General features: G+C 62.0%; 50 protein-coding genes (2 of these 50 cut by a window edge). 22 read left to right on the top strand and 28 right to left on the bottom strand.

The genetic code is table 11. The features are described from left to right. The 5 genes from AB7813_RS17550 to AB7813_RS17530 all read left to right on the top strand — a co-directional run. On the top strand, nt 1-419 hold the 3' portion of the coding sequence (locus AB7813_RS17550) for a TadG family pilus assembly protein (RefSeq protein ID WP_439065183.1). 1,240 nt of this gene lie to the left of the window's left edge; the window shows 419 of its 1,659 coding nt (coding positions 1,241-1,659); its start codon lies beyond the left edge, outside the window; its stop codon occupies nt 417-419. A 52-nt stretch (nt 420-471) separates the two neighbouring features. Continuing rightward, entirely contained in the window at nt 472-855 is a 384-nt protein-coding gene (locus tag AB7813_RS17545) for a ribbon-helix-helix domain-containing protein (protein WP_439065182.1), read from the top strand. A gap of 115 nt (nt 856-970) precedes the next feature. Then, on the top strand, nt 971-2,638 hold the full coding sequence (locus AB7813_RS17540; protein WP_439059976.1) for a methyl-accepting chemotaxis protein: 1,668 nt from the start codon (nt 971-973) through the stop codon (nt 2,636-2,638). 55 nt (nt 2,639-2,693) lie between these two features. After that, a complete protein-coding gene (locus AB7813_RS17535) occupies nt 2,694-3,323 on the top strand; it encodes an NUDIX hydrolase (RefSeq protein ID WP_175368070.1) in 630 nt (209 codons plus the stop codon). Nucleotides 3,324-3,508: 185 nt separating this feature from the next. Next, a complete protein-coding gene (locus AB7813_RS17530) occupies nt 3,509-4,702 on the top strand; it encodes a hypothetical protein (RefSeq protein ID WP_439065916.1) in 1,194 nt (397 codons plus the stop codon). A 56-nt stretch (nt 4,703-4,758) separates the two neighbouring features. On the opposite strand, the gene AB7813_RS17525 is transcribed toward AB7813_RS17530, so the two are convergent. From AB7813_RS17525 to AB7813_RS17505, 5 genes are all read right to left on the bottom strand, one after another. Next, nucleotides 4,759-5,547 carry a DUF4167 domain-containing protein gene (locus AB7813_RS17525; protein WP_309942441.1) on the bottom strand — a complete coding sequence of 263 codons (789 nt, stop codon included), beginning with the start codon at nt 5,545-5,547 and terminating at the stop codon, nt 4,759-4,761. Nucleotides 5,548-6,025: 478 nt separating this feature from the next. After that, on the bottom strand, nt 6,026-6,901 hold the full coding sequence (prmC, locus tag AB7813_RS17520; RefSeq protein WP_439065915.1) for a peptide chain release factor N(5)-glutamine methyltransferase: 876 nt from the start codon (nt 6,899-6,901) through the stop codon (nt 6,026-6,028). Nucleotides 6,902-6,912: 11 nt separating this feature from the next. After that, a complete protein-coding gene (prfA, locus tag AB7813_RS17515; RefSeq protein WP_089267722.1) occupies nt 6,913-7,998 on the bottom strand; it encodes a peptide chain release factor 1 in 1,086 nt (361 codons plus the stop codon). 55 nt (nt 7,999-8,053) lie between these two features. Then, entirely contained in the window at nt 8,054-10,321 is a 2,268-nt protein-coding gene (gene ptsP, locus AB7813_RS17510) for a phosphoenolpyruvate--protein phosphotransferase (protein ID WP_089267721.1), read from the bottom strand. A gap of 266 nt (nt 10,322-10,587) precedes the next feature. Next, a complete protein-coding gene (locus tag AB7813_RS17505) occupies nt 10,588-11,841 on the bottom strand; it encodes an aspartate kinase (protein WP_089267720.1) in 1,254 nt (417 codons plus the stop codon). Between the two features lie 155 nt (nt 11,842-11,996). Between AB7813_RS17505 and AB7813_RS17500 the strand changes: the two genes are divergently transcribed. After that, nucleotides 11,997-12,464: a PH domain-containing protein gene (locus AB7813_RS17500; protein WP_120287359.1), complete on the top strand. Its 468-nt coding sequence runs from the start codon at nt 11,997-11,999 to the stop codon at nt 12,462-12,464. 15 nt (nt 12,465-12,479) lie between these two features. Then, entirely contained in the window at nt 12,480-13,238 is a 759-nt protein-coding gene (gene ubiG, locus AB7813_RS17495) for a bifunctional 2-polyprenyl-6-hydroxyphenol methylase/3-demethylubiquinol 3-O-methyltransferase UbiG (protein ID WP_439065181.1), read from the top strand. 37 nt (nt 13,239-13,275) lie between these two features. On the opposite strand, the gene AB7813_RS17490 is transcribed toward ubiG, so the two are convergent. After that, nucleotides 13,276-14,109 (bottom strand): MBL fold metallo-hydrolase, encoded by an 834-nt coding sequence (locus AB7813_RS17490; protein WP_089267717.1) that lies wholly within the window; start codon nt 14,107-14,109, stop codon nt 13,276-13,278. A 219-nt stretch (nt 14,110-14,328) separates the two neighbouring features. Between AB7813_RS17490 and AB7813_RS17485 the strand changes: the two genes are divergently transcribed. Beyond that, nucleotides 14,329-15,252: a GAF domain-containing DNA-binding protein gene (locus tag AB7813_RS17485; RefSeq protein WP_320445733.1), complete on the top strand. Its 924-nt coding sequence runs from the start codon at nt 14,329-14,331 to the stop codon at nt 15,250-15,252. Nucleotides 15,253-15,469: 217 nt separating this feature from the next. Here the strand turns inward: AB7813_RS17485 and AB7813_RS17480 are convergent, their stop codons facing one another. Beyond that, nucleotides 15,470-15,640 carry a hypothetical protein gene (locus AB7813_RS17480; protein ID WP_320445732.1) on the bottom strand — a complete coding sequence of 57 codons (171 nt, stop codon included), beginning with the start codon at nt 15,638-15,640 and terminating at the stop codon, nt 15,470-15,472. Between AB7813_RS17480 and AB7813_RS17475 the strand changes: the two genes are divergently transcribed. The 5 genes from AB7813_RS17475 to AB7813_RS17455 all read left to right on the top strand — a co-directional run bounded on the left by AB7813_RS17475 (nt 15,624) and on the right by AB7813_RS17455 (nt 26,007). Beyond that, complete coding sequence (locus AB7813_RS17475; RefSeq protein WP_439083933.1) at nt 15,624-21,683, top strand: autotransporter-associated beta strand repeat-containing protein; 6,060 nt, start codon at nt 15,624-15,626, stop codon at nt 21,681-21,683. The two genes, AB7813_RS17480 and AB7813_RS17475, sit on opposite strands and share 17 nt — an antisense overlap. 110 nt (nt 21,684-21,793) lie before the next feature. Further along, the gene (locus AB7813_RS17470) at nt 21,794-22,693 is read left to right on the top strand and encodes an EamA family transporter (protein WP_439083934.1); all 900 of its coding nucleotides are present in this window, start codon (nt 21,794-21,796) and stop codon (nt 22,691-22,693) included. Between the two features lie 92 nt (nt 22,694-22,785). After that, nucleotides 22,786-23,547, top strand: a complete 762-nt coding sequence (locus AB7813_RS17465; protein WP_175368061.1) for a thermonuclease family protein — start codon at nt 22,786-22,788, stop codon at nt 23,545-23,547. 133 nt (nt 23,548-23,680) lie between these two features. Next, the gene (locus AB7813_RS17460; protein ID WP_439083935.1) at nt 23,681-24,631 is read left to right on the top strand and encodes an AAA family ATPase; all 951 of its coding nucleotides are present in this window, start codon (nt 23,681-23,683) and stop codon (nt 24,629-24,631) included. A gap of 2 nt (nt 24,632-24,633) precedes the next feature. Beyond that, the gene (locus tag AB7813_RS17455) at nt 24,634-26,007 is read left to right on the top strand and encodes a VWA domain-containing protein (RefSeq protein ID WP_439083936.1); all 1,374 of its coding nucleotides are present in this window, start codon (nt 24,634-24,636) and stop codon (nt 26,005-26,007) included. A 9-nt stretch (nt 26,008-26,016) separates the two neighbouring features. Here AB7813_RS17455 and AB7813_RS17450 read toward each other — a convergent pair whose 3' ends face one another. Both AB7813_RS17450 and AB7813_RS17445 read right to left on the bottom strand, forming a co-directional pair. Continuing rightward, nucleotides 26,017-27,759 (bottom strand): cytochrome c biogenesis protein DipZ, encoded by a 1,743-nt coding sequence (locus AB7813_RS17450; RefSeq protein ID WP_439083937.1) that lies wholly within the window; start codon nt 27,757-27,759, stop codon nt 26,017-26,019. Nucleotides 27,760-27,877: 118 nt separating this feature from the next. Beyond that, nucleotides 27,878-28,300 (bottom strand): organic hydroperoxide resistance protein, encoded by a 423-nt coding sequence (locus AB7813_RS17445; protein WP_439083938.1) that lies wholly within the window; start codon nt 28,298-28,300, stop codon nt 27,878-27,880. Nucleotides 28,301-28,450: 150 nt separating this feature from the next. Here AB7813_RS17445 and AB7813_RS17440 point away from each other — a divergent pair, with 150 nt between their 5' ends. The 3 genes from AB7813_RS17440 to AB7813_RS17430 all read left to right on the top strand — a co-directional run bounded on the left by AB7813_RS17440 (nt 28,451) and on the right by AB7813_RS17430 (nt 31,884). Continuing rightward, the gene (locus AB7813_RS17440) at nt 28,451-28,921 is read left to right on the top strand and encodes a MarR family winged helix-turn-helix transcriptional regulator (protein ID WP_231078961.1); all 471 of its coding nucleotides are present in this window, start codon (nt 28,451-28,453) and stop codon (nt 28,919-28,921) included. A gap of 93 nt (nt 28,922-29,014) precedes the next feature. Further along, complete coding sequence (locus AB7813_RS17435; protein WP_439083939.1) at nt 29,015-30,226, top strand: amidohydrolase family protein; 1,212 nt, start codon at nt 29,015-29,017, stop codon at nt 30,224-30,226. A gap of 68 nt (nt 30,227-30,294) precedes the next feature. Further along, entirely contained in the window at nt 30,295-31,884 is a 1,590-nt protein-coding gene (locus AB7813_RS17430; RefSeq protein WP_439083940.1) for a gamma-glutamyltransferase family protein, read from the top strand. On the opposite strand, the gene AB7813_RS17425 is transcribed toward AB7813_RS17430, so the two are convergent. The 10 genes from AB7813_RS17425 to AB7813_RS17380 all read right to left on the bottom strand — a co-directional run bounded on the left by AB7813_RS17425 (nt 31,885) and on the right by AB7813_RS17380 (nt 42,507). Then, nucleotides 31,885-33,477, bottom strand: coding sequence for a class I adenylate-forming enzyme family protein (locus tag AB7813_RS17425; protein ID WP_439083941.1), 1,593 nt, complete (start codon nt 33,475-33,477; stop codon nt 31,885-31,887). Between the two features lie 144 nt (nt 33,478-33,621). Continuing rightward, on the bottom strand, nt 33,622-34,530 hold the full coding sequence (gene dmeF / locus AB7813_RS17420) for a CDF family Co(II)/Ni(II) efflux transporter DmeF (RefSeq protein WP_439065170.1): 909 nt from the start codon (nt 34,528-34,530) through the stop codon (nt 33,622-33,624). Between the two features lie 11 nt (nt 34,531-34,541). After that, entirely contained in the window at nt 34,542-34,817 is a 276-nt protein-coding gene (locus AB7813_RS17415) for a metal/formaldehyde-sensitive transcriptional repressor (protein WP_231078968.1), read from the bottom strand. Between the two features lie 97 nt (nt 34,818-34,914). Continuing rightward, on the bottom strand, nt 34,915-36,450 hold the full coding sequence (locus AB7813_RS17410) for a SpoVR family protein (protein WP_439065169.1): 1,536 nt from the start codon (nt 36,448-36,450) through the stop codon (nt 34,915-34,917). After that, the gene (locus tag AB7813_RS17405; protein ID WP_439065914.1) at nt 36,447-37,718 is read right to left on the bottom strand and encodes a YeaH/YhbH family protein; all 1,272 of its coding nucleotides are present in this window, start codon (nt 37,716-37,718) and stop codon (nt 36,447-36,449) included. The genes AB7813_RS17410 and AB7813_RS17405 overlap by 4 nt, the downstream gene beginning before the upstream one ends. Before the next feature lie 25 nt (nt 37,719-37,743). Continuing rightward, on the bottom strand, nt 37,744-39,687 hold the full coding sequence (locus AB7813_RS17400) for a PrkA family serine protein kinase (protein ID WP_089267701.1): 1,944 nt from the start codon (nt 39,685-39,687) through the stop codon (nt 37,744-37,746). A gap of 352 nt (nt 39,688-40,039) precedes the next feature. Then, on the bottom strand, nt 40,040-40,498 hold the full coding sequence (locus AB7813_RS17395; RefSeq protein WP_089267700.1) for a DUF1178 family protein: 459 nt from the start codon (nt 40,496-40,498) through the stop codon (nt 40,040-40,042). Next, on the bottom strand, nt 40,495-41,394 hold the full coding sequence (locus AB7813_RS17390; protein ID WP_120287340.1) for a carbon-nitrogen hydrolase family protein: 900 nt from the start codon (nt 41,392-41,394) through the stop codon (nt 40,495-40,497). The genes AB7813_RS17395 and AB7813_RS17390 overlap by 4 nt, the downstream gene beginning before the upstream one ends. Then, nucleotides 41,391-41,666: a glutaredoxin 3 gene (gene grxC / locus AB7813_RS17385; RefSeq protein ID WP_441228246.1), complete on the bottom strand. Its 276-nt coding sequence runs from the start codon at nt 41,664-41,666 to the stop codon at nt 41,391-41,393. Before grxC ends, AB7813_RS17390 begins: the two co-directional genes overlap by 4 nt. Nucleotides 41,667-41,697: 31 nt before the next feature. Further along, a complete protein-coding gene (locus tag AB7813_RS17380; RefSeq protein ID WP_439089170.1) occupies nt 41,698-42,507 on the bottom strand; it encodes a ComF family protein in 810 nt (269 codons plus the stop codon). Nucleotides 42,508-42,584: 77 nt separating this feature from the next. Between AB7813_RS17380 and AB7813_RS17375 the strand changes: the two genes are divergently transcribed. Then, entirely contained in the window at nt 42,585-43,433 is an 849-nt protein-coding gene (locus tag AB7813_RS17375) for a methyltransferase domain-containing protein (RefSeq protein WP_439083944.1), read from the top strand. On the opposite strand, the gene AB7813_RS17370 is transcribed toward AB7813_RS17375, so the two are convergent. The 4 genes from AB7813_RS17370 to AB7813_RS17355 all read right to left on the bottom strand — a co-directional run bounded on the left by AB7813_RS17370 (nt 43,430) and on the right by AB7813_RS17355 (nt 46,033). Further along, entirely contained in the window at nt 43,430-43,828 is a 399-nt protein-coding gene (locus AB7813_RS17370; protein ID WP_374725597.1) for a (deoxy)nucleoside triphosphate pyrophosphohydrolase, read from the bottom strand. The genes AB7813_RS17375 and AB7813_RS17370 overlap by 4 nt on opposite strands. Before the next feature lie 15 nt (nt 43,829-43,843). Continuing rightward, a complete protein-coding gene (locus AB7813_RS17365) occupies nt 43,844-44,338 on the bottom strand; it encodes a hypothetical protein (protein ID WP_089267695.1) in 495 nt (164 codons plus the stop codon). Then, on the bottom strand, nt 44,335-45,582 hold the full coding sequence (gene argJ, locus AB7813_RS17360; protein WP_439083945.1) for a bifunctional glutamate N-acetyltransferase/amino-acid acetyltransferase ArgJ: 1,248 nt from the start codon (nt 45,580-45,582) through the stop codon (nt 44,335-44,337). Before argJ ends, AB7813_RS17365 begins: the two co-directional genes overlap by 4 nt. Nucleotides 45,583-45,730: 148 nt before the next feature. After that, nucleotides 45,731-46,033: a hypothetical protein gene (locus AB7813_RS17355; RefSeq protein WP_184512165.1), complete on the bottom strand. Its 303-nt coding sequence runs from the start codon at nt 46,031-46,033 to the stop codon at nt 45,731-45,733. A 200-nt stretch (nt 46,034-46,233) separates the two neighbouring features. Here AB7813_RS17355 and AB7813_RS17350 point away from each other — a divergent pair, with 200 nt between their 5' ends. Beyond that, nucleotides 46,234-46,710 carry a hypothetical protein gene (locus AB7813_RS17350; RefSeq protein ID WP_089267692.1) on the top strand — a complete coding sequence of 159 codons (477 nt, stop codon included), beginning with the start codon at nt 46,234-46,236 and terminating at the stop codon, nt 46,708-46,710. 1,126 nt (nt 46,711-47,836) lie between these two features. On the opposite strand, the gene AB7813_RS17345 is transcribed toward AB7813_RS17350, so the two are convergent. The 5 genes from AB7813_RS17345 to AB7813_RS17325 all read right to left on the bottom strand — a co-directional run bounded on the left by AB7813_RS17345 (nt 47,837) and on the right by AB7813_RS17325 (nt 54,650). After that, entirely contained in the window at nt 47,837-48,838 is a 1,002-nt protein-coding gene (locus AB7813_RS17345) for a Bug family tripartite tricarboxylate transporter substrate binding protein (protein ID WP_439083946.1), read from the bottom strand. Nucleotides 48,839-49,118: 280 nt separating this feature from the next. Then, nucleotides 49,119-50,366: an MFS transporter gene (locus AB7813_RS17340; RefSeq protein WP_439083947.1), complete on the bottom strand. Its 1,248-nt coding sequence runs from the start codon at nt 50,364-50,366 to the stop codon at nt 49,119-49,121. Between the two features lie 197 nt (nt 50,367-50,563). Then, a complete protein-coding gene (locus AB7813_RS17335; protein ID WP_068729346.1) occupies nt 50,564-51,535 on the bottom strand; it encodes a TAXI family TRAP transporter solute-binding subunit in 972 nt (323 codons plus the stop codon). Nucleotides 51,536-51,575: 40 nt separating this feature from the next. Then, nucleotides 51,576-52,547, bottom strand: coding sequence for a TAXI family TRAP transporter solute-binding subunit (locus AB7813_RS17330; protein ID WP_439065159.1), 972 nt, complete (start codon nt 52,545-52,547; stop codon nt 51,576-51,578). Between the two features lie 87 nt (nt 52,548-52,634). Beyond that, the gene (locus tag AB7813_RS17325; RefSeq protein WP_093757458.1) at nt 52,635-54,650 is read right to left on the bottom strand and encodes a TRAP transporter permease; all 2,016 of its coding nucleotides are present in this window, start codon (nt 54,648-54,650) and stop codon (nt 52,635-52,637) included. Nucleotides 54,651-54,856: 206 nt separating this feature from the next. Between AB7813_RS17325 and AB7813_RS17320 the strand changes: the two genes are divergently transcribed. The 4 genes from AB7813_RS17320 to AB7813_RS17305 all read left to right on the top strand — a co-directional run. Beyond that, entirely contained in the window at nt 54,857-55,798 is a 942-nt protein-coding gene (locus AB7813_RS17320) for a TAXI family TRAP transporter solute-binding subunit (RefSeq protein ID WP_439065158.1), read from the top strand. Between the two features lie 29 nt (nt 55,799-55,827). Next, nucleotides 55,828-56,829, top strand: a complete 1,002-nt coding sequence (locus AB7813_RS17315; RefSeq protein WP_439065157.1) for a tetratricopeptide repeat protein — start codon at nt 55,828-55,830, stop codon at nt 56,827-56,829. A gap of 3 nt (nt 56,830-56,832) precedes the next feature. Then, the gene (locus tag AB7813_RS17310) at nt 56,833-57,366 is read left to right on the top strand and encodes a tetratricopeptide repeat protein (RefSeq protein WP_439083948.1); all 534 of its coding nucleotides are present in this window, start codon (nt 56,833-56,835) and stop codon (nt 57,364-57,366) included. Nucleotides 57,367-57,432: 66 nt separating this feature from the next. Beyond that, nucleotides 57,433-57,671, top strand: the 5' end (the start) of a protein-coding gene (locus AB7813_RS17305; RefSeq protein WP_439065155.1) for a propionyl-CoA synthetase. 1,672 nt of this gene lie beyond the right edge of the window; only the first 239 of its 1,911 coding nucleotides appear in the window; its start codon is at nt 57,433-57,435; the stop codon falls past the right edge of the window.

Here is a 57,671-nt window from a genome sequence, read left to right as displayed (position 1 = left end):
CTGTAGCCGACCTCAACAATGTTGCGACCAAGCCGAATCCAGGGCCGGCACCGCTTGTGAATCTCCTGGGTATTCCAATTGTGACGGCAAAGGCCCATGCGGGCATGGGCAACACCACGCCGGTCAGCGTCAATTTCAGCTATTCGGATATCACGTTGCAGACGAAGAAGACCGTAAACACGACAAACTTCACGTCGTCCCTGACGGGCAGTCTGCTTGGCGACCTCAACATCAGTGTTCTTGGACTGGGTTTGGCGATCCCGGGTCTTGGTGGACTCGTCACCAGCATCATCAGCGGGGCAACCAGTTCAATCGATCAATTGCTGGCGGCAACGTTGGCAAGTCTCGGCGTCGGAATTGGACAGGCCGATGTGTGGGTATCCGGCATTCGCTGTGACGGCGCAGTGTTGGTGAACTGAATCAGTAACGCGTGAACTTCAATGCCAGCTTTAACAGAAGAGGACTGATAAAATGGGATACGAAGCCGCAATGAACCGCCCCAACGTTAACCGCAAGCGCTCGGTTGTCGTCTCGAAAAAACGCACTAGCGTCAGCCTGGAAGACAGCTTCTGGGCCAGCCTGCAAGCGATCGTTCGCATGGAGAATACCACTATCGAGCACTATATCGAGAAGATTGAGCGCAAGCGCGAAACACCAAATTTATCATCCAACCTGCGTATCGCTGTGCTCGAGTATTTTCAGCAGATTGCTGCACGCAGCTTGACGGCCGGTACGGCCGATCAACCGGCTGCGAGCAGCAATGCCAAGCTGCATGACAACCACAACCAGCTGGCTGAAAAGGTAGCGGCCTATTGGGGGCGTGAGGGATCACACAATCAGCAGCTGGTCGACTAGGTCAGCTGCTCGAACCTTCCAGTTTATTTTGATTTGAGGAAACGACGCGCCGCGCCGCGCGACGTCGTTCGTCGACTATTTTACGACAACGGCCGTTTTGGCCACGGAGCGACAGATGTTTAACCGACAGAGCAAGACCGATTTGCAGAATGCGTTGGCGCAAGCGACCGCCATCAGTCGCTCCCAGGCCATCATAGAATTCAATCTCGATGGCACGATCATCAAAGCGAATGAGAATTTTCTCAAGGCGCTCGGCTACACGCTCGATGAGATCAAGGGCAAGCACCACAGTATATTTGTGGAGCCTGCCGTACACGAGAGTGTCGCTTATCGGGAGTTCTGGGGTAACCTTAACAGGGGTGAATTTCAGGCAGGGCAGTTCAAGCGGGTCGCCAAAGGCGGCAGGGAGATCTGGATCGAGGCCTCCTATAACCCGATCATGGACAAGAGTGGTAAGCCGTTCAAAGTCATCAAATTCGCTACAGATATCACGGCGCAGAAACTCGAAAGCCTCGAAGCCTCCGGAAAAGTGATCGCGATCAGCCGTGCGCAGGCGGTCATCGAATTCAATCTTGACGGAACTATCATTACCGCAAACGAGAATTTCCTGAACACGCTTGGTTACGCGCTGTCCGAAATACAGGGGCGGCATCACAGCATGTTCGTGGAAGCCGGTGAACGCGATGGCGCAGCCTACCGGGACTTCTGGGCGCGGCTCGGCCGGGGTGAGTATCAGGCGGCCGAATACAAGCGCGTCGGCAAGGGTGGCAAGGAAATCTGGATTCTCGCGACCTATAATCCGATTCTCAATGATGCCGGCAAGCCGTTCAAGGTTGTGAAATTCGCGACCGACGTGACCCAACAAAAGTTGCTGGCCGCTGATAGCAACGGCCAGATGGCGGCTATTCGCAAGTCGCAGGCGGTCATCGAGTTTCGCATGGATGGCACCATCCTGACGGCAAACCAGAATTTCCTCGATACGGTCGGTTACACGATCGACGAAATCCGGGACCGGCATCACAGCATGTTTGTCGATCCGATAGAGCGATCTGGCGCGGCCTATGTGGAATTCTGGGCGAGCCTCAATCGCGGGACCTATCAGGCCGCGGAATACAGACGCATCGGAAAGGGGGGCCGGGAGATCTGGATCCAGGCATCCTACAATCCGATTTTCGATCTCAACGGCAGGCCGTTCAAAGTGGTCAAATACGCTGCCGATATTACGGCGCAGGCCATGGCCCGCCTGAAAGCTGAGCGCGCTCGTTCCTTGATCGAGTCGGTCGCTGCCGGCAGCGAAGAGATGAATGCATCGATCCGCGAAATCTCCGAGACGATGGTGAAGTCCCGGCAGACGGCAGAATCCGCGGTGCAACAGGTGGAGACGGCGGACATCCAGGCGCAGCGGCTCACCTCGGCTGCACATGCCATGGGAGGCATCGTTGGGCTCATCGGCGACATCACCGGCCAGATCAATCTGCTCGCCCTCAATGCGACCATCGAATCGGCTCGCGCCGGTGAGGCGGGGCGGGGCTTTGCGGTGGTGGCCGCGGAGGTCAAGAATTTGGCCAACCAGGCCAAGCAGGCGACCGACAAGATAAGCAGCGAAATCGAGGCCCTGAACGGTATCTCCGGTGACGTGGTTGGCGCACTGGTCTCGATCAAGCAGGCGATCGAACATGTTAACGAGTTCGTGACCTCGACGGCAGCGGCCGTCGAAGAGCAGAGCACTGTGACCAGTGATATGTCTGACAACATGCAGCGCGCGGCATCTGAACTGGCCTGATGCGCTGAATTTACCGGCTTTGTTGGATCGTCCGTGACTGTGCTATCAATCGCGGATGATCCTGCCGTTCAATGCCGCCACCCGAACAATGATCGAGAATCGCCTAGCCGCATTCACGCGGATCGACGAGGGCCAGTACGCTTCGGGGCTGAAGCGTGCGGCGGTGGCCCTGGTGATGGTTGAAGCGGCGACCGAATTGGAGACCTCGCTGTTGCTGACGTTACGCGCGTCCGGTCTGCGCGCTCACAGTAATCAATGGGCACCTCCTGGCGGTCGCTGCGATCCCGGCGAGACGCCCGTGCAGGCGGCAATCCGCGAGTTGCATGAGGAGCTCGGTCTGCAGCTTACGCCGGACGATGTCGTCGGTGTCCTCGACGATTACCCGACCCGCTCCGGCTATCTGATCACGCCTGTCGTCATGTGGGCGCACGACAGCGTTCAATTGATGCCGAACCCCGATGAGGTCGCCTCGGTTCATCGCATTGCGCTGTCGCAGATCGCGCGGCCGCAGGCGTTCGATTTCGTTGCCATTCCCGAGAGCGACCGGCGCCTGATCCGCTACAGCCATTTCGGCCACTTTATTCACGCGCCGACCGCCGCGCTGATCTATCAGTTCAGCGAAGTTCTTGCGGGTCGCATCACCCGTGTGGCTGAGCTGGAGCAGCCGGTCTTCGCCTGGAAGTGATTCTGCTCCCCGGCGCGACGTGTCAGCGCAGGCAGCGTCCGGCCTTGGAAAGACATTGTTCACCAAACTCATCCAACGTCATTTTAAGCGGGGTATGTTTGACCCGCCTGGGACGGGCGCGGGGCGGCGTCCCGCCTCATTCCTCTGCATGGCCGGCTATGCCGGCTGACATCTCGACAGGTCCCATGTCTCATTTGATTCGCACCTTTACTGCCACTGTCCCGCTCGCGTTATTTTTGTTCATGCCGGTCGGTTATGCGCTGGATTCCGCCCAATTACCGGCAGGCGTTGCCAATGCGATGGCGCAGGGCGCCTCGCCGCAGGCCGTCGCAGAATACCGACGCAAGCTTGCGGAATATCAGGAAGCGCGCGCGGCCTTCGATCAGGAGGCCGGTGCCTATTGGGATGCAATCTCTGAGAAGCGAAAAATCCGCAACGCCAAGCGCCGCGACCGCCAGCAGATCACGCTTAATGACTATGTGCTGGAACAGGCGCCGCTTTATGAAGGACCAAAACGTCCGGTGAATCCGGAGCCCGAGGATAGCGATCCGCGCGTCCGCAAGGATCTTCCGGTGGTGGCGGATTTCCTCGCGGCGGCGAGGGAGCAATTTCAGTTCGTGCCGCAGCGGCCTGCCAATGAGATGGAGTTCAAGCGCGCTTATGCTCGTGCCGCCCTGCAGGCCGGGCTGACACGCGACATTGCGGTACGCGTCTATTCCTTCGAGACCGGTGGCAATGGCGGCCATGACATGCAGTCGGGCCTGAACCCGTCACGTCCGGGGTCTCGCGCGATCTCCACCGCTATCGGCTACAATCAGCTGCTCACAGCCAATACGACGACGCTCGTTGCCGAACAGGGGCCTCAGATTTTGAAAGTTCTGACCGAGAAGGCATCGACGCTCTCGGGCCCGCAGCGTAAGGCGATGGATCACAAGATTGCGGTCTTCAAGCGCATGCAGGCGACTGTGCGCACTGTTCCGCAAAACTGGAGCGCTCTTGAGAAGCTTGGCACGACCCCGCAGGGCTGGGCCATGCACGCGCTGGTGCTAGACATGGATATCGGCCCGCAATTGCAGGTCCACAAACTACTGACGTCAGTGAATTTTGCCCGCGCCCGTGGGTTTGATCGCCCGCTCAGCGCAGCCGAGCTTGAGATGATGAATCTCACTGGCGATGGCAACGGCTTCGATATGGTGACCATGCCGCTGGCGATGCGCGAACAGGTGCCGACGGCGAACTTCTTCCAGCGTGGCGGGTATGAGCGCAATCCGGTGGCGATCCGCCACAACACTGTGGCCAAGCTACTTGCAGTCACCAACGCGCGAATGGACAGCAATAGCAATCTGCCAGGCGCAAAAGAATTGGCCGCGGCTTTTTGAGCCACGGCCAATCTAAGCCTCGTGATGTGCGCTCTCTCGCCGGAGAGCGGCTGGGCTTATGAGTTGCCCGGATTGAAATCGTCGCTTGGTGCTTCTGCCGGCGCGCCAGCTGCAGCAACGTCGGGGCGAGGACCGTGCGGACGGCGGCGACGACGCGGCGGGAAGCGCTCTCCACCAGCATTCTGTTCGAAGCCGCCTGGAGCAGCACCCGGCTGAGGCTGCGCACCACCCGTGATGAAAGAAGGCAGACGATCGACACCATCGCCGACCGGCATCATCGGCTGCGGTTGCGGCTGATATTGCGGCTGGCCCTGCGGCTGATTCTGCTGACGGTGTTCGCGATTATTGTTCTCGCGGGGCTGATAGGGCTGTTCGCCACGCTGCTGATAGGGCTGACCACCCTCACGCTGCGGAGGCTGCTCGCGCTGCGCAAAGGGCTGCTGTTGTACCGGCACGAAACCGGGCTCGGCACCGAAGTTCGAGTAGCTCTCGCTCTCGTCATCGTTGTCCTCAGGCGGCATCTCGTTTTCGGTGCGCGGTTGCGGCTGATTCTGCCGGAACTGCTCCTGCGCGGCGGCGATCAGGCGGAAATAGTGCTCGGCGTGCTGATAGTAGTTCTCGGCAGCAACGGGATCGCCGGAGCTGCGTGCATCGCGGGCGAGCTGGACGTATTTCTCTGCGACGTGGGAGGCGGTACCGCGGATCTTGATGTCGGGGCCATTCGATTCGAAGACCCGGGTCATCGGGTTCTGGCCGCGCCGATTGTTATTGTTGTTATTATTATTGTTGTTGCGGTTGTTGTTGTTCCGCATCCGCTTGTTGTTGTTGTTCTGACCGTTTCGCATGTGTCGCCTTCAGTTATCGATCCAGAGTGTCACAGAGCTATGTTTCAAAGAGATGATTGCCGCAGTACATTGCGGGATGCGGACGCGTGAAGCGCCCGAATCGTCGTGCAGACCTTTGCTGCATCGATCTTGCCGTCATTCGCGTTCAACAAAGACGCGTTCCCCAACCGCCCGCTGACCATGCCAGCCGGACCAAATCACCCACCTGCCGAAACAAGGTCAGGCTTCTGTGCGTGAAGTTTAAAGAGCAATATCAGGCTTTCGTTCGCTTTGCGGTCGCGAGCAGCGCAGCTCTCTCAGCCATCGCGCTCAACCAAACCTGCCTGTTGGAACCTTTCACCCGGACGGGCTCTCTAGCGAGAATTCTGGCTTCCTGCCGTAAATCTACGGGGCGAGCCAACCCTGAACCGATGTTGTGACAGGAAGGTAGTCGCTCCCCGGGGATATTCCAAGTGGTTTTTTCTGTCGTAAGAAGGCTTTATCGGGGCTTTTTTTGTCCCGATACCGCCCTGCGAATGCCGCCCAGATCGGCTTTGGCCGGCCCCGGCAGGGTCAACCCGGACACCGTCATCAGACCGGCGACATCGTCGCTTTGGTCGTGGCCCACCTCGACCACCAGGAGGCCGCCGGGCACCAGCAACCGGGCGGCTTCGGGGGCGATGGTTCGATAGGCATTTAGTCCGTCTTTTCCACCATCCAAGGCGCGGAGCGGGTCGTGGTCGCGCACCTCGATGTCGAGGTCGGCAATGTCGGCCGAGGGAATATAGGGCGGATTGGAGACGATCAGGTCGAAGCCGCCGGCCAGGGCTGAGGCATAGTCGCAGACAGCGAAATGGGCGCGCTCGATCAAGCCGAGTTGCGCAGCGTTGGAGCGAGCCGTTTGCAGGGCGTCGAGATTGATGTCGGTCGCAATGCCGGTGGCGTTGGTTAACTCCGAAAGCAGCGCCAGCAGGATTGCGCCGGAGCCTGTGCCGAGATCGGCGATCACAAGCGGACGGTCGCGCGGACCAGCCGCATCGAGAAGTTCGAGCGCCGCCTCGACGAGGGTTTCCGTATCGGGACGGGGCACCAGCGTGTCGGGCGATAGCTGCAGCGGCAGGCCCCAGAATTCTTTCGTGCCTAGGACACGGGCCACGGGTTCGCCATCGATGCGGCGCTGTGCGAAGCGGGCAAGTTGGGCCGCTTCATTGGACGTCAAGATGCGATTCGCAGCCGAGATCAACCCGGTCAGATCGAGTCCGAGCGCGTCGCCTGTCAGCAAGCGCGCGTCGAGTTCAGCGGAATCGATGCTGTGGGTGCGGAGCAGATTGGTCAATGAGCGTCGTGCGTTCTCGACGCTCTGTCCGGCGAACATGTCGCCGGCGCTCACGCCGCGTCGCCCTGGGCGGCGAGTTGTGCAGCCTGATGCTCTGTCGTCAGCGCATCGACCAGTTCGCCCAATGCTTCGCCGGCAATCACCTGCGGCAGCTTGTAGAGCGTGAGATTGATGCGGTGGTCGGTGACGCGGCCCTGCGGGAAATTATAGGTGCGGATGCGCTCCGAGCGGTCACCGGAGCCGACCTTCTCCTTGCGCTCGGCCGAGCGGGCGGAATCGATACGCTGCTGCTCGGCGTCATAGATACGCGAGCGCAGGATGTTCATCGCCGAAGCGCGGTTCTTATGTTGCGAGCGGCTGTCCTGCATCATCACCACGATGCCGGTCGGGATATGCGTGATGCGGATCGCTGATTCGGTCTTGTTGACGTGCTGGCCGCCGGCGCCCTGGGCGCGCATCGTGTCGATGCGCAGGTCGTCCTGCTTGATGTCGATATCTACTTCTTCGACTTCGGGCATGACAGCGACCGTTGCCGCCGACGTGTGAATGCGCCCCTGAGTTTCCGTATCGGGCACGCGCTGCACGCGGTGTACACCGGATTCGAATTTCAACTTGGCGAAAGCACCGCGGCCCTTCACCTCGGCGATGATTTCCTTGTAGCCACCCATGGTGCCTTCGGACGCCGAAATCACCTCGACCTTCCAGCCGGCCAGTGCCGCAAAACGCTCATACATCCGGTACAGGTCGCCGGCGAAGAGTGAAGCCTCGTCGCCGCCGGTGCCGGCACGGATTTCCAGCACCACGTTGCGCTCGTCCATCGCATCCTTCGGCAACAGCGCCACGCGGATTTCCTGCGCCAGCGCCTCGATGCGTTCTTCCAGCGCCGGGCGCTCGGCCTGCGCCATCTCGCGCATCTCCGCATCGGTCGAAGTATCGGCGATCATCGCATCGATATCTTTGAGCTCTGCAAGCGCACCGCGATAGGTCTTCACCGCGTCGATCAGCGGATTGAGCTCGGACAGCTCGCGCGTCATCTTCACATAATTCTCGGCGCTGACCTGACCCATCAGTTGTGCCTCGAGCGAGGCGTGATGTGCGAGGAGTACGTCGAGTTTGGTTTCGGGCAGCAGGGACATCGTGGAATCTCGGAGATCGCGGAAAGGGGAAGCGCGTCGTACGGGCAGAGCCTCGCTACAACGACAGTCCCTCGGCCTCAGCGAATTCGGTGAGCTTTTGCCGAATCGAGACGCTGCCCGAGGGGGCGTCGAGCAGTTGTGTCATCAGCGCCTCGGCCTTTTTGGCATCGAGGTCGAGAATCATTGCCTTCACGGGACCGTGTGCGGTGGCCGACAGCGACAGCGAGCGATAGCCCATGCCAATCAGCGCCAGAGCGCCGATCGGTTGCGAGGCCATCTCGCCGCACAGCGAGACGTGACGTTTGGCGGCGTCGCCCTTTTGCACGATCTCGCGCAGTACGCGCAGGATCGGCGCCGACAGCGTATCGAAGCGTTCCGACACCTTGGCATTGCCGCGGTCGACAGCGAACAGGAACTGGAACAGGTCGTTGGAGCCGACCGAGACGAAGTCGACCTTCTTCAGGAGTTCGTCGAGCTGATAGACCAGCGCAGGCACCTCGATCATGGTGCCGACATCGATTCGCTCGGGTAGGGCATGACCGTGCTGGCGCAAATAAGTCAGCTCGCGTTCGATGATCGCCTTGGCCTGATCGAATTCGGCCACTTCCGAAATCATCGGGAACATGATGCGCAGCGCGCGGCCGCCGCCGGCGCGCAGCAATGCGCGGATCTGGCCGCGCAGCAGGCCAGGCCGATCGAGGCCAAGACGGATCGCGCGCCAGCCCAGCGCCGGGTTCTCCTCGACGATGGTCTCCATGTAAGGGAGCGCCTTGTCGCCGCCGATATCGAGGGTACGGAACGTCACCGGCTTGGGGCCGGCAGCATCGAGCACCGCACGATACAGCGCCAGCTGATCGCTGGAGCGGGGCAGGCTTTCCCCGACCATGAATTGCAGTTCGGTGCGGAACAGGCCGATGCCCGCCGAGCCGGTATCGTCGATATGCGGCAGGTCGATGATCAGGCCGGCATTGATCAGCAGGTCGACCTTCTGGCCGTCCTTGGTGACGCAGGGAAGGTCGCGCAACGCTGAATACTGCGCCTGTCTCCGCGCGCGGAAACGCACGCGTTCGGCATAAGCGGATTCGATCTCGGCGGAGGGCCGAATATAGATCGAGCCCGAGGTGCCATCGACGATGACGGCGTCGCCTGGATCAGCAATGCCCGGCGCATTTGCGACTTCGCCGATCGCGGGAATGCCGAGCGCGCGCGCCACGATCGAGACATGCGAATTGGCCGTACCTTCCTCCAGCACCAGGCCACGCAGCTTCTTGCGATCGTAGTCGAGGAGGGCGGCTGGGCCCATCGCGCGTGCGATCAGGATCGCATTGTCCGGCATCTGTTCGCGCGACGGCGCGTGATCCTGGCCGACCAGCTGCCGCATCAGGCGGTGGCCGAGATCTTCAAGATCGTGCAACCGGTCGCGCAGATAGGGATCGGTGGAACGCAGCATGCGCGCACGTGTATCAGACTGCACGCGTTCGACGGCGGCTTCCGCAGTGAGGCCGGTGGCGACCGCTTCGTGCAGCTTGTGCGACCAGCCGTGGTCATTGGCGAACATGCGATAGGCTTCAAGCACATCGCGGTGCTCGCCGCCGTCGGCGACGTCGCCGCGTTCCAGCATGCGGTCGAGGTCCGACCGCAGCTTGGTCAGCGCGGTGTCCAGCCGTTTGATTTCCTTCGGCAGGTCTTCGGCGATGTAATTGGTGATGACGACGCGCGGCTCGTGCAGCACTACATGTCCGAGCGCGATACCATCGGAAAGGATAGCGCCGGTCTTGTGCAGGGAATGCCGCGCAGCGGGCTCGGCGCCCGGCTGCGCCAGCGCCGAAAGTTCGCCGGAGGCGATCATCTCGGCGAGCACCATCGCCGTTGTCTGCAGCGCCTCGACTTCTTCCTCGACATAAGTGCGCTTGGCGCGGTTCTGCACTACCAGCACGCCGAGCGTATTGCCGGCGCGCAGGATCGGCACGCCGAGGAACGAGTGATAGATTTCTTCGCCGGTCTCCGGGCGGAACGAGAACGCCGGATGGCTCTGCGCGTCGTTGAGATTGAGCGGTGTGGCTTCGGAGGCGACCAGACCGACCAGGCCCTCATGGGAGCTCAGCACGGTCTGGTGGACGGCGTCGCGGTTGAGGCCTTCGGTGGCGTAGAGCTCGAGTGTATTGTCGACGCGCAGCACGTATGTCGAGCAGACTTCCGCCACCATATTGGCGGCGATCAGCACCACGATCTTGTCGAGGCGTTCCTGAGCGCTGACCTGCTCCGCCATCACTTCGCGGAGCCGTCTCAGCAAGACTCGGGGGCCACCCGACGCGCTCCGCATGTGCCGACACCCTCCCCACGAGGCCGACACCTGACAAAAGCCGTGCGCCGACGCTAAGCCTCAGAAAACAATAGAATTTGCACCGCCGCGCAACAAGAGGCGCAGCGACAGAACCGTATCAGATTGTCCGAAACGGCGCCCTCAGCCGCAACGGCTGCCCATGCAGGCCGTATAGCGAATTGAGGCTTGTTTTGCCAAGCAAAACACCTGCCAGACAAGAAGCACACCGTTCACATCAAAATAACGGATGTTTCAGGAAAAATTTTCTACGCTTTGTCGAGACCATACAGCGTGTGCAGGGTGCGAACCGCCAGTTCCGTATAGGCTGTATCGATCAGGACCGAGAACTTGATCTCGGACGTGGTGATTGCCCGAATATTGATCTGGCGCTCGGAAAGGGCGGCAAAGGCTTGCGCGGCGACGCCGGCATGGCTGCGCATGCCAGATCCAATAACCGAGACCTTGGCGACATCGGTCGCGCTGTCGATGCGGGCATAGCCGATTTTGGCCTTGGCCGCCGTGATGGTCTCTTTGGCACGGGCATAGTCGGTGGCCGGGACGGTGAAGGTCAGGTCCGTGGTCTTGCCGTCTTCGGAGACGTTCTGGACGATCATGTCCACATTGATGTTGGCTTCGGCCAATGGCACGAAGATCGAGGCGGCGACGCCCGGCTTGTCCTCGATCTGGCGGACGGAAATCTGGGCCTCGTCCTTGGAAAAGGCGATTCCGGTAACGACGTGGCTTTCCATGATTTCCTCCTCGCTGCAGATCAGCGTGCCCGGCGGGGTGCCGTGCGGGTCGATGTCTTCGGGTTTGTCGAAACTTGAGCGCACGAAAATCGGCATATTGTGGGTCATGCCGAGTTCCACGGAGCGGACCTGCAGGACCTTGGCGCCCTGCGACGCTAGTTCCAGCATTTCCTCAAACGCCACCTTGTTCATGCGTTGTGCCTTTGGCACGACGCGCGGATCGGTGGTGTAGACGCCGTCCACGTCGGTATAGATGTCGCAGCGGTCAGCCTTGACGGCGGCGGCAATTGCCACTGCCGAGGTATCGGACCCGCCGCGGCCGAGTGTGGTGACGCGGCCGGTTTCGGCATGGATGCCCTGGAATCCGGCGATGACGGCCACTTCCTTGCGCTCCTTGAAGCGCTTGATGAGCTTGTCGCCGTCGATCTCGTCGATTCGGGCCGAGGCATGGGCGTCCGACGTCTTGATCGGGATCTGCCAGCCCTGCCAGGAGCGCGCCTGGATGCCGATGGTCTGCAGCGCGATCGCCAGCAGGCCGGCGGTCACGAGCTCACCGGACGCGACGATGGCGTCGTATTCTCGGGCGTCATGCATCGGCGACACTTCGGTGCACCAGGCCACCAGTTCGTTGGTTTTGCCCGACATCGCCGACACCACGACTGCGACCTCATGACCGGCATCGACCTCGCGTTTGACATGCTGCGCGACGTTGCGGATGCGGTCGATGTTGGCGACGGACGTACCGCCGAATTTCATTACGAGCCGGCCCATGACGAGTGGTGCATTCCCTGACGACAGTGGGTAAAGATACCGCGCACTACGCACGCGGGCGAAAACGCGCGTATACATAGCGGCGAGGGTGGGGGCAAGCAACCCGGGCTTCTGGTCCCTTAGAACGCACCGAGACAGGGCATTTTGGACGGTTTATGGGGCGCTATATCGACGATATCCTGCAGCCGGGCGAGAAGGTGCTGTATTCCAGCAACTTGCACTGGGTGGTCTATGTCCCGGCCATCGCGGCCTGGATTGTCTCCGCGGCTTTGCTGGTCCTGACGCGTTACGCGATCAACGAAACCCTTGTTCTGCTCTGCCTGGCATCTTCGGCCGTAGTGGCCTTCGCGGCGCTGTACTGGTCGATGAAGGGCTGGTTCCAGCGCTGGACGACCGAGACGGATGTCACCACGCTGCGGGTCGTGCACAAGGAAGGCTTCATCACGCGCAAGACTTTCGAGATCAGTATCGACAAGGTTGCGAGCGTCAGCGTCAATCAGAGCATTCTGGGACGCATCTTGAATTATGGTGACATCGCCATCGAGAACATGGGTGACGATGAAGAGGTCATCAAGATGATCGCGTCACCACTCGCATTTCGCAGCCACATCACAGCGCGATAGGACAACGGCTCCACAATGGCCATCCAAGCAAACTTCTCCGACGCTTCCGCATCCTCCGTCGATGCCAGCGAAGTCGCGAAATTCTCGAAGCTGTCGGAGGAGTGGTGGGATCCGCGCGGCAAGATGGCGCCGCTGCACAAGATCAACCCGCTGCGCCTGACCTATATTCGCGACGCCGCCTGCCGCAAGTTCGATCGTAATGTTCGTAGTCTCAATTGCCTGAGTGGCTTGCGCATGCTCGATATCGGTTGCGGGGCTGGTTTGCTGTGTGAGCCGTTCACGCGGCTCGGCGCACAGGTGATCGGTATCGATCCCTCCGCCACCAATATCGCCGCCGCTAAGTTGCACGCAGACAAAGGGCATCTGTCGATCGATTATCGTTGCACCACCGTCGAGGAGATGGACGTGCGTGAGCGCTTCGACATCGTGCTGGCGATGGAAGTGATCGAACACGTGGTCGATGTCGGCGCATTCCTCGATCGCTGCGCGTCGATGCTGAAGCCCGGTGGCCTGATGGTGGTCTCGACGCTAAACCGAAACTGGAAGAGCTTTGCACTCGGCATCGTCGCCGCCGAATATGTGCTGCGCTGGCTGCCACGTGGGACCCATCAGTGGGACAAGTTCGTCACGCCGGACGAACTCGCGCATCATCTGTCGCGCAACAAGTTGGAAATCACCGAACAATCTGGCGTGGTCTACAATCCGCTCGGTGACCGCTGGACGCTGTCGTCCGATATGGACGTGAACTATATGGTGGTCGCGGAAGAGGTGTAGCGTTTCAGCTTCTGCCTGCTTCAGCCTCGCCGGCGCGTCAAACCCCGTTGAGAATAATCACCGTCGGTGCCTTGGGCAGCGCATTGAGTGATATTGTCAGCGTTTGGGCGCTGCGCTGGTCGATTTCGAAATCTTTTCCGATCTTTGTCATGAAGTCGCTGAGCGGTGTCATGAAGCGATGCATGGGCAGCACCACCGAGGCGCGCAGCCGCTTGGTGATCTCGGATACGCCGTCGAGGGACATTGTGTAGCTGCCATCGATCGGCACCATCACGATGTCGAGCCGGCCGATCGCGGCGAAGTGGCTCTCGTCGAGCTTGTGATGCAGATGGCCGAGATGGCCGATGCACAGGCCGGCAACCTCGAAGATGAAGATCGAATTGCCGTCCTTCACCATCTCGCCGCCGGCGTCATCGCCATAGTAGCGGCGGATGTCCGTCGTGACGTTGCGGATCAGCACGTCGCCGATGCGCTCATGGATCTGCGCCGGCTGTCCACTCTCGCCCCACCCATGCAATACCGTCTTGATGCGCGGGTCGGGATACAGCGTGTAATGGGTGCTGTGGGCCCGGTTCATCGTCACCACATCCGGGATGCGATCGAGCTTGTAGATGCCGTTATAGTCGGTGGCGATGGTCACGCCGCCGGGTGTGTCGATGTAATAGGTGGAGTGCCCGGCATAGGTGATGGAGACTTCATCGGCCTTCGCAGCAGTCCGACGCAAACTGACTGGAATTGCGAGTGGTGGCCGTGTGGCCATTGCCAGACACTCACTGCCGCGCGGGGCATTTTGCGCGAGTGCTGGGGTAACAACCCAACTCATTGCCCAACAAGTCAGGGTACCGAGGACAACAGGCAGAAATCGCAGCATGATCCGGCAGTCTCCGAATGCGCTTTGCTTCAATGTATCGCCAAAAGCGGACGCTGCAATGCTGGTTGTGGCGCCGGAGACTGCCCAAGATCGCGGCGCATCGCACAGTGTGGATGCCCGGGTGCCGCGATGGAATAGTCGCCATTCTGCAGGGATTGACACGCTGCCGAAGGTAAGATGGTTGGGTAGGTCTTGTGATCACTACCGCGAGCATTGCAGTTGTCATCCGATTCAGCCCAGCCTTGGGAATTCGTTAGCCGCGATGATTGTGTTGCGGCGTCGCAATCCGACTGGGTGTTCGACACGGCGATGTTGCTGCTGACGCGGCCGCTTGATGCGGCGATTGCCGAGTTACTCCAAGTCATAGGCGCGGACGCCGAAGCAGATCGCGCATGGATGTTCGAATACGACGCCGACCATCTGCGCTTTCGCAACACCCATGAGTGGAGTCGCGGTGGGGTCGGATCCTTTGTGCAGGATCTGCAGCATGTGCCGGTCACCATGATCGGCTGGCTGCATCAACGGCTGGTCTTGGGGCAGGCTGTGATGGTCAATGACATCGAGGCACTGCCACGCAGCGCCGGTGCGTTGCGCGCTGAGTTTATCCGGCAGAACAACAAAAGCGTACTCAGCGTGCCGGTATTTCATGACGGTAGGCTCGTCGCCTGCATCGGTTTCGATGCGGTCGCAGCGCCGCGCCGGTGGTCAGATGAAATTGCTGATCTGTTTCGTTGTGCCGACCTCATCGCGGCGGCGCGCTATGGCCGGTCGCCGATCACCTCTGGTGGGGAAGATTCTCAGGCTGCGTATCCCGCACTGATCTACCTACGCCGCGCGCATGGCATTCTCGGCACGCCATTGACCGAAATCGTCGGCCTGCGCTCGTCGAAAGACTATACTGAGGTGTGGCTGGTGGATGGCGCGATGGTGCTCGATCCAAGGCCGCTGACACAGTGGCTGGGCCTGATCCCGCCGGGCTGGTTTGTGCGCATTCATCGTACGGCCGTCGTCAATCATCAGTTCGTGCGCGAGGTCGTGCGCCGGTCGAGCGGGGCATGGCAATTGCGCTTGCATGATTATGAAGACCATTGGCCGGTGTCGCGGGCTGGCCGAGCTGAGTTACGCGCGCATCTTGGCGTTTGAACGACACCAAGCGAGGTGAATGTGAGCACGTTAGCGACTCACATTCCGCGTGCCGATTGCTATCAATCGCGTGCTGATCACGACTTAACAAATCGTTAGCGACGTCAGTGTGTTGAGTATTTTTCGCGTTGTGTGTTGCTACGTTTCAACACGCGAAAAACCTGCAGGGCGTTCGTCGAACCTATAGGTCGATTCGGCGATCTTTGATTGCGACTCGTCATGCGATCGCGTGTCTCATGGAACTTCGCTCGCGTGGATCTGCGAGCTGGAGTTCGATCGTGAAGCTCCCGGTATTTTCAGTCGTCAGCGCTGCGTGCTGCAGCGGCTCGAGTACGAGCAGCGGCACCGGCGCGCGCCGTGCTAACACATTGATGTCGTCGACAGCCATGATGCTGTCGCTGTTGTCGCTTGCGGGTCCGGTGCTGATGGTCGCGGCGATTGCCTCGTCGCAAGCGGTTCATGCGCAGGCTTCGGGCGTCGGCGGAAATGGCGGAGCGCATGCATCCAGCAATCCCAAAGCGGGCGGAATAGGCGGTGTGATCGACCCCGCCAATGGAGGCGGCGGCGGCGGCGGTGGCGGCAGGAATGCCAAGAACGAGTCGCTGAAGAACGCTTATATCGGCAATGGCGGCAAGGGTGGCAGTGGTGCACATGCCAGTGGAGGGGGAGACGGCGGCCAGGGTGGAAACCTGGGCTTCAACGGCTCGCAACTCCTGGGCGGTCAAATCCAGGGAGGCGCGGGATCGCCCGGGAAGCGTCCCCAGCGGCTCAAGGGTGGAGATGGCAGCAACTGGTTTCACGGAATGGGCCATGACGGCGGCAGCGGCGGCGGTGGCGGCGGTGGCGGCACCGGCGCGATATTCAGCGGGTCGTTCGTTCCGGGCAACCAGTTCATTGCGGGCGGCGCAGGTGGCAGTGGCGGAGCCGCCGCCGATGGTGGCGATGGTGTTGTGGCGTATTACGGGACCTTCATGGCCCCCGGCTACGGCGGCGGCGGTGGAGGTGGGGGTGGGGGCGGCGGCGGCGGAATAGGCCTCTACGCATCCGGACAAACCCTGGAAACGCTCGCTCCCGCTATCAAAGGTGGTTCGGGCGGTTGGGGTGGCGCCGGCGGCAATGGAGGCACGGGCGCGCCGGATAGTATCGGTAACTATTGCCCGGGCGGACAGCCGCCCTGCATCACCACCGCGACCGACGGCGGCGTCGGCGGCGATGGCGGCAGTGGGGGCAATGGCGGCAATGGCGGCGCCGGCATTGTCGTCGAGAAGGCGCGCGTGACCGTCATTGGAAGCGGCGCCTCGGTGTTCGGCGGGACCGGCGGGACCGGCGGGGCGGGTGGATCGGGCGGCCAAGGCGTTTCCGGTGGCAATGGTGGCAATGGCGGCACTGGTGGTGCTGGCGGCACCGGCGTCGTGGTGGTGAGCCCGGGGACGGTGCGCGTCGACAATGGTGGACTGGTGCAGGGCGGCGATGCCGGGGCCGCTGGGCCCGCCGGCCCGGGCGGCGGCGGCTGGGAGCTCGGCAGTGGAAGCAGTGGTCACGCCGGTGCGAATGGAGCGGCGGGAGTCGCCATCCTTGGGCAGAGCGCCGGCATAACGGTCGTTGCGGCTGGGACGATCGAGGGCGGGCGAAACGTCGACGGATCGCGCGCTGCGGCGATTCTGTTCTCCGGCGGCGGCAACAGGCTGGAGTTATGGTCCGGCGCGAACATTACAGGCGATGTCGTCGTCGGCTCGGATGCGAGCAATCCCAATATCTTTGCGTTGGGTGGCAATCAGGACGCGACGTTCGATCTCTCCGGATTGGGCACGAAGTATCGGGGCTTTTCGGTGCTGGAAAAAAATGGCGACGCCGTCTGGACGCTTTCGGGGATATCGGCATCCTTCGCCGGCGATTTGCGCGCCAATGCCGGCAGCCTGGCCTTTGCTGGTGGCGCCAGACTGACGACGGCCAATGGCTATGTCGGCTATGACAGCGGCACCGATGCCAATGTCACCATCTCTGGCCCAGGCGCATCGTGGCTCAATACCAATCTGTTCGTCGGCTATCGCGGCACCGGCTCGTTGCTGATTGCTGATGGCATGCATGTGACTGCAGCCACCGCTTCAATTGGCAACGATGCGTCTTATGTCGCGCATGGCACGGTGAAGGTCGATGGCATCGGGTCGACGCTCGATGCCCAGACCCTGAAGATCGGCGCAGCGTCCGTCGGCGCGCTGACGGTGAGTAATGGGGGCGTTGCGAAAGCGCGTACGATTCAAGTAGGCGCCTCTGGTGTCAGCGGTGCGTTGAGTATCGGATCCGAGCCCGGGGCGGCGGCTCTGGCGCCTGGTGTTGTGACAGGCCCGGTTGAACTCGCACAAAGCGGCACGCTCAATTTCAACCATACGAGCGGCGACTATCTCTTCAATAATCTCATCACCGGCAATGGCGCGATCAATGTGCTGTCAGGCACCACGATCCTGTCCGGCCGCAGTGCTGCTTTCACGGGCACCACGGAAATCCTGAGCGCAACGCTTGGCGTGACCGGACAACTCGGCGGCACGGTTAATGTCGATGCGGGCGGACGCCTCACCGGCAATGGCTCCGTCGGAGCAACCACGGTGCTCAATGATGGCACGCTCGCGCCTGACGGCACGGGTCGTCTGACGGTGAACGGCAACCTGTCGATGCTCGCCGGCAGCGCCTTTGATTTCAACCTCGGCCATTTTTCGAACGGCGCAGCCTCGACGACGTCAGCGAGCGTCTTTGCAAATGGCGATGTTGCGCTCCACGACGTGACGTTCAATATCAGTGGTACGGGCGAGCCTGCGGTCGGTTACTATCGTATGATCAACTACACCGGCGGTTCGTCAATCTCCGGACTGACCATCGGCACGACGCCCCCGATCTCGGGACTGTTTCCCGTCACCTATTCGATCGACAGCTCGCGGCTGCATGTGGTCGATCTCATTGCTTCGCCCAACGGCACCGATATCCTTCAACGTTGGGATGATGCGTCGAGCGGCACCGCGGGTGGCAGCGGAACCTGGAATGCGCTCAACAACAATTGGTTTGATTTGGCCGGCGTTGCCAATACCCAGTGGGGATCCATTTATGGCGTCTTCAATGGCCCGGGCGGCACGGTCACGATAGATGGATCGCAGAAATTCTATGGACTGCAATTCGTCGGCGGTCTCTACAACCTTGTTCAAGGCACTGGCGAACTGCGGCCAACCGCGCTGGGCGGTTCGGACGGTATTGGTGAGCTGCGTGTTCTGTCCGGCGAGACGGCGACAATTTCGGCTCCGATTGTAGGCGCTGGTGGTGTGAACAAGACGGGTGGCGGCACGCTCGTGCTCGCCGGCACCAGTACCTATACTGGCGGCACGACCATCAGCGGAGGCTCGCTGCAGATTTCGTCGAATGCGAATCTCGGCGCTGCAACCGGCGGTCTCACCTTCGACAACGGCATCTTGCATACGACTGCAAACATCGCCTCAGCGCGGAACGTATCGTTACTCGGCATAGGCGAGATCGATACCGACGCCGCAACGGCGCTGGTGCTCACCGGTACGGTGTCCGGCACCGGCAGCTTGATCAAGGCCGGCGACGGCACTCTGATGTTGGCCAATACCAACAGCTGGACTGGCGGCATGCTACTCGAAGCTGGCACGCTGCAGCTTGGCGCTTCCGGTGCACTGCCCAACGACAGTGACGTGATCATCTATGGCGGCAAGCTCGATCTCAACGGTTACAATACCACGACGCATTCGCTGATCGGCTTCGGTGGTGAGATTGCGCTTGCAAGTGCACAACTGACGCTCAACCAGGCAAGCGATACGGTCATCGCAAGCACCATCACCGGTGTCGGCGGCAGCCTCGTGAAATCCGGCAGCGGCACGCTGCTGTTGTCTGGAGCGAATACTTACACGGGCGGCACGACAGTTTCCGGCGGCGCCGTTGCAGTTCTCGCGGACGCCAATCTCGGCACGGGCACGCTGACGCTCTCGGGTGGCACGCTGCTGACGCTGGCCGATATCACGTCCGTGCGAAGTATTGTGCTTTCCGGCAGCGGCACAATCGAGACGCTGTTCGGTACGACATTCACGACTACAGGAAGCGTCTCGGGCGCCGGCGCCTTGACCAAGGATGGCTGGGGCACGTTGGTTCTGGCAGGCATCAGCTCTTTCAGCGGCGGCACGACGATCAATGCCGGCACGCTGCAGATCGGCAATGGCGGCACCACCGGCACACTGTCCGGCAACGTCACGAACAATGGTATTCTGGCATTCAACCGATCCGATAATTTCTCCTATAATGACGTCATCTCCGGTCCCGGCGCTTTCATCCAGGTCGGGGCGGGCCTTACAGTGTTTAGCAATGATAACACCTACCGCGGTGGCACGTTGATCTCTGCCGGTATGCTGCAGCTCGGCACTGGCAGCACAGCGGGCTCTATCATTGGCGATGTCATCAATAATGGCACGTTCCAGATTTTCCGTTCCGATGTCTACACATTCGGTGGCACGATCACGGGAATCGGCATGTTCCGGCATGTCGGCACCGGCACGACGGTCCTGACGGCAGACAATACTTACAGCGGTGGTACGGAGATCACGCAGGGCATTCTGCAGATCGGTGATGGTGGTTTCACAGGATCGATCATCGGCAATGTCATAAACAATGGCGAACTTGTCGCGAAGCGCGACGGTCTGCTGACATTGGCGGGTGCCATCTCCGGCAGCGGTTCATTCACGCAGAGCGGCTTGGGCATTACGCGCCTCGACGGACTCAATAGCTATACGGGCGCCACCGCCGTCAAAGCCGGAACGCTCAGCGTCAACGGCTCGATCGCCGCATCGTCGCTGGTGAGCGTCGAACGCGGAGCGACGCTCGGCGGCAACGGCATCGTCAGCACCACACAGATCCAAGATGGCGGCATGCTGTCGCCCGGAAATTCGGTCGGGCTGCTGTCCGTACAAGGCAATCTGACGTTTGCCGCTGCTTCGAGCTACATGGTCGAGGTATCTGGCTCGGCGGCGGACCGGACCAATGTCACAGGCACCGCGTCGCTCAACAATGCTGGCGTTCGCGTCAGCTTCGATCCCGCGGCCTATGTACGTGAACGCTACACCATTTTGAATGCCCCAGGCGGCGGCATCGCAGGCAGGTTCAGCCCAAATATCGTCAGTGACGAGCCACCCTCGTTCATCACGACGCTGAGCTACGATGCTCAAAACGTCTATCTCAATGTTGATCTGAAGCTAACCGGTCTCAACATCAATCAGAACAATATCGCTTCGTCGCTGAATGCCTATTTCGGCAGCCATGGCGGCATCGCCTATGCGCTCGGCGCGATGGCGCCGGAAGATCTGACGCAATCGTCGGGCGAACTCTCGACCGGCGTGCAACAGAACACCGTGCAGGCCATGACGCAGTTCATGGGCGTGCTGACTGATCCCTTCGCTGCCAATCGCGGCCTCGCAACCGTGAACACAGCTTCGAATGCCTTCGCGGCGGCCGATCGTTCACCGACGCCCTGGCGCGACGCCTACGGTGCGATCACCAAAGCGCCACCTGTGGCGGTGAGCTTCGAAGCGCGCTGGAACGTCTGGGCTGCGGGCTTCGGTGGTGGTCAGGCGACCGACGGCAATACGGTCGTTGGTTCGCACAATAGCAGTAGCCGGATCGGCGGCATTGCCGTCGGTGCCGATACCTGGCTGTCGCCACAGACGCTTGCCGGCTTCGCCGTGGCTGGCGGCGGCACCAGCTTCGGCTTGTCGGATAATCTCGGTTCAGGACATTCGGACCTGTTCCAGATAGGTGGTTTCATCCGCCATCACCAAGGCCCCGCTTATATCACAGCTGCGCTCGCCTACGGATGGCAGAACGTCACTACGGAACGGCTAGTGACCATCGTCGATGTCGACCGGCTGCGCGCGAACTTCACCGCGCACGCTTTCTCGGCGCGCGCCGAAGCTGGCCATCGGAGCGTGCTGCCGTGGCTTGGCGGCGTGGGTTTGACGCCTTATGCCGCGGGCCAGGTTACGAATATCGACCTGCCAGCCTATGCAGAGACGCTTGTCTCCGGCGGCGATGATTTCGCGCTTAGTTACACCGGACGCAACGTCACTGCCACGCGTAGCGAACTTGGCCTCCGCACCGACAAATCCTTCGCTTTAGATCAGGCGTTGCTCACGCTGCGTGGGCGCGCCGCATGGGCGCATGACTTCAATCGCGATCGCGTCGCGCAGGCCTCGTTCCAGTCGCTGCCTAGCGCGAGCTTCATCGTGAACGGCGCGGCGATGGCACCCGATGCTGCGCTGACCAGCGCGAGTGCGGAGGTCATGCTCGGAAGCGGGCTGTCGGTCGCGGCGACCTATGAGGGTGAGTTCTCCAACCTCACCCGCAGCCATGCCGGCAAGGGCGTCGTGCGCTTGGTCTGGTAAGCCACGTCCGAGGCGGTCGCGATCGCATCGCAGGCATGGGCGCAGGCCGCTTGACCCTGCGGCGTGACGCAGTCAGGTTCCGCGCCATCGCTCGCGGACCATCTTGCCTCATGTTCACCATCGCCTCGCTCTGGATCCCCTTCACTATCATCGCCTCGCTGGGGCAGGTGGCGCGCAATGCCATGCAGCGCTCGCTCACCGGACCGCTCGGGACCTGGGGCGCCACCAACATCCGTTTTCTGTTCGGCTTCCCGTTTTCGATCGTCTTTTTCGTGGTGATCATCGTGGCGACGGGCGACAAGGTGCCATGGCCATCAGCCGAATTCTGGCCGTGGCTGCTACTCGGCGCGCTGAGCCAGATCTTTGCCACAGGGCTCATGCTGGCAGCGATGAATGATCGCTCCTTTGTGGTGACCACGGCCTATCTCAAGACCGAGGCGATCCAGACCGCGATTTTCGGTTTCGTCTTTCTCGGCGATCATCTGACGGTGCTGAAGGTCGCGGCGATCCTGATTGCGACCATCGGAGTCGTCGTCACGGCGCTGCAGCCCGGTGCTACGCGCAACATCGCCAGCATCCGGCCGACCGTCCTCGGGCTGGTCGCGGCGGCGGCTTTTGCGCTGTCGGCCGTCGGCTTTCGCGGCGCCATCATCACGGTGCCCGGTGTCAGTTTCGTCACGGCGGCGTCCTATGCGCTGGTCTGGGCACTATTCGTGCAGACCTTGATCCTGACCATCTATCTGCTGGCCCGTGCACCCAAGGTTCTGAGCGACATCCTCGGCTTGTGGAAGCCATCGATGCTGGCCGGCTTCATGGGTGCGGTAGCCTCGCAATTCTGGTTCCTGGCCTTTGCACTTACAGCCGCCGCCAACGTGCGGACGCTGGCGCTGGTCGAGGTGCTGTTCGCGCAGGCTGTCGCCTATTATTCGTTCAAGCAGCCCCTTTCGGCACGCGAATTGTCGGGGATCGCGCTGATTGTCGTCGGCGTGGCGATGCTGGTTGCGGTGTGACGGCGCATTGCGCGTGATGTCTCTTTCGTGGGCGCGTCTGCTGCGATAGGACTGATCGCAGCCCTCCCCGTGCCGATCCCGAGACCAGATTGATGCGCATCCTGTCCCTGTTCTTCCTGCTGCTTGTCGCCAACCCGGCCTCGGCGGTCGAAGCCATCGTCAAGGACGGCGACACCATCCAGATCGGCAATGTCGCCTACAAGCTTGCCGGCCTGGACGCGCCGGAGGTGGATCAGCCCTGTGTCGACGAACATGCCGACAACTGGGGCTGCGGCGTCGAAGCAAGGGACCAACTGGTGAAGCTGATCGGCAAGCGCGAGGTTCGCTGTGAGGACCTTGGCGAGGACAAGATCTACAAGAACCGTCGCGCCGGTATCTGCAGTGTCGTTGGCGAGACGGGTAGCCTCAATCAGGCGGTGATCCAATCGGGCTATGCGGTGAGCATCGAACCGTCGGACAAGGCAAGCGCCAAGACCAGCTTCAAACCCGATGAGACGGCTGCCAAGGACAAGCGCCGAGGGCTGTGGCGCGGGTGCTTCGTGACGCCCGCGGAGTTCCGCCGCAAGGCGAGCGACAGCCCATTGCTCGGCTCGGCCTGTCGGAGCGACAAGGACAAGGAGCTGCGCGCGGCGCTGTTTCCCACCGATCTCGCGATGCCGGTGGGCTGCAATATCCGGGCGAAACAGGTCCGGCGGGCCAAGTTTACCGGCCATGTTGGCGTCTATCTCATTCCCCAATGCCAGAATTACGCGACCCAGCCGAAGCCGGATCGCTGGTTTTGCAGCGAGGACGACGCCCGCGCCGCGGGGTACCGCAAGGCGCTCAACTGTCAGGCCCCCAGCCGCCGCAACTGAGCGATGAGCCGGAGGCGCTGGACGCCGCCGGCTGAACCACGTAGCAAATCAGGACGCGGGAATGAGCCGGGCGCGCGCGCCCAAAACCTGTTTAAGGGGCTTATTCCAGTATGCGAAATCCGGAGTGAAGCGCGTGGCCGAGAACACCAGTTCGTCAGCATCGATCGAAGCCGTTGAGCGCAGCCTGGCCTCCGCCGGCTATATCGCCAGCCGGCAGATCGCCACCGCCGTCTATCTCGCCGAGAAGATCGAGAAGCCGATCCTCGTCGAAGGTCCGGCCGGCGTCGGCAAGACCGAACTCGCCAAGGCGATCGCTGCGTCGCGCGGCCTCGAGATGATCCGCATGCAGTGCTATGAGGGCCTCGACGAGGCCAAGGCGCTGTACGAGTGGAAATATGCCAAACAGCTACTCTACACCCAGATCCTGAAGGACAAGCTCGGCGAAGTGCTGGGCGGGGCCGATACGCTCGCCAAGGCGCTCGACCAGTTGCACGATTTCGGCGACGTGTTCTTCTCCAAGGAGTTCGTCGAGCCGCGTCCGTTGCTGCGCGCTCTGGAACAGCCGATGGGCTGCGTGCTTCTGATCGACGAGATCGACAAGTCCGACGCCGAATTCGAATCGCTATTGCTCGAAATCCTGTCCGACTTCCAGGTCACGATCCCCGAGCTTGGCACTGTCGTAGCCATCGTACCACCGATCGTGATCCTGACCTCGAACGGCGAGCGCGATCTTGGCGACGCGCTGAAGCGCCGCTGTCTGCATCTGCATATCGGCTTTCCCGAGCCCAAGCTCGAAGAGCGCATCGTCGAAACCCGCGTGCCCGGCGTGTCCGCGACGCTGCGCAAGCAGCTTGTCGGTTTCGTCAATCAGGTCCGCACGCTGGACCTGAAGAAGCTGCCGTCGGTCAGCGAGACTATCGACTGGGCCAAGGTGCTGGTGCTGCTCGGGGCGTCCGAACTCGGCCACGAGATGGTGAAAGACACGCTCAATGTGCTGCTGAAATACGAAGGCGATATCGAAGCGACACTGCCGCAGGTCTCGGGCTTCGTTGCCAAGGCCGACCGGCAGGGCGTGTTCGGTTAGCCATGCGCGACACGCTGCATCGCTTCTTTCGGGCGGCGCGGGGCGCCGGTGTCAGGATTTCGCCTGCCGAAAGTATCGATGCGATGCGTGCCGCCGCTGAAGTGGGCCCCGCCGATCGCGCGATCCTGCGCGATGCGCTGCTGCTGACCATGGCGAAGTCCGGCGAAGAGAAAGCGGCGCTTGCTGCCTGTTTCGATACGTTCTTCACCCATCCTGATTTCGACGCGCCGTCCGCGGCAAATGACGACGACGAGACTGGCGAGGGGGCAAGCGAGAGCGGGACCGACGCCGCGGCAGGCACCGCGTCGGTACAGGCTTCGACCGAACTCGGTTCGCTCGCGCAGATGCTGCTGGCGCAGGACCGCGCCGCCATTGCCGCGGCGCTTTCAAACGCATCGAATGCCGCCGGCCTGACCGACATCCGTGTCTTCACCCAGCGGGGGCTGTTTGCCAGCCGGGTGCTCGAGCAGCTCGGGATCGCGCAACTGCGCGACGACATCGATGCGCTCACGACCCGCAATCCAGCAGATGCAGAACGGCTTGCAACGGCGCTCCGCAGCCTGCGCGAGACCGTCAGCGAAATGGTCGCGCAGGCGCTGCTGCTCTATGGCCGCGAGGAGAAAGAGGCGCTGCGCAATGAGATCCTGCGCAATGCGCCGATGGCGCGGCTGGAACAGCGGCAGATCGCGCAGATGCGCGTTCTGATCCGGCAGATCGCGCGGCGGCTGCGCGAGCGCTTCAGCAAGCCGCGCAAACGGCAGCGCCGTGGCCATCTCGATGTCCGCCGCACCATTCGTCGCAATGCTGCATGGGGCGGCGTGCCGTTCATGACGGCATGGAAGCGCCGTCATCGTGACAAACCGAAGATCGTCGCTATTTGCGATGTCTCGGGCTCGGTTGCGCAGGTCTCCGACTTCTTCCTGCTGCTGATCCACAGCCTGCATGAAGTGGTGTCCGATGTGCGCTCCTTCGCTTTTTCCGGCAACCTGATCGAAGTCAGTGAAGTCCTGGAGAAAAACAAACCTGAAGAGGCGATGAAGCAGATCATGTCGTCGGTTGGCTACGGCTCGTCCGACTATGGTCGCTCCTTCGTCGATTTCGAGAAGGGTTTCATGAGCGCGATCACGGCGCAGACCACGGTCATTGTGCTCGGCGATGCCCGCAGCAACAATCTCGATCCGCGCGCCGACATCTTGCGCCGCATCGGCGAGCGTTCGAAGCGGCTGGTCTGGCTCAATCCGGAAGGACGGATGGGCTGGGGCTTCGGCGATTCCGAAATGCCGCGCTACGCGACCTTCTGTAATGTCGTGCGCCAATGCGCGACGGCGCAGCAACTCGAGCGCGCCGTCGCCGATATCGTGGCGACCTATCAATAGTCGTCGCCATCAACCGAAGGTGAAGGCATAGGCCCGTACGCCGGGATCGAGGAATTCGATTCGGAATGTGCGGTCGGTGATGCCGCCAACTTGCCGCACCAATTGATACAGCTTCGCATCCGTCACGGTTCCATACCCCTCCGCATCGGTATCGGTGCCGTGGCTGACACCGGGCGCCGCGCCGTCGATGGTCACGCGGAAGCGCACCGGCTTGCCGTCCCGTGATGGGCCGAGCACCAAATGCAGGTCGCGGGCGTGGAAACAATAGGCGATACGGCCGGACGCCTCATCGAGCTGCGCATATTCGCGGCCGATGGTCCATGTGCCGCCCAGCGTCCAGCGGTTCAGCGGTAGCATGTCGATGCCGCGATAGACGCTCGGCACATCCTCACGCGCGCCGCCCGGTGAGGTGAAGCCGGTAGCCTGTCCATAGCCGAGATAGGTTTCCGACGACCGGAGTTGGACTTCGTCCGCCGCAACCTGCGTGCCTTCGGCTGTCACGGTTGCTGCGTCGTCGGTTGGCTTGTGGCCGGCCTCGGCGAGCAATTGCTGGATCACCTTTTCCGACGTCGCATAGTTGCCCTCGCCGATTGCCTGATGACGGATGCGACCATCGGCACCGACGAAGTAGAGGGCAGGCCAAGCATTGTTGCTGAAAGCGCGCCAGACCCGGAAGTCGTTGTCGATCGCGACCGGATAGCCAACGCCGAGCTTCGCTGTTGCGGTGCTGACATTGCCGATGTTCCTCTCGAAGGCGAATTCCGGCGTGTGTACGCCGATCACGACGAGGCCCTGATCGCGATACTTGTCGGCCCAGGCACGGATATGCGGCAGCACACGCAGGCAGTTGATGCAGGAATAGGTCCAGAAATTCACCAGCACGACCTTGCCCTGCAGGTCCTCAGCCTTCAGCGGCGACGTGTTGAGCCATTGCCTGCTGCCCACGATCGATGCGAGCGGGCCCGACAGTGACGCGTGGGGTGTGGCATTGCCGATGGACGTCCCGGCCTGCGCGGATGCTGCGGGCTGCAGCGTGTCGATCAGCTTGCTTTCAAACGCCGTCGTCGACGGCAGAGATAGTTGCGTCAGCAGGCGCGTATCCAGCCCGGCCCAGATTGCGATGGCGCCGAGCACGACTGCGCCACCCAGTGCGCGACGCACGCCGTCGCTCCATGGCATCAGCTCGCGGGCCTTGGCGAGCAAACGTCCGCCCAGTAGCATGCCTGCGGCGAGTGACGTTGCCGCACCAAGACCGTAAGCGAGCAGCAGCAACACGGTATCGATTCCCGGCCCGTGCAGTGCGGCGCCGGTGAGGATCAGGCCCAGCACCGGTCCGGCACAGGGTGCCCAGACGAGGCCCGTCGCTATGCCGAGCAGCAGCGAAGCGACCGGTGTGCGGTTTGCGTTTGCATCATTCTGGCCGGCCCAACCGGACAACTTCACACCGAGTAGTACTAGCGGCGCCATCAGCCGCGTGGCCAGAGTCGGCAACAGCAGTGCCAGGCCGAATAGCGTCATCACGATGAGGGCGATGCTACGGCCGTAACGATTGGCCTCGATCGCCCAGTTGCCGGCGACAGAGGCGAGACTGGCGGCCACCGCGAAAGTCAGTGTGAGGCCGATCAGCAAGGGCAATCCGCTGCGGCGAAACGGCTGGTCCGCGCGGGCGAGAATGATCGGCAGGATCGGGAAGATGCAGGGCGATGCGATGGTGAGCAGGCCGGCGGTATAAGCGAGGATGAAGAGCGTCACGGTGATCTCCAGAAAACGCACGAGTGAAATCGGCGGGTCACCAAGGCGGGCGCCGTTATCGGTGCGATGATCCGCGGACCGTGGGCGGTCCGCGGAGGAATTGTGAGAGACGCGAGGGCTAAATCAGGTTGATCGCGACATTGATGTTGCCGCGCGTTGCCTTCGAGTAAGGGCAGATCTGATGCGCGGCATCGACCAGCTGGCGCGCGACGTCCGGCGCGAGGCCGGGCAGGCTGACATTGAGGCGAGCCTGCAGGAAGAAGTCGCCGCCGGTGGTGCCGAGATCGACTTCGGTGTCGACGGCAACGTCGGCCGGCAGCTTGACCTTCAGATTGCCGGCGGCGCGCCCGATGGCGCCGATGAAGCAGGCGGACCAGCCTGCCGCGAACATTTGCTCGGGATTGGTGCCGGCGCCGGCCGAGCCGGGAGGCGACAGCTTGACGTCGAGCCGGCCGTCGGAGCTTCGCGAGGCGCCATCGCGGCCACCGGTGGTGTGGGTCTGGGCGGTGTAGAGAACCTTTTCAATGGTGGTCGTGGTCATGGTTGTAGCTCCTAGTTGTATCGTGCTCGATGTAATCGAGTGCGATACAAATAACGGCTCCAATCCTTCTGTCAACTCTTCCGATTTAATCGCGCCCGATATATATGGATGCGACAGGTCACGTTCTCGTGTCCTGACGGGAGTGCGAACATGTCATCAAGCAAGCTAAAATCGGTCAAATCCGAGCAGGCCGGGCCGAAACTGTCGGATTTCCTTTGCTTTTCGATCTACTCGGCCAATCTGGCCTATGGCCGGGCCTACAAGCCGATCCTCGAAAAGCTCGGTCTGACTTACACCCAGTACATCGCCATCGTGGCGCTGTGGGAGGAGGACGGGCAGACCGTGGGCAGCCTCGGCGAAAAGCTGTTTCTGGAGTCCAACACGCTGACGCCGATCCTGAAGAAGCTCGAAGCGATGGGCTATCTGCGCCGGCAGCGCGATCCCGGGGACGAGCGGCAGGTGGTGATCAGCCTGACCGACGAAGGCCGGCGGCTGCGCGAGAAGGGGCTGACCATGAATCTCGTCAAGGCATCCGGCCTTGAGCCCGACGAATTCAAGAAGATGCAGCAGGGCGTTGCTACGCTGCGCGATAATCTGATCAAGGCTGCGCGCGAAAGCTGACCCGCGTATCGGCCATGCAGCGGCCGGCATGCGGATGCATGCTGCGCCGTCCTCCTGTAACCTCACGGCAGAAGATCAGTCCGAGAGGTTGGCGTGAGCGACATCGACAAAATTTTTACGCGGGCGAAATTCGCCGACGGCAGCCTCAATACGATTGCCGTCAGCGGCGGCCATATCACCTCGGTCACATCCGGTAGTAATCCCGCACCGACAACCGCAGAGACCGTCGATCTCGGCGGCACGCTTGTGATCCCGTCCTTCGTCGAAGGTCACATCCATCTCGACACCAGTTTCTACGGCGACGTCTGGCGGCCGCATGTGCCTTATTCGAACGGCTTCAACGTGCAGGAGCGCGTCGCCATCCAGGCCGACAACATGGCCAAGGCCGCGCCGATGGCCGAGCGCGCGCAGAGCCAGCTTGAGCTTTGCCTCGGTCACGGCAGCACGCGCATGCGCAGCCATGTGATGGTCGATGGCTCGGTCGGCCTGACATCGCTGGAGACCATCCTCGCCGTGCGCGAGGCGCATCGCGACCTCATTGATATCCAGCTTGTCGCCTTCCCGCAAAGCGGCATCCTGCGCAGTCCGGGCACGCCGGATCTGCTCGATGCTGCTTTCGATCTCGGCGCGAACGTGATCGGCGGTCTCGATCCCGGTGGCTTCGACCGCGATGTCGAGAAACATCTCGATGTGGTGTTCGGCATCGCCGAGCGCCGCGGCATTGATGTCGATATCCATCTGCACGATCCCTCGATGCTCGGCATTTTCGAGATAGAACAGATTTGCTCGCGCACGCAGGCGCTGGGCATGCAGGGCCACGTCGCCGTCAGCCACGCTTATTCGCTCGGCGATGTCGCTCCTGATGTCGTGCAGCGAACAGCCGAGTTGCTGGCAGTGAGCGGCGTCGCCATCATGACCAATGCGCCGGGTGCGCGGCCGTTTCCACCGGTGAAGCTGCTGCGCGCGGCCGGCGTCACCGTGTTCGGTGGCTGCGATAACATCCGGGACTCCTGGTGGCCCTATGGCGACGGCGACATGCTCGGCCGCGCCATGATGATCGGCTATCGCTCCGGCTTCAACACCGACGAAGATTTGATGCTGGCCTTCGACATCGTCACGGCCGGTGGTGCGAAAGCGCTGCGGCTGGAAGATCACGGCCTCCGCGTCGGCGCCAAGGCCGACTTCGTCGCCATTGATGCACCGCACGTGCCGCAGGCCGTGGTCGATCTGCCAAGACGCCGCGCGGTCTACAAGAACGGCCGGCTGGTTGCGCGGGACGGCGAGATCGTCGCCCGAAAGGCTTGAATCATCGGCTGGACGCGTTACGACTGCGCCAAACAAAGCTGGCATGCCACGAGTTCTGGAGACGACGAATGCTTGAAACACCGCGCGCGCGACGGGGCATGGTGACCTCGCCGCATCATTTGGCGTCGCAGGCCGGCCTCGACGTCCTTAAGGACGGCGGCACCGCCGTTGAAGCGGCGATCGCCTTAGCGGCGGCGCTCGCAGTGGTCTATCCGCACATGACCGGCATCGGCGGTGACGGCTTCTGGCTGATCGCCGAGCCCGGTAAGGCGCCGATCACGGTGGATGCCTGCGGCCGCGCCGGCGCAGCGGTGGATCTCGCTTACTATGCGTCGAAAGGCGCTTCGGCGATTCCGTTCCGCGGACCGCTCGCCGCCAACACCGTCGCCGGGACTGTGTCCGGCTGGCAGAAAGCGCTGGATGTCTCGCAGCATTGGCAGAAGCCGATGGCGCGCGAGCGGCTGCTGGAAAGTGCGATCTATTATGCCGAAAATGGCATCGTCGTCACGCGCAGCCAGTCCGAACTGACGTCTGAGAAATTCGCGGAGCTGAAGGACCAGCCGAATTTCGCCGGGACTTTCATGCCGAACGGGCAGGCGCCGGCCGAAGGCGATATTATGAAGCTGCCGGCGCTCGGCGCGACGCTGAAGCATCTGGCCGCCGAGGGCTTCGAGAGTTTCTACAACGGCAAGCTGGCCGACACGATCGCCGCTGACCTCGCCAGGGTCGCATCGCCCGTCACCGGGGCCGATCTGCAGAACCATCAAGCCACCGAGCGTCCGCCGCTGTCGACCACGGTGCGCGGCGCGCAGCTGTTCAACATGGCGCCGCCGACGCAGGGTCTATCGTCGCTGATGATCCTCGCGATGTTCGATCGGCTCGGCGTCACCCAGGCCGAAGGTTTCGATCACATTCACGGCCTCGTCGAGGCGACCAAGCAGGCTTTCATCGTCCGCGACGAGCATGTCGGCGATCCCGATCACATGACGGTGGATCCCGCATCCTTCCTCGACGACGCGAAGCTGGACGAGTTGGCGCGTCATATCGATCGCAAAATCGCGCTTCCTTGGCCGCATATCCGCAAGCCCGGTGACACCATCTGGCTCGGCGTCATCGACGGACAGGGCCGTTCGGTGTCCTTCATTCAGTCGGTCTATTTCGAGTTCGGCTCCGGCGTCGTGCTGCCGGACACCGGGATCTGTTGGCAGAATCGTGGCGCCTCGTTCCGTCTGCAGGAGAGCGGTTGGAATGCGCTGAAACCGAACCGCAAGCCATTCCACACGCTCAATCCGGCGATGGCGATCTTCGATGACGGTCGCCGCATGGTTTATGGCAATATGGGCGGCGAAGGTCAGCCGCAGACACAGTCTGCGGTGTTCTCGCGCTACGGCATGTTCAACATGCCGCTGCAGCAGGCCGTGACCGCGCCGCGCTGGCTGCTCGGCAAGACCTGGGGCGACGAGAGCGTCACGCTGAAGGTGGAGGATCGCTTCGATCCCGCATTGATCCAGCAGCTTCGGGATGCCGGTCACGTGGTGGAGGTGCTCGGCAGCTATACCGGCACCATGGGCCATGCCGGCGCCATCGTGCTGCACGCCAATGGCGTGCTCGAAGGCGCGACGGACCCGCGCTCGGATGGTGCTGTCGCCGCTTGGTGATCAGCTCGCCATCATCTTGCGTAGTTCGGTCTTGAGGATCTTGCCATTGGCGTTGCGCGGCAGCGGCTCCTTCAGGAAGGTGATGGTGTCCGGCACCTTGTAGTCGGACAGTCGCTCCGCGCAGTATTTGCGGATGTCGGCCTCGTTGCCGCCATCGGGGCTGTAGACGAAGGCGTGTACGCGTTCGCCGAGCACCGGATCCGGTTTGCCCACCACTGCGCTTTCGACGATGGCGGGATGATGTGACATCACGTTTTCGACCTCGGTGCAGTAGATCTTGAAGCCGGCGCGATTGATCATGTCCTTCTTGCGATCGACCACATAGACATAGCCGTCCGCGTCCATGCGGCCGATATCGCCGGAGCGCCAATAGCCACCGACGAAGCCGGTGCGAGTCGCATCCGGATTGTCCCAATAGCCCGGTACGACCATTGCGCCGGCAATCAGCAATTCGCCGTCCTGGTCGGCCGGCACCTCGTGGCCATCGTCATCAGCGATGATGATATGTGCGCCGGTTACCGGGCGTCCGACCGAATTGATCTTGCTGACGGGCGAGCCGGGCGGAAACATCGTCGCGGGTGAGGTGGTTTCGGTCGAGCCATAGGCATTGCAGAGATTAAGCTTAGGCAGCACCTGCGCGAGGCGCGTGATGGTCGCTTCCGGCATCGGCGCCCCGCCGAAGCCGGCGATGCGCCAGGCCGTGAGGTCGTGGGTCTCGAAGTCCGGCTGCAGCAGGCAGAGATTGTACATCGCGGGCACCATTAGTGTGTAGGTCATGCGCTCGCGTGCCGCGACAGCGAGAAACTCCGGTGCCTTGAAGGTCGGCAGGATGACCGTCGTTCCGGCGACATTGATGGTCGCAAGGATCAATGCCACAAGCCCGGTGACGTGCGATGCTGGCACCGCCAGCATGGTGACGTCACCGTCGTGCAGGCCATAGCCGTGCTGGAAGTTGAGCAGCGAATGGATGATGCTCGCATGGGTGAGCATCGCGCCTTTCGGGTTGCCTGTGGTGCCTGACGTATAGAGCAGAAAAGCGGTGTCTTCCTGATGGAGTTCGGGAAGCGCAGCGGCAGGCGCATCTTTCGTCAGCTCCGCAAACGATGGCGCACGGCCGCTGCCGACCACCCACTGATTGCGCAAGTCCGCGCGCGGTGCGGGCAGGTTGGCCTCGCAGTCGGCGTCATAGACGAGCGCTGAAGCCCCGCACTGCTGCAGCACATAGTCGATCTCGGGGGCGCGCTGCCGCGTATTGAGCGGGACGATAATCATGCCGGCGCGGACGGCGCCGAGCGCGCAGAAGATGAATTCCAGGCAGTTGCCGAGCAGCATCGCGATGCGTTCGCCCCTTTTGAAGCTGGAGGCGATCAGATTGCGAGCGATATTCTCCGCGACGCGGTCGAGCTCCGCATAGGTGACGCGTTTTTCGCCGAGCACCAGCGCAACGCCATCAGGCTTCCGCGCGACTGCGGCGCGCAGCATGGCGTCGAGGGTCGACGGGCGATCGGAGAAACAGGTGACGACGCGTTCGCCGTAGAGAACTTCATGGCGGGTGGCCGGCGTTGAGGTGTCCGGCGCGATCTGTCCTTGCATGTCCGTCCCAGACGTTTTTTGCGCGCCGCAATTGGCACGCCCCGCCATTTGGCTGGCGATGATGACGTCAGGTTAATCAGCCATGCTGCGAATGCCAACCCGCTTCGCTGCATGGCTCGTAACGCGGGAGATGTGCGTCCGACGCTAGCGCGCTTCCACAGTCACGTGCTGCAATTCATGCACGGCCGCGAGGCGCTGCCGCACCGTCTCTGTGCTGGCTCCGCCGGCAAAGCCGACGATCGCGGCATGCGCACTGGGGCCGACGCGCCACACGTGGAGGTCGAATATGCGGGCGTCGCCGGGGCGCTCGACCTCATCGCGGATTTCCTGTTCCAGATGCGGATCTGACGTGTCGAGCAACACGGCCGCCGTGTCGCGCAGCAGATTCCACGCCCAGGCGGCGATGACGATGCCGCCGACGATGCCCATCACAGGATCGAGCCAAACCCAGTTCAGATAGCGGCCGGCTAGCAGCGCGGCGATGGCGAGCACCGAGGTCAGCGCATCGGCCAGCACATGCATGAAGGCGGAGCGCATGTTGTTGTCGTGATGATGCGCGTCGTGGTGATGGTCGTGGTCATGACCGTCGTGATGATGCCCGCCGCTCAGCAGAAACGCACTGGCGATATTCACGATCAAGCCGATGACGGCGATCACCGTGGCTTCGCCGAAGGCGACTGTGGACGGATTGAATAGCCGCTGCACGGATTCGACGGCGATGCCGATGACGATGATCGCCAGCACCAATGCGGAGGCAAAGCCGGCGAGATCGCCGACCTTGCCTGTGCCGAAAGTAAAGCGGCGGTTATGCGCGTTGCGGCGCGCATAGGCATAAGCGCCCGCAGCAATGGCGAGCGCCACGGCATGTGTCGCCATGTGGAAGCCGTCAGCCAGCAGCGCCATCGAGTTGAAGACAGTGCCGGCAACGATCTCGCCGACCATCATCAGCGCCGTAAGGACGACCACCCACAGCGTGCGGCGGGTGTTCTCGTCGTGATTGTCGCCCAGAAACATGTGCTCGTGGGACAGGTGGTCGATGTCGTGGGGGCGCATACTGCCGGTCCTTATTTCGCGTAACGCCGGATAGCGGCGACGAGTTCTTCGGCGCCGGCCGCCCGGTCGTCGGCGCTGAGACCGGGATGGGCGACATGCTCGCGGACATGGTCCTCGATCAGTTCATCCATCAGCCCGCTCACGGAGCCGCGCACGCCTGCGACCTGATGTAGAATCGTGGCGCAGCCGGCGTCTTCGGTGATGGCCTTCTCGATGGCGGCCATTTGGCCGGCGAGCCGACGGACCCGGGCGAGCAGCTTGGTCTTGTTAGCGGTGAGATGCGACATAGGATAGTCCCCTACCCTATATTTCGTCCGAGCGAAAGTCCCCGCCCGGCGACAAGCCGGGCAGGGGAGTTTGCGGGAGGAAACGGAGAGGGATCGATCAGGCGGCCGCAGCAATCACGCGAGGATGGGCGACATGTTCCTTGAGCACCAGGCCGGAGGCATCGACCTCGGCAAGCGAGACGTCGTAGCTCCAGAGATCGGCGAGATGCTGCAGCACCCGCTTCGCATCGGGCTCATTAAGCAGGGCGCCATTGAGCACCGAATGCTTCAGCATCAACCGGCGATCGCCGGCGAGGTCGACGTCCACCACTTCGATATTCGCATCGATCAGGCCGACGTCGTACTGACGCGCCAGCACACGTCGGACGCGGCGATAGCCACGCTCGTCATGGATGGCGTCGACGCGGATGCCTTCCGACACGGCCGGGTCGTCATGCAGGTGGAACATCCGCATGTGGCGCATCAGTCGTGGGCTCAGGAACTGGCTGACGAAGCTCTCGTCGCGGTAGTTGGCCCAAATATCGCGCAGCACCGCCATTGCATCGCCTTTGCCGGCGATATCGGGAAACCACGCGCGGTCTTCGTCGGTCGGATCGGTGACGATTTTTTCGATGTCCTGCATCATTGCGAAGCCGAGCGCATAGGGGTTGAAGCCCGAGAAGCGCCGGTCGTCGTAATTCGGCTGGAACACGACATTGGTGTGCGATTGCAGGAATTCCAGGAAGTTGCCGTCCGAGATCTGTCCGGTCTGATGCAGCCGGCTCATGATGCGATAGTGCACGTAAGTGGCCGTGCCTTCGTTCATCACCTTGGTCTGACCTTGCGGGTAGAAGTATTGCGAGATGTGCCGAACGATGCGGATGAGTTCGCGCTGCCAAGTCTTCAGGCGCGGTGCGGATTTCTCCAGAAAATATAGCAGGTTCTCCTGCGGCAGGCCGAGCAGTGCACGGCGACGTTCCGCGCTGAGCAGTGAGGCACTCTTTGTCCGCCCCGTCGGCACCGTGCGCCATAGATCGTTGAACGAAGTTTCTTCGTGATTGCGGCGCTCTTTGGCGCGTTTTTCCTCGGCCCGCAAATCCAGCGATTTCTTACCGGGATAGCGATCGACGCCGTGCGACATCAGCGCGTGCGCGGCGTCGAGTGTCTGCTCCACCGCTGCGCGACCATGCTTTTCCTCGCACTGCGCCACATAGCCCTTGGCAAAATCGAGATAGTCGAGAATGCCGTCGGCGTCGGTCCACTGCTTGAACAAATAATTGTTCTTGAAGAAGTGATTATGGCCGAAAGCGGCGTGGGCAATTACCAGCGTCTGCATCGTCGCCGTGTTTTCCTCCATCAGGTAGGAAATGCATGGCGACGAGTTAATAACGATCTCATAGGCCAAACCCATCAGGCCCTTGCGATAGGACGCTTCCTGATGGGCGAATTGTTTGCCGAACGACCAGTGCTTGTAATACAGCGGCATGCCTACGGACGAGTAAGCGTCCAGCATCTGCTCGGCGGTGATGACCTCGATCTGGTTCGGGTAGACGTTGAGGCCGAGCTCCTTTTCGGCAATCTCCTCGCAGGCATCGTGGATGCGCTGCAATGTGGTGAAGTCCCAGTCCGCGCCTTCGTAGAGACGGTCTGTCATGGAGCCACCCTCTCCTTGGCCTGGCGACGTTGAAACAGGTCGTGGAACACCGGAAAGATCTCGCTGCGGTCGTTGACCTTGCGCATCGACAGCGGTGCACCTTCCGCGCGCAGCCGCTGATACAGCGTCCACAGTGAGGATTCCGACATTTCGAATGGGTGGCTGCCGCTCTCGCCCACTTCCAGATAGGCGAAGAACTGCGTCACCGGCAGGATCATGTCCTTGAGCAGGCGACCGGAGAGATCCCCGTCGGCATAGGAGTTGTCGCCGTCCGAGGCCTGTGCGGCATAGATATTCCAGTCGGCGGGGCGATAGCGTGACTGCACGATCTCATGCATGGCCTGCAGTGCGCTGGAAACCAGCGTGCCGCCCGACGCGGGGCCGTGGAAGAAGGTTTGCTCGTCGACTTCCTCGGCACGGTCGGTGTGACGGATGAAGACGATTTCGACCTTGCGATAGCGACGCGTCAGGAAGACATAGAGCAGCATGTAGAACCGCTTGGCGAGATCCTTCATGTGCTCGGACATCGAGCCGGAGACGTCCATCAGGCAGAACATCACCGCCTGCGCCACCGGCTTCGGCACGTTCTCGAAGCGGCGATAGCGGATGTCGATGGGATCGATGAACGGAATCCGCCGCATCTTGGATTTCAGCCGCGTGATCTCTGCCAGCAATTCGGGGCGGCGCTCGTCACTGCAATGCTCCAGTTCAGCTTCCAACTGTGCAATGGCCTCGGGTCGCGGTCGCTGCAGTGCAACCCGTCGTGCCATGGCCAAGCGTACGGTGCGGCTGACCGAGATATTGGCAGGCGAACCGGACGTCGTATATCCGGCGCGGCGCAGGCCTTCGTTTTCGACTTCGGCCAGCTTGCGCTTGGAAAGATCCGGCAGTTCCAGGTCGTCGAGGAACATGTCGACGAACTCCTCCCGGCTGAGCACAAACCGGAATGCATCCTCGCCGTCGCCTTCACCGGCATCGTTCGATCTGCCGCTCTTCGATTGCGGCCGCTGAAGGTAATCACCTTCCACGAATTTCACGTTGCCGGGCAACACCCGGTCGCGAATGCCGCCTTCGCGATAAAAGCGGGGCTCGTTCATCCCGTCGAGCGGGATGGACACTTCGCCACCTTCCAGGACGTCTTTGATGTCGCGGTCCTGGGAGGCTTTCTTGACGGCTCCCTGAACCAGAGCTTTCGCGCGTCGCAAGAACCGCTGGCGGTTCTCAAGACTCTTGCTGCTCGGGTTCAGGCGTCTATCGACGATATGCATGGCCACGTTATGTTGGCTCCTTGCGTCAGCCGGCCTGTTTCACGCGCATATACCATTCGACGAGACGGCGAACCTGGCGCTCGGTGTAACCGCGAACGATCATCCGCGCGACGAAGTCGTCATGCTTTTTCTCGGTCTCGCCGTCCTTCTTCGATCCGAAGGAGATCACCGGAAGCAGATCTTCAACTTGAGAGAAGATGCGCTTTTCGATGACTTCCCTGATCTTCTCATAACTCGTCCAGGTCGGATTCTTTCCACCGTTCTGTGCTCGCGAGCGAAGCGAGAACTTCACGACTTCGTTGCGGAAGTCCTTGGGGTTGGCGATTCCGGCCGGTTTTTCGATCTTGCTCAGTTCCTGATTGAGCAATTCGCGATCGAGCAATTGTCCGGTGTCAGGATCCTTGAAGTCCTGATCCTCGATCCAGGCATCGGCATAGTCGACGTAACGATCGAACAGGTTCTGGCCGTAGTCCGAATAGGATTCCAGATAGGCTTTCTGGATTTCGTGACCGATGAACTCCGCATAACGCGGCACCAGCTCGGCCTTGATGAATTCGAGATAACGTTTTTCGACTTCATCAGGCATCTGCTCCCTGCGGATTGCCTGCTCCAGCGTATACATCAGGTGGACGGGATCCGCCCCAATCTCCGACGTGTCGTGATTGTAGGTTGCGGCCAGAACTTTGAACGCGAAGCGCGTCGAGGCACCGTCCATGCCTTCATCAACACCGGCTGCGTCCTTGTATTCCTGAACGCTGCGGGCCTTCGGATCCGACTCTTTCAGGCTTTCGCCGTCATAGACCCGCATCTTGGCGAAGGTGGTCGAGTTTTCGTGCTTGCGCAGCCGCGACATCACGGAGAAGCGTGCCAGGGTTTCCAACGTCGCCGGTGCGCAAGGTGCGGTGGCGAGTTCGGAGCCCTGAATGAGCTTCTCATAGATCTTCTGTTCTTCGGTGACGCGCAGGCAGTACGGCACCTTGATGACGCAGATACGATCGATGAAGGCTTCATTGTTCTTGTTGGCCTTGAAACTCTGCCACTCGGACTCGTTGGAGTGAGCGAGAATCACGCCGGTGAACGGGATGGCGCCGATGTTTTCGGTGCCGATATAGTTGCCTTCCTGCGTCGCCGTCAGAAGCGGATGCAGCATCTTGATTGGCGCCTTGAACATTTCGACGAATTCAAGCACGCCCTGATTGGCGCGGTTGAGGCCACCGGAATAGCTGTAGGCGTCGGGATCGTTCTGGGCGAAGATTTCGAGCTTGCGGATATCCACCTTGCCGACCAGCGAGGAGATGTCCTGGTTGTTCTCGTCACCGGGTTCGGTCTTGGCGATGGCGATCTGGCGCAATCGCGACGGCTGGATGCGGGCGACGCGGAATTGCGAGATGTCGCCGCCGAAAGCTTCGAGCCGCTTATAGCACCACGGACTCATGAGACCCGTAAGCCGCCGGCGCGGAATGCCGTATTTCTCTTCGATCATCGGGCCGAGCGTGTCGGGATCGAACAGGCTGAGCGGGCTTTCATAAACCGGAGAGAGTTCGTCGCCGGCTTTCAGCACATAGATGGGATGGACTTCCATCAAGGCCTTGAGGCGCTCGGCAAGCGATGATTTGCCGCCGCCGACCGGGCCGAGCAGATAGAGAATCTGCTTGCGCTCTTCGAGACCCTGCGCCGCGTGGCGGAAGAAGGCGACGATGCGTTCGATCGTATCTTCCATGCCGTGAAAGCCGGCAAAGGCTGGATAGCTACGGATGGTACGATTCAAAAAAATACGGCCAAGGCGTGGATCCTTGGCCGTGTCTATCATTTGAGGCTCGCCGATCGCCGCCAGTAGGCGTTCCGCCGCGTTCGCATATCGCATCGGGTCCCCTCTGCAGGATTCCAGATACTCGGACATCGACATGTCCGTCTCACTTCGGGCTTCGTAACTTCTAGCGAACGCATTGAACAGAGAATCGTTGTACATGATCCCTCTCTCCTTGCTGGTCGGCCGTCCTGTTGGTCGCGATGCTCCTAAGGTGGTAACGGAACGCGTCTTTCCGATCGCGACTCAACATCAGCACTATAGCCTTCAGGACACATCCAGGTCCGAAATCGCGCAATGCGATCTGAGTGCATCGCGCGACTCATATTCAGGCACTTGCTTATAAGTTAGGCGAGTTTTGCCATGTCTCAAGGGCTAACAAAGCGATTGTGCACGCCTGTGACTCGAACGCCACAAAGTTGCCGTATGTGGGAAGCTTTCGGAATCATGTACCGACGGCGCAGTTTGGATGAGTCGAAACGCGCACAAGATTGCTGGTGAGCGGAGGTTGCGCTCAGTTCCGATCGCTGGGCAGGACAGGCAGCGGAGTCACCTCGATACCTTCATCGATCAGCGACCGTGCTTCATCCGGCGTCGCTTCGCCGTAGATCGGACGATGTTCGATGTCGCCATAATGCATCTTGCGAGCTTCGGTCGGGAAGCTTTCACCGACATTGTCCGCGTTTTTGGTAACGTGATCGCGCAGTTCTTTCAGCTTGGCGCGCAGTTCGGCTTCCTGCGGAGCCATCATCAGCGGGGCTGTGGTTTCGGAACCGGCGTCAGGGGCGGGTGCCGGGCGATTCTTGCTCTTGCCCACGATACGCGGGGCCATAATGGCCTTTTCGACCTTCACCGATCCGCAATTCGGGCAATTCACCAGCTTGCGCTTCACCTGGGAGTCATAGGCGCCGGAACTCTGGAACCAGCTTTCGAAAGCATGGCCCTTCTCGCAGCGTAGGTCGTAACGGATCATGTCGCTTGCCGGACAAGGTGCAGATAGTCTGGGCCCGATTTGGGATCGCTGACGCTGAAACGGCGGCCGTGCTGCAGGGACGGCACGGTCTTGCGCGCTTCCGTCACCTTCGCAGGATCGATCTTGGCCAGAATGAAGCCCGGCTCGACGCCGGTCGCTTCGGCCAGAACCACGCCCCACGGGTCAATGATCAGCGAGTGACCATAGGTCGCACGCTTGTTCTCATGTACGCCGCCCTGCGCGGCCGCAAAGACGAAGCAGCCGGTCTCGATGGCGCGAGCGCGCAGCAGCGTGTGCCAATGGGCCTCGCCGGTCTTCTGGGTGAACGCCGAGGGCACGGTGAGGAAAGACGCGCCGCTTTCGGCCAATGCGCGGTACAGCGCCGGGAAGCGGACGTCGTAGCAGATGGTCAGACCGATGCGGCCCCAGGGGAGATCCGAGATGACGGCGGTCTCGCCCGGCTGATAATTCGCGGATTCGCGATAGCTCTCGCCGTTCGGCAGGTCGATGTCGAACATGTGGATCTTGTCGTAGCTCGCCAGGACATTGCCGTCCGGTCCGATCAGGAACGAGCGATTGGCGGCGCGTTCGGGGTTGGCCAGCACGGCCAGCGATCCGATATGCACGTAGATCTTCAGCTCCGCGGCGAGCGCGCGATAGGCCTTCAGCGAGAGGTCGTCTTCCTCCGGGCGCAGATGTTCGAACAGCGCCGTGCGATTGAGCTGCATCATGTTGCTCACTTCCGGCGTGAGCACATAGTCGGCGCCGGCGAGCGCGGCTTCGCGGATCAGATGCCGGCCCTGTTCGAGGCTCGGCTCCGGCAGCAGGCCGGTGCGCATCTGCACCATGGCGGCGGTGAAGGTCTGGGGCTCGGACGTCGGAGATGTCTGGCTCATGAGGTGGCCTTCTCGCCTGCGATCATGGCGTCAAATTTGCCTTCGCGGTCCAATGCATAGAGATCGTCACAGCCGCCGATCAGGGTGCCATCGATGAAGATCTGCGGGAAGGTGGCGCCGGGATAGGTGCGGTCGAACATTTCCTGGCGCAGCTTCGGATCGGTCGCGGTGTCGAAATGGGTAAATGAAGCTTTCTTGCGCCGGAGCAGCGAGATCGCGGCGCTGCAATAGCCGCAGCCGGGGCGGGTGTAGATTTCAATCGCGGCGGCCATCTGGTGCTCCGGTTCGCAGGGAAGTGTCTGATTATATGGGGACCTTGTGGGCCTCCACAACCCGCGCAAAGACCAGCACATCGACCTGGGCCGCCTTGGCGCGCAGCAGCGCCCGTGCGCAGGCGTCGGTCGTGGCACCCGAGGTCAGCACGTCGTCGACCAAAATGACGCGGCGCCCCTGGATTTCAGCCCGGCGTTCAGGCGGGACATTGAAGGCGCCCTGGACATTGCTGGCGCGCTCGGTGCGCGACAGGCCGATCTGGTGCTCGGTCGGGCGTATTCGCCGCAAGGCGTCGCGGGATATCGCAACGCCGCTCTGCCGGCCGATTGCCTGGGCCAGCGCCCCGGACTGGTTGAAGCGCCGACTGAAGCCGCGCCGCCAGTGCAGCGGCACCGGCACCAGAATATCGGCATCCGCGAGCAAATCCTTCCCCGCACGCGCCATCCAGCGACCCATGATTGGCGCGAGGTCTGTCCGGTCATGATATTTCAACTGATGCACCAGCGTGCGGGCGACATCGTCATAGCGCACGGCGGCGCGGGCGCGGTGATAGGCCGGCGGATCGGCAATCGCCTGCATCGACAGGATGCCCGGGCCGGGATCGTAGACGAAGGGGATGCCGAGCCGGCTGCAGAACGGCGGCGCGATGAAGGACAGCTTGCCCCAGCAAGCCGCGCAGACGCCTTCGCCGGCGACGGGTTCCCGGCAGGCGACGCAGAGCGTCGGCAGTGCGACGTCGAGCGCAAGACGGGCGGTTTGCGTCCATGCAGACCGGCAAAGCTTCAGCGCGCCGCGCAATTGCGCGGGGAGGGACCACGACACTGTCGCCTCGGCGTCCATAGGTTGAAGGCTAGAGCCCTCCTGCGCCGATCTCAAGCGCGATTGCCAGATCCCTGGTCTTCGGCGTACCAAGCCGCATGGCCCAGACCTCCAATACCGCACCTATTCTGTTCGACCGCGCTCTGTTGCGGGCGCGGCAGACGCGTGCGTTGCGACTGGGGGCCGAGAATTTCCTGCTGGATCGTGTCGTCGCCGACATGGACGAGCGATTGCAGGCGGTGTTGCGCCAGTTCGACAATGCCGCTGACGTCGCGACGCCGGGCAACCGTCTGCGCGATGGTGTGGCCGGGCGTGTCGGCCGTCTCACACATGCCGACGTGCCCGATGTCGAAAGCGATGGTCTCAATCTCGCACCGGCGTCGCTCGATCTCGTTATCTCCGGGCTCGGGCTGCACTTCGTTAACGATCTGCCAGGCGTGATGGCGCAGATCCGCCGCGCGCTGAAGCCTGACGGCTTGCTGCTGGCCGCAATGCTTGGCGGCGACACGCTGACCGAGCTGCGGCAGAGCTTCGCTGCGGCGGAAGCCGAACGCGAAGGCGGCATCTCGCCGCGCGTCGCACCAATGGCCGATCTGCGCGATGTCGGCGCGCTTCTGCAGCGGGCGGGATTTGCGCTGCCGGTGACCGATGTGGATCGCGTCGTGGTGCGCTACGACAGTGCCTTCGGTCTGATGCAGGATCTGCGCAGGATGGGCGCCACCAATGTGCTGGTCGAGCGCCGCCGGGCGCCGCTGCGCCGCGCGACGCTGCTGCGCATGGCGCAGATCTACAGCGAGCGCTTTGCCGATCCCGACGGCCGCATTCGCGCGACCTTCGACATCATCTGGCTGTCCGGCTGGGCGCCGCATGAGAGCCAGCAGAAGCCATTGAAGCCGGGCTCGGCGAAAGCAAGTCTCGCCGACGCGGTGAAGGGGCTGAAGCCCTAGAGCAGATCGATCAGATGCGGGATCAGCGGGATATCCGCGGCCGGCATCGGATAGTCGCGCAGCTTGTTGGGGCGTACCCAGGCGAGGTTCTGACCTTCCCTGGAGATCGCGAGGCCTTCCCAGCGCCGGCAGATATAGAGCGGCATCAACAGGTGAAAATCCTCATAGGCATGGCTGGCGAAGGTCAGGGGCGCGAGGCAGGCTTCCTTCACGGTGATCCCGAGTTCTTCATCGAGCTCGCGGATCAGCGCGGCTTCCGGCCGTTCGCCGGGCTCCAGCTTGCCGCCGGGAAATTCCCACAGGCCGGCCAGCGCCTTGCCTTCCGGCCGCTGCGCGATCAGCACGCGGCCGTCGGGGTCGATCAGGGCGCAGGCGACGACGAGAACCATTTTCATCGGATATATCTCACTTCAAGAGACTAGCGCCGCGCAGCTTGGAATCTCGCCCGGAGGCTGGCGCGTGAACGTCGGGTCATTGTCCTTGCGCGCAATGCCTGCAGCGGGCTTGATGCGGATATCGACAATCAATGGCTTCGTACCGCGCGGAAATCTCAGCGTATAGCCGAGCGTATCCGTGCCGTCGAACCCCGGGCGGGACCGATACACAACCTCGACGCCTTCGATTTCCATCGGCATGCAGTGCTTGGCGCCACCGAACAACACATTGCTTGGTTTGACCAGGCCGCTGCGCAGGCAGACGAAACCATGAGCGGGTGCGGTGTCGAGCTGAACCTGCGGAATGCCGACGCTCTTGCAGGCATTGTTCCAGCGTGCGCCAATGCCGATGCCCACTTCCTTGTTGCTCTCGGTCGCGCGTCGCATGCGCCCGACCGGCAGGTCCTTGGCCAAGGCCTCCGTCGAAAAGACGATCGCCGCCAGACCGATGCCCGCGGCGATCCTCTTCACGACCGATAATCGCCGTTGATGGCGATATATTCCTTGGTGAGGTCGCAGGTCAGCACGCGGTCGCGCGCTTTGCCGAGGCCGAGCGCCACCTTGATCTGGATTTTCTGCTCTTTCATCATCTTCGAGACCTCGGCCTCGTTATAGGACGGGTCGCGCGCGCCTGACTTGGCGACGCGGATGCCGTTGAACGAGATCGACAGCTTGTCGCGATTGGCCGGCTGGCCGGCCTTGCCGACGGCCATCACCACGCGTCCCCAATTGGCGTCTTCACCGGCAACGGCAGTCTTCACCAGCGGCGAATTGGCGATCGACATGGCGATCTTGCGGGCCGAGGCCTTGGTGGTTGCGCCTTCAACGATGATTTCGATCAGCTTGCGGGCGCCTTCGCCGTCACGGGCGACCTGTTCGGCGAGGTCGGCGAGCAGCGTCTGCAGCGCCTTCACGAATGGCTTTAGCCTGACGTCGCTGGCCTTGGTGATCTTCGGTGCGCCCTGGGCCGCCGCGGCACCGGTGGCGAACATCATCAGGGTGTCGGAGGTCGAAGTGTCGCCATCGACCGTCACGGCATTGAACGTGTCATCGACGCCCGCCTTGAGCAGCGCCTGCAAGGCCGGCGCGCTGATCGGCGCGTCGGTGAAGACGAAGGACAGCATGGTCGCCATGTCCGGTGCGATCATGCCCGAGCCCTTGGCGATGCCGTTGATGGTGACTTTGGCCTTGCCGAGTTTCACGGTGGCCGTCGCGACCTTCGGGAAGGTGTCGGTGGTCATGATCGCCTTGGCGGCGTCCATCCAGCCCTCGGGCGTCGCGCTATCGGCCAGCGTGGCGAGAACGCCGTCGAACTTGGTGGCGTCGAGCGGCTCGCCGATCACGCCGGTCGAGGCGAGGAAGATCTCGTTCGGCTTGCAGCCGACGGCCTTGGACGCGATGTCGCCGGTCAGCTTGGTCGATGCCTTGCCGGTCTTGCCGGTGAAGGCATTGGCATTGCCGGAATTGACCACGAGCGCCTGCGCCTTGCCGCCCTTCAGCACGGCGCGGCACCATTCCACCGGAGCGGACGGACACTTCGACGTGGTGAAGACGCCGGCGGCCGTCGTGCCCTTGTCCATCACCGCGAGCAGCACATCGGTGCGGCCGGTATAGCGGATGCCGGCAGCGGCCGTGGCGAGGCGCACTCCTGCAATCGCGGGCAGTTCGGGAACAGCGGTCGGGGCGAGGGGGGAGACGGGCAGCGACTTGGCCATGAGTGCTTTCAGCTTTCGTAAAAAGATGAAGCGCTCTGTATCACCTCTGCCACCGTGGTGGGAGAGGGCTTCATGGCGAAGGGAGCAATGTCATGTCTCCGTCATGCGGCACCCGTCCGGTTGCGCATGATCCTGTCCGAAACCGGGACTAGCCCGGGCCGAACTTGAACTTCCCATCATCTTCGAGGAACGGACCGCTGCGCATATAGAGCTGGCCGTTCTCGCCGATAAAGAAGAGTGTGTTCTTCGGCACTTTCTTGGCGCCCTTCAGCAGGAATTTGGCATTGTTGGTGCCCATCTTGTACGCGAAGGTCTTGCCTGACGCGTCGTAGCCATAGCCCATGTCGGGCGAGAGCACCCAGGGCGTCGGCGCCTGAGCCAGAGCAGGGCCGGCAAGGGCCGATGTCATCAGTGCGGCGGCGCACAGCATCGTAAAGGCTCGAGCGGTCATCCCAAATTCTCCGAAACGTGTTTTTGAAAGTACATCGCGGCTGCGCGGTGGTCTTGAACAAATCACGAACGGTGACAGCCCGTCAATACGACATGCGGTCGCGACAGAGTTTGTTATTTCGCAAGCGCGGTCTGGCGACTATCTTTCGCTTTCGGGCTAAGCCGGTCCACGATGAATGCGGCGATGGGGATGATTCGACAATGCGAGCGATCGTGAAAAGTCTTTTGGTTGTTGGCGCGGTGGTATTGGCGCCCGGTCTTGCTGCGGCGGATGATTTCAAGCTCAGCAACAACCAGCGCATCTCCTGCGGACGTGGGCTTGCCGCAGGCAAGCTGAGTACGGCGACCTGCCGCTCTTATGCCTATCTGTTCAATGCGAAGACCTCGGAATATTTCCGGTGCTCGGTGTCGCTATCGATGACGCGTGATGCCAAGGAAGTCATCAACGTCCAGAGCGACGGCGCCTGCGTGAAGAAGCCGCGCGTGTTCGACACCGACTCCAGCTATTCCTTCGATGCCACGGAGACCGAGCCGCCGAACACCAATTCGTTCTTCGGCAATGGTGGTTTTGCCATGTGGGTCAGCGACAACACCCAGCAGAAAATTCGTGGCTGTGTCACGATTCCCTCGGGGCTGGGCTCGGACGTGTCGCGCTGCATCGATATGAAGTTCGAGTAGACGGTCTTCCTTTTCCCTCCCCCTTGCGGGGAGGGTGGCCGGCCGCTTGGCCGGTCGGGTGGGGGTGCCACAAGCGGCGCTCTCACGTGGGGCACCCCCACCCCGGCCTCTACTTCGTCGATGCTACGCATCGCCTCGTTCGGCCGACCCTCCCCGCAAGGGGGAGGGATCCTACAAACGCCTATGCGCTATCGCTGATTCAACTGTCCAACAGCCACTGCTCTTCAGACATGCGTCATCGCCCCCATTGTTTGCGGCGCGGGGGCGCCGTCGTCTCTTGCATTCCCTGCCCCCTGTAAGAGGGCGTGCGGAACGCCGGGTGCCCGTTGCACCCTTGGGCCTGATGCGAATGCGGTCTTCCGCAGGTTAGTGTGCATCAGGACTTTCGGAGGCGCCGAGCGATTGCCCGGCGTTCCGCATGCGGTGTTTTTTCGGTTGCTTGCACATCTGCCATGGCGAACGGTCCCATCACCAAAATTAATGTCCCAGGGCGGAGGGACAGGGTAGCCGCAAAGCACTTGGCCGAACGTGTTTCGATTTGGTCGTCCGTCACACTGTCCAGGGATCTTTCCATCCGAAGGTCGGCCGTCTCCTTGCCAGTGGCAGTGCTGGCGCAGATCCGTCCTGCCCGAAGACAGACGTTCCCCCATGAACCGCGTGACGCCGCATCTCCGGCGTCCACCGCATCCCACCCCGCGAACGTGACGATCGCGATCGCCCCTCTCGGTGGGGCAGGACGAAGGGGAATATAAACCTGATTGGGATGGTGTCAACGGGAGATAGGAAAAAATGTTTGGGTGCGTTCCCTCCACTGTCATTCCGGGGCGCGCCCTTGCGTGAGCCCGGAATTCATACCCACGATCGAGCTTATGGATTCCGGGCCTGCGCCCCAGCCGGCTGCGCCGGCGCATCCCGGAATGACAATTGAGGACTCTGCGCGTCCGGGCTTACGCACGCCCTCAGGCAAACCAATTGGTTTGCCGGGGAATGACGAGTGTGGAATAGGCGCCAACCGCACTCCCAAAACAAAAGGGCACACGCGGATGCGCATGCCCTTCGATCTATTCACGCTTAACGAAGCAAGACAGGCAGGCGCGTCTAACGCCCTGCCAACCCCGCGCTGCCCTTACTCCGGCTTGATGCCGGCGAACTGGGCGACCTTGCCCCACTTCTCGATTTCGGACTGCACATAGGCATCCATATCGGCCGGCGAACCGCCGGTCGGATCGGCGCCGAGCTTGATCAGGCGGGCAGTGCCGTCGGCCGACTTGATGAACTTGTCGGTCGAGGCGTTGAGCTTGGCGATGATCTCCTTCGGCGTCTTCGCCGGGGCTGCGATGGTGAACCAGGAGGCGGCGTCGTAGCCGTCCACGCCGGCTTCCGCGATGGTCGGAATGTCCTTCATCGGCTCCCAGCGCTTGCTGGTGGAGACGGCGAGTGCGCGGATCTGGTTGCTCTCCGCGAAAGGCTGCGCGGCGGGCAGGTTGTCGATCATCACATGGACGCGGCCGCCGATCAGGTCGGTGAGCGCGGGGGCGCTGCCCTTGTAGGGCACGTGGGTCAGCTTCACGCCGGTCATCGACTTGAACAGTTCGGTTGACAGATGCGCGGTCGAACCGAGGCCCGGCGTGCCGTAGAAATATTCGTCCGGCTTGGCCTTGGCGAGTTCGATGAACTCCTTGACGCTCTTGGCAGGCAGCGAATTGGTCACCGAGAACAGGTTCGGCACCTTGGCGATCACGATCACCGAGGCCAGATCCTTCACCGGATCATAGGTCATGTTCTTGAACACGAACTTGTTGATGGCGTGGGTGCCGGGCGTGCCGACCAGGAAGGTGTAGCCGTCGCCTTCGGCCTTGGCGACGAAATCAGCGGCGATGTTGCCACCGGCGCCGGCCTTGTTCTCGACGATGAACTGCTGGCCCATCTCTTCGGACATCTTCTGCGCGACGACGCGCGCCAGAATGTCGGTGGTGCCGCCGGCCGCGAACGGAACGATGAACTTCACCGGCTTGGTGGGCCACTCTGCGGCGCTGGCGCGGCGCGACAGGATCGGCAGGGTGCCGAGGGCAGCCGCGCCGCCGAGGATCACGGAGCGGCGGGACGGGAAGCGGATCGATGATGACATCTCGAAGAGTCCTTTTGCATGTCGGACAGGCCGCGCGGCTGCGACGCGCGATCTGATTATGGGTGTTTAAGACAATGACGGGAGGCCGGGATCAAGTGGGAACCGGCACGGCTGGTACAACGAACCCGAAGACGGTCCGCTCCTGCGACTCATCTGCGCAACCGGCAGGTCCTTTCAGCTTCTCCCGATCAGGCGTTTCCATGGACAACATGCATGGGAACGTACTGGGGGGATGGTACTATGCTGCACTGCGAGTTACTACCGCAATGCAATACCATCCTTAAGCATTTGGTAATAACGGCTGATGACGTGCGTCGGAAGGTCGCGTTTCCGGCATGGCGACGATGAACAGGATGAGGCCGATCCCCGCCAAAGCGGCCAGCGCCAGGAATGCCGCGCTGTAGCCCGCCTTCACGACGATCATGCCGGCAATGGCCGTGCTGAGAGCGCCCCCTAGTCCCGCGGCGGTGGCGATCGCGCCCTGGCTGATATTGAAGTGGCCGGTGCCGTAAGTGAGGTCGGCGACGACAAGCGGGAAGATCGCGCCGAAGATTCCGGCGCCGATGCCGTCGAGGGTCTGCACGCCGACCAGCCAATAAGGATTATCAGAGAGCGGATACAGCGTGCCGCGCAGCGCCAGCACAGCGAGTGCGCAGGCGAAGATCGGTTTGCGGCCCCAGACATCGGCCTTGCGGCCGACCAGCATGGCGACCGGCACCATCACCACTTGCGCCGCGACGATGCAGACCGACATCAGCGTGGTGCCAAGCTCGTTGTTCACCAGTGCGAGTTTCTGGCCGACCAGCGGCAGCATCGCCGCATTGGAGAAATGAAACAGCACGGTGGCGGCGGCAAATATCAGGAGCGGCTTGCAGGTCAGCAGGACCTGAAAGCCGGATGGCCGGTCGGCGGCATCGTGATCGTGCGTTTCGTCGAGATCGCCGAGGCCGCGGGCCATCTGATGATCGATGGCATTAGCGGGGATCGCCAGCGTCGCGGGGATGCTCGCCACAGCCATCGCGGCCATCAGCCAGAACACGACGATTGGCCCGAAGGCATAGGCGAAGATGCCGGCCAATGTCGCTGCGGTCGCATTGCCGGCATGGTTGAACGCCTCGTTACGGCCGATCCGGCGCGCAAAGGCTCTGGGGCCGACAATGCCGAGTGTGATCGCCGCCAGTGCCGGCGCGAAAACGGCCGCGGCGACACCGGTCAGCGCCTGCGTCGTCGCGACGAACAGGAAGCCGGGATAGAGCGGCAGCACGATCGAGCCGAGTGTGACGATGACGGCGGCAAAAATGACGATGGCGCGCTTGGCCGCGGTCTTGTCAATCAGGGCGCCGGCAGGGGTCTGCGCGACGATTCCGGCGAGGGCGGCGACCGACATCACGATGCCGATGGACGCTTCATCCCATTTCTGGACCGTCAGCAGATAGATCGCCAGATAAGGCCCGAGCCCATCGCGGACATCGGCGAGAAAGAAGTTCAGTGCGTCGAGCGGATGTTTGATCCTGTTGGCGTCGTGCACGCGTGGTCCTCACGGCACGGCAGTGCCCGGCAGGCAACGGCGCGAAGGCACGCCGGTTCCGCGGTATTCGGCGTGGCCGCCGTCGTCTCCGCCTAGGCGGGGATGACAAAGGGGAGGTCCGCGATCAACCACTTAAAAACAAAGGCCGCGAGGCTTTCGCATCGCGGCCTTAAGTCTGGTCTTGTGGCGGGCTGGTCTTACTTCCCGATGCCCTTTTCCTTGAAGTACTTCAACGCGCCGGGATGGAACGGCACCGGGGAGCGCTCCTGCACCTGGTTGTCGAGCGAGAAGCTCTCGGCCTCCTTGTGCACGGCAACGATGTCGGCCTTCTTCTCCACCAGCGTCTTGACGATGTTGTAGGCGTCGTCGTCGCTCATCTTGTTGCCGGTGACGATGATGTTCCAGACTTCGGTATTGGCGTTGTCTTTGTCCATGCCGGGATAGATGCTCTTGCTGATAGTCGAAGGCGAATACAGCTTGCCGTATTTCTCGTTCATCTTGGCGGCGAGGTCGGCGTGGTCGACGAACTTGATCTTCATGCCGGGTGTGGCGGCGAGATCGGTGACGGCGGCGGTGGGAACGCCGCCGACCCAGAAGAACGCATCGATCTTGCGGTCCTTGATGGCGTTAACGCTTTCGGCGACGCCGAGACGCTCGCGCTTCATGTCCTTGTCCTTGTCGAGACCGGCGGCCTCGATGACGCGGAACGCCATCACTTCGGTGGCGCCCCCCGGCGAGCCTGTGGAGACGCGCTTGCCCTTGAGATCCGACATCTTCTCGATGCCGGCGCCTTCGATGGTCACGATATGCATGCGGTTCGGATAGACCACGAGCAAGGTCTGCAGCGGGACCTTGCCGCTCTTGAATTTGTCCTGGCCGTTCAGTGCGTCGAGCGCGGCGTCGGCCATGCTGAAGCCGAGTTCACTCTGGCCCGAGGCGATTAGCTTGAGGTTATCGACCGACCCGCCGGTGACTTCCGCTGTGGCCTGGGTGTTCGGCAGCGCCTTCGACAGCACATTGGCGATGGCGCCGCCGAGCGGATAGTACACGCCGCCAGTGCCGCCGGTGCCGATCGCCATGGTCTTTTGCTGCGCGATGGCCGCGCCTGCAAGGCCGGCAGTGGCGACCAGCGCCACGGCAATCGATGTCTTTCTGAAACGCTTGAACATGGTTGTCCTCTCCTCCGGTTTTCCTGTGATGTCGCGGTGACTATTTCACCGCGCCGACTTCCTTGAGATATTTCAGCGTGCCGGGGTGGTAGGGCGCCGGCGATTGCGCGGGTGTCTGCGTGGCGAGATTGATGTTCTCGGCCTCCTTATGGACGGCGACGAGATCGGCCTTGTTCTCGAAGATCGTCTTCGTGATCGCATAGGCCGTGTCGTCCGACATTTTGTCGGTGGCCATGATCTGGTTCCAGGCGGCGAAGCCACGGCTGTCGGTGGTCTGGCCCGGATAGCTGCCGGCCTTGATCACGCTGGGTGCGAAGATCTGGCCATATTTCTTCACGATCGGCTCTAACAGGTAGTCGATATCGATCAGCTTGATGGTGACGCCGGGCGTTGCGGCAAGGTCGACGACGGCGGCGGTCGGCACGCCGCCGCCCCAGAAGAAGGCGTCAATCTTGCGATCCTTGAGCGCAGACGCGGATTCCGCCACCGACAGACGTTCGCGCTTGACGTCCTTGTCCTTGTCGAGGCCCGCGGCTTCGAGCAGGCGGAAGGTCTGCGCCTCGGTGGCGCTGCCCGGCGCGCCGCCGGAAATGCGCTTGCCTTTAAGATCGGCGAATTTCTCGATGCCGGTGCCGGCGATGGTCACCACATGCACCGGGCTGGAATAGACGGCGACGATGGTGCGCAGCGGAACGGGCTTCTTGAACTTGTTCTCGCCCTTCACGGCATCGGACGCGACGTCGCCGGTCATGAAACCGAGATCGGCCTGACCGGTTTCCAGCAGCTTGATATTGTCGACGCTGCCGCCGGTGACTTCGCCGGTGGCCTGGGTATGCGGCAGTTTCTTCGACAGCAGGTTCGCGAGACCGCCGCCGAGCGGATAGAAGATGCCGCCGGTCCCACCGGTCGCAATGGCGATGGTCTTGTCTTCCGCAGAAGCGCCGGTCGCCGCGCAGGCGATGCCGAGCAGTGCAAGGCTGAACGCCCTGTGTCTGAAAGCTGTCCATCTCATCGCGTCACTCCCTGAAGTCGGCGGCGCCGCTTATCTGCGGCGTCCGCTGTCATGCGATAACTTGACGTTATTCGTTTCTGTCGTTGGTCATGCCGGCGCCGGTTGCGTCCTCGTCCTTGCCTGCCAGAGCAGCACGCCGAGGCCGATGATGAGGCCAGGCACGAATGTGTAGCTGATGTCGCGACCGATGATCGATTCGATGATCGCCTCGATCAGGCTCGGGAACACCAGCAGCAATCCCGATAGCAGAAGCAGGCCGCGCTCGATCGGTGTATTTTGTCGCAGTGCCCAGTTCTGCGCGACGGCGGCGAGTGCCAGCAGTCCCAGCGTGGTCTTGAAGGTGATCTCGACGATGTCCACCCACGAGCCGCCCTTCGGAATGTTCAGCAGCAGGCCGACGCCCTGCGGGTCGCAGACGAAGACGAATGGCACCAGGAAGGCCGGCAGCGTGTATTTCCACGATTGCAGCGTGGTCTTGTAGGGATCGCCGCCGGTGATGGCCGCCGCCGCGAAGGGCGACAGCGCGGTGGGTGGCGAGACTTCCGACAGCACCGCGTAATAGAAGATGAACATGTGGGCGGCGTAATCGGGCACGCCGAGCTTGATCAGCGCAGGTGCTGCGATCACCGCGCAGATGATGTAGGACGCGGTCACGGGCACGGCGAGGCCGATGATCCAGACGATCAGCGCCGTATAGATCGCCGTCAGCAGCAGGCTGCCGCCCGCATAGGAAATCACGATCGACGAGAATTTCAGGCCGAGGCCGGTGAGCGTGACGACGCCGACCACGATGCCGGCGCAGGCGCAGGTCGTCGCAGCATTGAGCGCGCCGATCGAGCCATCGGCCAGCGCCTTCACCAGTTTCTTCGGCACCAGCGCGGTATCCTTGCGCAGGAAACTGAGCACGAAGGTGACGAGCGTGGCGTAGAACACCGACAGTGACGGCGAGTAGCCGATGATCATGAAGACGACGACGGCGAGCAGAGAGATGAAGTGGAACCCGTAACGCTTCATCATCACGCCGAGGCTGAGCTCAGGCCTGACATTGACATTGTGGGCGCCGAACCGCTTCGCGTCGATCTCCACCATGATCAGCAGCGACAGGTAGTAGAGACAGGTCGGGATGGTCGCCATCCAGATCACGTCGAGATAGCTGATCTTGAGGAATTCGGCGATCAGGAACGCGGCGGCGCCGAGCACCGGCGGCGACAGGATCGCGCCGAGCCCACCCGCGGCCAGCAAGCCGCCGGCAGCGTTCTTCTCGAAACCGGCCTTGGCCAGCATCGGGGCGGCGACGGTGCCGATCATCACCGTGGTAGCGACGCCGGAGCCGGAAGGCCCGCCGAGCAGGAACGAGGACAGCACCACGGTGCGGCCAGCGGCGTTCGACTTGTTCCCCATCAATGATAGCGAGAAATCGATGAAGAATTTGCCGGCGCCGGACATCGACAGGAAGGCGCCATAGATCGTGAACAATATGATCAGCGTGGCTGACACGTCCACCGCGACGCCGAAGATGCCCTCCAGGGTGATGAAGAGATGGCCGACGAGACGCGGCAGGTCATAGCCGCGATGGGTCCATGGCGCCGGCAGATGCGGACCGAGCATCGCATAGGCAATGAAGAAAACGGACACGACCGGCATGATCAGGCCCGTGGTACGGCGCGTCGCTTCCAGCAGCAGCACGATGAAGACGATACCGACGATGACGTCCATATGATCCGGCAGTGTGGCGCGGTCGGTGAAATCGTCGCCGCCCCACAGTGCATAGGCAATGGTGCCGATGGCGACGATGCCCGGCACGATGTCCCACCAGCGCACGCGATTGCGGAAGCGCGCTGCGACGGGGAATAGCAGGAAGCTGAGGATCAGCGTGAAGGCGACGTGGACATAGCGCAACTCCTGCGTCGGCACGATCGCGTAGGCGGCATAGAGATGAAACAGGCTCATCACCACGGCGATGCCGGTGGAGATCGTTCCGGCCCAGCCCAACAGGCGATTTGTTGCGCCTTCATCGGCTTCGATGAAGGCTTCAGCCTTTGCCAAAGCCTCGTCGGAGATGGCAACGGTGTCATCGCTCGTGTTTGATTTCTGGTCAGCCATGTTTCATCCCCCGGGATATTTCCCGCAGCCGGCTTTGCCGGCCTTATTATTCTGAGTGCGGCGCATTCATGCCGTTTTACCCGGCTGGCGCAAGGGCTTACCGGTGAAACTTTCGTCGCGGCAACGGCGTTCGCTATTGCGACGCCGTTGACCGCATGAGGGCTGCGGTTCACCTTCGCGGCCTGAACGACAGGAATAAAATGAGTATGAGGAAGCGTCTGATAGCGGCCATGACGACTGTAGTCGTCATGTGCAGCGCAGCGGCACGCGCCGAGCCGTCGATTACGCTGCTGACTGGCAATACGTCCGGCATCTATTTTCCGCTCGGCGTCTCGATTGCGATGATCTATGCGGATATTCCCGGCGCGAAAGTTCAGGTGCAGACAACCGACGGTTCGGTCGAGAATCTCTCGCGGCTGCAGCAAGGCACCGGGCAAGTGGGTTTTGCGCTCGGCGACGCCCTGAAGGACGCCTGGGCCGGCAATGCCACGGCGGGCTTCGACGGCAAGCAGGACCGGTTGCGGGTGATCGGCGCGCTCTATCCGAATTACATCCAGATCGTTGCCACCAAGGAGAGCGGCATCAGGACGCTGAGCGATCTCAAGGGCAGGAGCCTCTCGGTCGGCGAGCGGAGGTCGGGCACCGAGTTGAACGCCCGCGCCATTCTGGGCGCTGCGGGGCTGCGCTACGAGAATCTCGGCGAGATCAGGTATTTCTCCTTTGCTGAATCCACCACCATGATGATCGAGAAGAAGCTCGATGCTACGCTGCAGTCTGCGGGTCTCGGCGTGACATCGATCAAGGAACTCAGCGAGGCCACGGATATCGTCATCGTGCCGGTGCCGCCCGCGATGGTCAGAAAGATCGGCGCGCCGTTCAAGCCGGACACCATTCCGGCCAGGACGTATATCAGCCAGGACAAACCCGTGCGGACCGCATCGGTCATGAATTATCTGGTCACGAGCAGCGCGGTGTCCGACGACCTCGTCTATCAGATGACCAAGCGCCTGTTCGGCGGCCTCGACGAACTCGCCATTGCCCACCGCGCTGGCCACGAGATCCGGCTGGCGACCGCCGTGAGCAAAAGCCCGGTGCCGCTGCATCCCGGCGCGTTGCGCTACTATCGGGAGCGGGGGCTGATCAGGTAGAGTGGTCCGGCTGGCTTGCTGGGGCTTTCATGGGTCATTCGTTTCGGACGTTGGTTCTGTGCGCCGCTCTCGCGGCAGCATCGCTGCCCCATGCGGCCGTCCGGGCGCAGGGCGCGGCCGAGGCCGCTGCCACCTGCGCGAATGACGACACCTTGCCGCCTGAGCAGATGCTTGGCATCTGCGGCCTGGTGATCGGCTCGACGGCGGCATCGCCGGACCGCGTTCATGCCCTGATCGTGCGTGCCGGGCTGCAACTCAGGCTGGAACAGGTCGACCTCGCCGTTGCGGATGGCGATCTGGCGGTTCAGCTCGATCCCCTCTCGGCTGCAGCGCTCGAAGCCCGCGGCAAGGCGCTTGCGGCCGGCAAGAAGTTTGACCGTGCGCTTGATGACTTCGACCGCGCGATTAGGCTGCGGCCGAACGAGGCCCAATTATTTGCGAGCCGCGCCGCGACCTTCGCATCGATGCACGAAAATCGATTGGCCGTTCGCGATTACACCGAGGCAGTCCGCCTCGATCCCAATCGGGTGCAAAGCCTCGTTGAGCGGGCCGCCGCCTATGCCAAGGTCAAGCGCTTCGATCTGGTGATCGACGACCAGAGCGACATCATTCGCCTGGAGCCGAGTGCGGAACATTACGATGCGCGCGGTCAGTCCTATGCGCGCAACAATGCCTATGGCCGCGCGATTGCGGATTTCGACGCGGCGATCCGGCTGGAGCCGAAGGCGAGCTACTTCGTGAATCGCGGAAACTCCTTCAGTCTCAGCGGCGCGTATGACCGTGCTATCACCGACTACACGACGGCGCTGCAGCTTCAGCCGGAGCTGGCGATGGCCTACAACAATCGCGGCGTCGCCTGGCGCGACAAGGGCGACCCTGCGCGCGCTCTGGCTGATTTCGACGCAGCCGTTCAGATCGATTCAACGCTGGATATCGCTTTGCGACATCGCAAGCAGCTTGAGAAATATCGGGTGGCGGCGCGCAGGCCGGCGATCGGATTGCATCCATCCGCCGATGCGAGCACGCGATAGACAATGACTTTTCGCAATTCATATGTTGGCAGCGTGCCGCGCGTCATCGGCGTCCTGCTCGTATTATGTTGCGTGGCTCCCGACAGGGCATGGCCGGCGGTCAACGAACCCGCAGCCACCGCGCCCGTCGATTCCGCGTTGTGCGTGGCAGCTGTTGCGTTAGGTGATGACGAGAAGATTCTCGCAGTTTGCAGCACGCTGATCAACAACGAAAAGACCGAGCGGGCCGACCGGCTGAAAGCGTTGATTGCGCGCGCCGGCGTCTACACCCGCAAGGATGAGACCGATCGTGCCATCGCCGATTACGATGCGGCGCTGCGGCTCGATCCGACGCAGGCCGTTCTGTTCAATGCGCGCGGCGAACTCTGGCGCAAGAAAGGTGATCGGCCGCGCGCCGTCCGCGATTTTGGCGCTGCGATCAAGCTCGATCCGCAATTCGAGGTGGCGCGTGCCAACTACAAGGCGCTGGCGCAGGAGATCGAGCGGATCGGCGTGGAGATGTCGGTCAAGCCACAACCAAAGGCACCCTTGAAATAGCCTGTCATCCCGTGACAATGACGAGACAATGAACTCCGGCGGTAAAGCCGGGGCGGGAGAGACGCCATGACGACCAACGCATCCAGCCGCTATCACGATGTCCACGCGCAGTCGCTGTCTGATCCGGAAGGTTTCTGGAGCGAAGCCGCGAAGGCGATCGACTGGATTGCGCCAGCGAAGAAGGTGTTCGATCCGTCTGTGGGTCTCTACGGCCGCTGGTTTGTCGGCGGCGTGCTCAATACCTGCTACAACGCGCTGGATCGCCATGTCGCCGGTGGCCGCGCCGATCAGGTCGCGCTGATCCA

The sequence above is a fragment of the Tardiphaga sp. 20_F10_N6_6 genome (assembly GCF_052076045.1).
Classification (GTDB): Bacteria; Pseudomonadota; Alphaproteobacteria; order Rhizobiales; family Xanthobacteraceae; genus Tardiphaga; species Tardiphaga robiniae.
Note: the sequence above shows the minus strand (reverse complement) of the source record. Positions and strands in the feature narration are given on the sequence as shown.

Bases quoted from the DNA above. Each gene is read 5' to 3' on its own strand.
- AB7813_RS17345 (WP_439083946.1), bottom strand. From the start codon at position 48,838: ATGTCATCATCGATCCGCTTCCCGTCCCGCCGCTCCGTGATCCTCGGC.
- AB7813_RS17405 (WP_439065914.1), bottom strand. From the start codon at position 37,718: ATGCATATCGTCGATAGACGCCTGAACCCGAGCAGCAAGAGTCTTGAG.
- AB7813_RS17375 (WP_439083944.1), top strand. From the start codon at position 42,585: ATGGCCCAGACCTCCAATACCGCACCTATTCTGTTCGACCGCGCTCTG.
- AB7813_RS17490 (WP_089267717.1), bottom strand. From the start codon at position 14,109: ATGCTGCGATTTCTGCCTGTTGTCCTCGGTACCCTGACTTGTTGGGCA.
- prfA (WP_089267722.1), bottom strand. From the start codon at position 7,998: ATGTCCCTGCTGCCCGAAACCAAACTCGACGTACTCCTCGCACATCAC.
- AB7813_RS17530 (WP_439065916.1), top strand. From the start codon at position 3,509: ATGTCTCATTTGATTCGCACCTTTACTGCCACTGTCCCGCTCGCGTTA.
- AB7813_RS17540 (WP_439059976.1), top strand. From the start codon at position 971: ATGTTTAACCGACAGAGCAAGACCGATTTGCAGAATGCGTTGGCGCAA.
- AB7813_RS17470 (WP_439083934.1), top strand. From the start codon at position 21,794: ATGTTCACCATCGCCTCGCTCTGGATCCCCTTCACTATCATCGCCTCG.
- AB7813_RS17545 (WP_439065182.1), top strand. From the start codon at position 472: ATGGGATACGAAGCCGCAATGAACCGCCCCAACGTTAACCGCAAGCGC.
- AB7813_RS17535 (WP_175368070.1), top strand. From the start codon at position 2,694: ATGATCCTGCCGTTCAATGCCGCCACCCGAACAATGATCGAGAATCGC.
- ptsP (WP_089267721.1), bottom strand. From the start codon at position 10,321: ATGCGGAGCGCGTCGGGTGGCCCCCGAGTCTTGCTGAGACGGCTCCGC.
- AB7813_RS17370 (WP_374725597.1), bottom strand. From the start codon at position 43,828: ATGAAAATGGTTCTCGTCGTCGCCTGCGCCCTGATCGACCCCGACGGC.
- AB7813_RS17525 (WP_309942441.1), bottom strand. From the start codon at position 5,547: ATGCGAAACGGTCAGAACAACAACAACAAGCGGATGCGGAACAACAAC.
- ubiG (WP_439065181.1), top strand. From the start codon at position 12,480: ATGGCCATCCAAGCAAACTTCTCCGACGCTTCCGCATCCTCCGTCGAT.
- AB7813_RS17395 (WP_089267700.1), bottom strand. From the start codon at position 40,498: ATGATCCGTTACGACCTACGCTGCGAGAAGGGCCATGCTTTCGAAAGC.
- AB7813_RS17310 (WP_439083948.1), top strand. From the start codon at position 56,833: ATGACTTTTCGCAATTCATATGTTGGCAGCGTGCCGCGCGTCATCGGC.
- AB7813_RS17465 (WP_175368061.1), top strand. From the start codon at position 22,786: ATGCGCATCCTGTCCCTGTTCTTCCTGCTGCTTGTCGCCAACCCGGCC.
- AB7813_RS17430 (WP_439083940.1), top strand. From the start codon at position 30,295: ATGCTTGAAACACCGCGCGCGCGACGGGGCATGGTGACCTCGCCGCAT.
- AB7813_RS17380 (WP_439089170.1), bottom strand. From the start codon at position 42,507: ATGGACGCCGAGGCGACAGTGTCGTGGTCCCTCCCCGCGCAATTGCGC.
- argJ (WP_439083945.1), bottom strand. From the start codon at position 45,582: ATGGCCAAGTCGCTGCCCGTCTCCCCCCTCGCCCCGACCGCTGTTCCC.
- AB7813_RS17350 (WP_089267692.1), top strand. From the start codon at position 46,234: ATGCGAGCGATCGTGAAAAGTCTTTTGGTTGTTGGCGCGGTGGTATTG.
- grxC (WP_441228246.1), bottom strand. From the start codon at position 41,666: ATGGCCGCCGCGATTGAAATCTACACCCGCCCCGGCTGCGGCTATTGC.
- AB7813_RS17500 (WP_120287359.1), top strand. From the start codon at position 11,997: ATGGGGCGCTATATCGACGATATCCTGCAGCCGGGCGAGAAGGTGCTG.
- AB7813_RS17335 (WP_068729346.1), bottom strand. From the start codon at position 51,535: ATGTTCAAGCGTTTCAGAAAGACATCGATTGCCGTGGCGCTGGTCGCC.
- AB7813_RS17390 (WP_120287340.1), bottom strand. From the start codon at position 41,394: ATGAGCCAGACATCTCCGACGTCCGAGCCCCAGACCTTCACCGCCGCC.
- AB7813_RS17330 (WP_439065159.1), bottom strand. From the start codon at position 52,547: ATGAGATGGACAGCTTTCAGACACAGGGCGTTCAGCCTTGCACTGCTC.
- AB7813_RS17355 (WP_184512165.1), bottom strand. From the start codon at position 46,033: ATGACCGCTCGAGCCTTTACGATGCTGTGCGCCGCCGCACTGATGACA.
- AB7813_RS17440 (WP_231078961.1), top strand. From the start codon at position 28,451: ATGTCATCAAGCAAGCTAAAATCGGTCAAATCCGAGCAGGCCGGGCCG.
- AB7813_RS17325 (WP_093757458.1), bottom strand. From the start codon at position 54,650: ATGGCTGACCAGAAATCAAACACGAGCGATGACACCGTTGCCATCTCC.
- AB7813_RS17320 (WP_439065158.1), top strand. From the start codon at position 54,857: ATGAGGAAGCGTCTGATAGCGGCCATGACGACTGTAGTCGTCATGTGC.
- AB7813_RS17475 (WP_439083933.1), top strand. From the start codon at position 15,624: ATGTCGTCGACAGCCATGATGCTGTCGCTGTTGTCGCTTGCGGGTCCG.
- AB7813_RS17315 (WP_439065157.1), top strand. From the start codon at position 55,828: ATGGGTCATTCGTTTCGGACGTTGGTTCTGTGCGCCGCTCTCGCGGCA.
- AB7813_RS17415 (WP_231078968.1), bottom strand. From the start codon at position 34,817: ATGTCGCATCTCACCGCTAACAAGACCAAGCTGCTCGCCCGGGTCCGT.
- AB7813_RS17400 (WP_089267701.1), bottom strand. From the start codon at position 39,687: ATGTACAACGATTCTCTGTTCAATGCGTTCGCTAGAAGTTACGAAGCC.
- AB7813_RS17455 (WP_439083936.1), top strand. From the start codon at position 24,634: ATGCGCGACACGCTGCATCGCTTCTTTCGGGCGGCGCGGGGCGCCGGT.
- AB7813_RS17410 (WP_439065169.1), bottom strand. From the start codon at position 36,450: ATGACAGACCGTCTCTACGAAGGCGCGGACTGGGACTTCACCACATTG.
- dmeF (WP_439065170.1), bottom strand. From the start codon at position 34,530: ATGCGCCCCCACGACATCGACCACCTGTCCCACGAGCACATGTTTCTG.
- prmC (WP_439065915.1), bottom strand. From the start codon at position 6,901: ATGTTCGCCGGACAGAGCGTCGAGAACGCACGACGCTCATTGACCAAT.
- AB7813_RS17480 (WP_320445732.1), bottom strand. From the start codon at position 15,640: ATGGCTGTCGACGACATCAATGTGTTAGCACGGCGCGCGCCGGTGCCG.
- AB7813_RS17425 (WP_439083941.1), bottom strand. From the start codon at position 33,477: ATGCAAGGACAGATCGCGCCGGACACCTCAACGCCGGCCACCCGCCAT.
- AB7813_RS17505 (WP_089267720.1), bottom strand. From the start codon at position 11,841: ATGGGCCGGCTCGTAATGAAATTCGGCGGTACGTCCGTCGCCAACATC.
- AB7813_RS17445 (WP_439083938.1), bottom strand. From the start codon at position 28,300: ATGACCACGACCACCATTGAAAAGGTTCTCTACACCGCCCAGACCCAC.